The following is a 55,015-nucleotide window of genomic DNA, read 5'->3' as shown; positions in this document are numbered from 1 at the left end:
GCAGAGCCGCCTTCGGGCCTGCGAAGGCGCTGGCGCACCCGGGGCGTTTCGCTCACCAGCCGTATCCTGGCGGTCAACGTGATCGCGCTGGCGCTGCTGGCGGGCAGTTTCTTCTATCTCGATTCCTATCGCACCCAGCTGATCGGTGAACGATCCAAGCTGGCGCGTGCCGAGGCCGAGATCGCAGCCGATGCGCTCGATGGTGCCAGCCGGCGGCAGCGGCGCGAACTCCTTGTCCGCATCGGCACCGAACAGCACCTGCGTCTGACGCTTTACGATGCGAAAGGGCGGCTGCTTGAAGACAGCTTCCGTCTCGCCCCGCCGCCCTTCGCCTTCATCGATCCGGAATCCGAGCCGTGGTACCAGAAGGCCGCCCGCGTGCTGGATCGCGGCGTGGATTTCGTGGTCGGCGCGCCGACCATCGAACGCTATCGCGAACCGCCGCAGCCGGGCGCGGGCAACTGGCCCGAGATCGCCCGCGCCCGCGCCGCCGGTCGTACCGAGGTCTATCTGCGCTATGCCCCCGATCGCACGCCGGTGCTCACCGCAGCCACACCGGTTGGCCAGGATGGCGAAATGCTGCTGTCGATGCGCAATGCGCTCGATGTCACGCAGGCGGTGCGCGATGCGCGCCAGACGCTGGTCATCATCATCGGCGCCGCGCTGATCCTGTCGATCCAGCTCTCGCTGTTCCTTGCCCGCACCATCGTCCAGCCGCTGCGCCAGCTGGTCCGCGCTGCCGTGCGGGTGCGGCTGGGGCGTGATCGTGCCGTGGTCGTGCCGCGCCTGCCCGATCGCGGTGACGAGATCGGCCTGCTCGCCCGTGCCTTTTCCGACATGACCGCCGCCCTGCGCCAGCGCATCGACGCGGTGGAAAGCTTCGCCGCAGACGTGGCGCACGAACTCAAGAACCCGCTCGCCAGCCTGTCCAGCGCGCTCGAAACGCTCGGCCGGGTGGAAGACGCCGACCTGCGCCGCCAGCTTCACGCCATCGCCGCGCACGATGTGCAGCGCATCGACCGCCTGATCACCGAAATCGCCGACGCCAGCCGCATCGATGCCGAACTCAGCCGCGCCACCTTCGTGGAGCTGGACCTGTCGGACCTTGCGGCACAGGCTGTGGCGGCGCGTGGCGCGCGGCCAGACCAGCACAGCGATTGCCCGATCCGCTTCCTGCGCGGCGATGGCCCCACGCTGGTCCGCGGCGATGCGCTGCGGCTGGAGCGCGTGCTGGACAACCTGCTGGACAATGCCGCCTCGTTCTCGCCTCCGGGCGGGGCGGTCTATGTCACCGTCGCCGGCGTGGATGGCCGTGTCATCCTGTCGGTCACCGATGACGGCCCCGGCATCCCGCTGCCGGAACGGGACAAGGTGTTCGAACGCTTCCACTCCGTCCGCCCGGCCGAAGAAGCCTTCGGCGCGCACAGCGGGCTCGGCCTCGCCATTGCACGCACCATTGCAGAAGCGCACGATGGCACGCTGACCATTGCCGACCGGCCCGATGGCGCATCCGGCGCGCGCCTCGTACTGGACCTGCCGCTTGCCGAAGAAGAGGACGACGAGGACGCATGACTGCAGGACTCGATGGAGCGCCGCACCAGGCCACGTGCGTGATGATCGGCGGGCGGGCCGTGCTGATCGAAGGCGCACCCGGCGTGGGCAAGTCCAGCCTCGCGCTCGCGCTGATCGATCGCGGCGCGGTGCTGGTGGGCGATGATGGCGTGATGCTGGAAACCGACGGGATGAACCTGCTCGCCAGCCCGCACCCGCGCATCGCGGGCAAGCTGGAAGTGCGCAACCTTGGCATTGTCGACATGCCCTCGGTCGCCGGCGCGCCCGTGGCGCTGGTCCTTGCGCTCGATCCCGAAGCGCCGCGCTTCGTCTCGGGCGCGGAAACGGCGGTGCGCGGCGGCGTGCCGCTGCCGCTCATCCGGCTCTGGCCCGATGCGCCGGTGCTGGCGCTGCGGGCCGAACTGGCGCTCAACCAGTATGGCCTCGCCATCGACTGACCCACACTGCCCTGCAACCCATCTTCCAATTGCCCGCGCTTCGGCGCAAACCCTGCGGATGCCATCCGAATCGGCCCCGAACGCGGAAGAGAACCCGCAACGCATCCTGCTCGTCACCGGCGTGCTCGGCGCGGGCAAGACCACCGCGATGCGCGCGCTTGAAGACATGGGCTGGGAAGCGATCGACAACTTCCCCATCCGCCTGCTCGATCGCCTGCTGGAAACCGAGCCCGGCACCGCCCGGCTCGATACCGGCTCCCCGCTCGCCATCGGGTTTGATACGCGCACCCGCGGCTTTGATCCGCGCCGGATGATAGAGCGGATCAAGCAGCTTTCCGCCCGGCCCGATCTCACCATCACCACGCTGTTCCTCGATTGCGGCGGGGCTGAGCTGGAGCGCCGCTTCAACGAAACCCGCCGCCGCCACCCGATGAGCGAGGACAAGCCTGCCGCCGCCGGCATCGCGGCCGAGCGCGAGCTGCTGGAACCGCTGCGCCGCTGGGCGGACATCGTCATCTCCACCACCGATTTCACCACCAACGATCTGCAGCAGGCGATTCGCGAAACCTTCCGCGATTCCAGCCCCACCCGCTCCACCGTCACCATCACCAGCTTCGGCTTTTCGCGCGGCACCCCGCCGCTGGCCGATCTGGTGTTCGACATGCGCTTCCTCGCCAATCCGCACTGGGATGATGGCCTGCGCCCCCTCACCGGGCAGGACGCCGCCGTGGGCGATTACATCCGCAAGGATCCCGCGTTTGACGAGGCTTTCACCCGCATCCGCGATCTCCTCCTGCTGCTGCTTCCCCGGTTCGAGGCGCAGGGCAAGGCCTATGTCACCATCGCCTTCGGCTGCACCGGCGGACGCCATCGCTCGGTGTTCACGGCGGAATGCATCGCTTCGGCCTTGCGCGAGGCGGGATTTTCTCCCACATTATTGCATCGCAACTTGGCGTCGCGGGCGGCAGACCTGCTCGAAGGCAGCCAGGTGTGATATTGAAATGATAAGAAAAATCGCGGTTTTCGGGACGGGACAGGCTCTGGAAAGCAAGGATTCGCATTATGCATGCGGGCCGGATGGCTCTGCCAAGCGTCCGTTAAGGATGCCCAGCGCAGGATGCCTGGCCGCACTTCGGAGCCACGTTCCTTCATGATCGGTCTCATCCTCGTAACCCACGGCGCGCTCGCCGACGAATTCATCCATGCGATGGAGCACGTCGTCGGCCGGCAATCCGATGTCGTGGGCGTGTGCATCGGCCCCAACGACGACATGGAGCGCCGCCGCAAGGAAATTGCCGACGCGATCCGCCGTGTCGACAGCGGCGATGGCGTCATCATCCTCACCGACCTTTTCGGCGGCACGCCTTCCAACCTCGCCATTTCCCTGATGCAGGCGGGCAAGGTCGAGGTGATCGCCGGGATCAACCTGCCCATGCTGATCCGTCTCGCCAAGGCGCGCGGCTGCATGGGTGTCAAGGAAGCGACAGCCGCCGCGCGCGATGCGGGGCGGAACTACATCACGATCGCTTCGGAATTTCTGGGACAGGATGCGTGATTGATGGGGGAACAGGCCTACGTCGCCCGTGAAACGGTGACCATTGTCAACCAGCGTGGCCTCCATGCCCGCGCCAGCGCCAAGTTCGTCAACGCCGTGGCAAAGCTGCCCGAAGGCTTCGACGTGACCGTGGCCAAGGACGGCACGGATGCCAACGGCGCCTCGATCCTCGGCCTGATGATGCTCGGCGCTGCCAAGGGTGACAGCGTCGACGTGACCGTAAGGGGCGCGGAAGGTGAAGCCGACGCCGTGCTCACCAAGCTGACCGGCCTGATCAAGGACGGCTTCGGGGAAGACTAGGCCGAATGGCCGGCTTTTGTCCCATGCCGGCCTGCAAACACCACCTTTCTGCGCGTCCGGTGCTCACGATCAGCAGGTCGCTGCGCGCCGGTTCTCGAAATGCGGCATTTTCGTCTCGGCCTGAGCCAAAATCCGGCCATTCGGGCGCGGCTGCACAATTTTGACGCCATCCCACTCTCCGTTCGTGTCGAGCGAAGTCGAGACACATAAGACACACCAGCGCCCCACTTGCCCCGCGCGGGCCAATGCCGCATGGACGCGCCATGCCGCGCAAGGTCATCACCGGGTTTTCCAATCCCACCGTCAAGTTCGTCCGCTCCCTGCGTGAAAAGAAGCACCGCAGGCAGGAACGGCGCTTTCTTGCCGAAGGCCTGCGCCTGCTCACCGATGCGCGCGAATCCGGCCGCCTGCCCGAACTGCTGCTGATGGTGCAGGGGCGCGAGGAACACCCCCTGCTGACCGAGCTGGAACACGCGGTGGAAGCTGCGGGCGGCGAGGTGATCGAACTTCCGCTCGATCTGCTGGCCAAGGTCACCGGCAAGGACAATCCCCAGGCGGTCGCCGGCGTCTTTGCCGAATGGGATACCGGCCTTGCCCGGCTTGATCGCAACGCCGCCCCGCTCTGGCTGGTGGCGCAGGCCATGCGCGATCCCGGCAATCTTGGCACCATGCTGCGCACGGCCGATGCGGTTGGCGCGGGCGGGTTGATCCTGCTCGATGATTGCGTCGATCCCTTCTCGGTCGAAGCGGTGCGCGCCAGCATGGGCGCGCTGTTCACCGTCGGCCTCGCCCAGGCGCGCTGGGCCGATTTCGATCACTGGCTGCGGCAGGGTGAAGGCCAGCTTGTCGCCGCCTCGCTGCGTGAAGCCCAGCCCTATCGCGGCGCCCCCTATGCCGCACCCTGCTTCGTCATGGTCGGCAACGAATCCCGCGGCCTGCCCGAGGACTACGAGATGGCCTGCGACCTGCGCGTGACCATGCCGATGAAAGGCCGCGCCGACAGCCTCAACGCCGCCGTCGCCGCCGCCGTGCTGGCCTACGAAGTCCTCGCCAAGCTGGACGGCTAAGATCCTCCCCTGAAAGCCACCCGAAGGGTGGTGGAGGGGTAACCCCCCAGCGCTTCGTTAAGCACCCGATCAGCTTCCCCATGCGATAAAGCCCGCATGAAGACCCCCGCCGTCCTCTCGCTAGCAGCCGCCCTCTCGCTCGCCGCCGCGCTCGCAGGATGCGCCACCGCCGGTGGCCGCACGCCCGGCGGTCTGGCCGGCACGCAGTGGGCGATCGTCTCCATCGATGGCCAGCCCGCTGCCGCGCCCGATCGCGCGCGCATGTCCTTCGACGATACCCGCCTCTCCGCCAGCGTCGGCTGCAACGGCCTTGGCGGGGATTACCGGCTCGAAGGTGGCCGCCTGATCGTCGGCCCGGTCGTCTCCACCCAGATGTGGTGCGATGGCCTGATGGACCAGGAACGCGCCGTCAGCGCCCTCTTCGCCGGCGCTCCCGAAGTCACCCGCACCGCCGACACGCTGAAGCTCACCTCTGGCGGGCACATGCTGGAAGCCAGGGCCAAGCGCTGATCGCAGCCGGAGTAGCGGGTCGCTTCTCGCACCCACTTCGTTCGTCTCGAACGTTGCCACGAAAGCTTGCAAAAATGTTTCGCGCAGAGCACGCAGAGAGCACAGAGAAGCTGCGACTTGGACGGGCAAGCCTCTTTGCGTCCTCGTCGCCCGCGACCGAGCACTTCGTAGCGCATGCGGTGGGTCCAGCGGGTGGCGGCGAAGGCGACATCGGCCACGGCCTGCCCCAGCACGGCGGGGGCGAGCAGGATCAGGGCATGCGCGAACCGTCGTGGTCCCCAGAGAAGTAGCCCTGCACTGCACCGCCCTGCAATAGACCAAGAACTATCATCAAAAAATCATCGTCACCCCGGCCTTCGAGCCGGGGTCCCGCTTTCTTGCGGGCAAGCGCAACCATGCGCATGAGACTGACCGGGCGGGCAAGCACCAAACCATCAGCCGCGTTGAAAGAAGACGCGGGAACACGAGATGGCGCTCGCGATATCGGCGGTTCAATCCCCCGCAATCACCGCCGTGATGTGCCAGCCCCCGTCCTTGGGTTCCGCGATCATGCGATAGTCGATCACGCTGCGCAGCTTCTTCGCCTCGACAAAGCCGGTGGTCTTGCTGGCGGGCAGGGTCACTTTCAGGAACTTCGGGCTCGCTTCCATGCGTGGCGCGGCTTCCACCAGCGCCCAGTCGAGGCTGGCGAGCGGCTTGGCCGTGGCGGAGGCGGTTTCCAGCAGGGGAACGTCAGTGCCGGTCACCCACATGCCCTGATAGGGATCGAGGCTTTCCGGCGTGTTCCAGAACACCCATGGCATCGCCGCCAGCCCACCCTGGAACCCGCAGCCCAGCGGCAGGATCGCCGCCAGCTTGTCCCACAGGCGATAATCCTTGTCGTCCAGGCGCTTGCGCAGCGTGTCGAGCCCGTGCCCGCCGCCATAGTCCAGTTGCACCTCGGGCGATGTCAGCGCCGCCAGCGCATCGGCATCGCGGCGCGCCACGGCCAGACCCAGCTTGGCGCGGAAATCCCGCCAGCCCGGCCGTTTCGCGCAATCGTCGCGCGGGGGATAGCTGGCAGCGGTGATTGCCGGTGCTTCGGGCGTGGCGCTCGCCTCGGGCACGGCGCTCGCTTCCGCCGATGCCGCTTCGGACGGGGCCTGCGCGGCATCGGCCGTGGCGGAGGCAGAAGCTGTCGCCGCAGATTCCTCTGCGCCGTCGCATCCTGCCAGCGCGGCCAGTGCGATCATCGCCAGTGCTGCCTTGGTCCCGTGCAAAACGCTGCCCCTTCCTGTCACTCCGCCGCTTCAACCGGGGGCCGCGCCCCTGGTTCCGCGTTGCTTTCCTGCGCTCCGTCCATTGGCCCGTCTGCCGGGATTTCCGGCAGGTCGGCCAGCAGCAGTTCACCGTGGCGGGGCGATGTTTCCACCTGCGCCACATCCTCGATCTCGCGCTTGCCGATGGCAATGCCCTTGTCGCGCAGCCGCTTGCCCGATGAAAGCACGTTGCGTTCAAAGCTGCCGACGAACTTGTTGTAGTTGCTGACCGCCGTTTCCAGGCCCGATCCCACGCGCTTCAGGTGCTCTGCCGCCGTGGCCAGCCGGTCGTAAAGCTCGGCACCGGCCTTGCCGATCTCCACCGCCTCTCGCGCGATGGTGTCCTGCCGCCACACTTCGGCCACCGTGCGCGCAATGGCGACAAGGTTGGTCGGCGTGGCCAGCAACACCTTGTTGCGAAAGGCGAAGTCCCACAGCTCCGGATCGTGTTCGAGCGCCGCCGCGACGAAGTGTTCACCCGGCACGAACATCACCACATAGTCGGGCGCGTGCTCGAACTGGCTCTGGTAGCTCTTGGTGCCCAGCGTCTGCACATGGTTGCGCATGGATCGCGCGTGCTGCGTCAGCGCGGCCTTGCGCACGTCGTCGTCATTGGCCTCGAACGCCTCCTGATAGGCGTTGAGCGAGACCTTGGCGTCGATCACCAGCTGCTTGTTGCCGGGGATGCGCACGATCGCGTCGGGGCGCAGGCGGCCTTCCTCGGTCTCCACCGAATGCTCGGTGATGAAGTCCGTGTGTTCCGAAAGGCCGCACTGTTCCAGCACGTTCTGCAGCGCGCGTTCACCCCAGCGGCCGCGGGCCTTGGGCGCGTTGGTCAGCGAATTGCCCAGCCGTTGCGCCTCGCGCCGCACTGCTTCCTGCCCGGTGCGCAGCCCCTCGATCTGGCCGAGCAGCTGGCCAAAGGCGTCGACGCGCTTTTCCTCCAGCTCGCGCACCTGCTTTTCATAGCTGTCCAGCTTGCTGCCCACCGGGGCCAGTAGCGCCTTCAGCTTTTCCGCCTGCGCCTTCTCGCTCTCTTCGAAGCGGGCGTTGGCGCGGTTCAGGAAGGCTTCCTGCGCCTTTTCCAGCACCTTGTGCCCGGCGTTCTCGAATTCCTTGCGCAGCGCTTCCTGTGCCTCGATCAGCAGGCGCTTCTGCTCGGCAAAGTTTTCGGCATCGGCCTTCAGCCGTGCAATCTCGGCGCGGAAAGTATCGCGTTCCGCCCGAACTTCCGCCAGTTCAGCCTTTGCCGCGGCGCCTTCCACCGCCTGCGCGCGCGCCTCGGCCAGCAGCGGGGCCAGCGTATCGCGGTCCTGCCGCACGCTGGCAAGTTCGCCTGCCAGCGCGTCCAGCTGCCGCGTCCGCTCGCTCATCGCGGCAAGGTCCACGGTCATCGCCTTCACCGTCTGTTCGTGGCTGCGCGCTTCCGCATCGCGCGCATCGTGCCGCGCCCGCCATTCCGCCACGGGCTTTCCGCCCAGGAACCAGCCGATGGCAATGCCCACGGCCAGGCCGGCAAGCAGGAACAGCGCAAGGAGAAGAGGGGAATCCACGGGGCCTCCGATCTGGAACGAAGCGCGAACTTACGCAGGTTCGCCGCGATGGGCAAGGCGAAGGGGCAGGGTGTTCCACAGGCGGGGCGGGGAGAGGAACGTTCGTTGCGGTGAATCGCTGCGACGGCATTGGATTTCAAGGAGTTGGCCATGTCGATCGAGGCGATGATCCGCGAGCACCCGCAAGTGGGGAGCAACTACAACGAGGCGCTGGGGCGGGCGGTGAAGCATGCGATGTACTGCTCGGCGATCTGTGCGAGCTGCGCCGACGCCTGCCTGGCCGAGGCGATGGACATGAGCCAGTGCGTGCGCACCTGCCTCGATTGCGCGGACATCTGCGAGGCGACGGCCAAGGTCGCCCTGCGGCGCACCGGCAGCAATCGCGAGGTCATCGTCGCGCAGTTGCAGGCCTGCATCCGCGCCTGCGAGATCTGCGAAGCCGAGTGTGCAAGGCACGATGCGGCGCATTGCCAGCGCTGTGCGCGGATGTGCCGGGAATGCGCGAACGATTGCCAGGCGGCGCTGGAAGGTGTTCAAGCTGAACTGGCAAGTGCTTGATGTCGTTGGTGGATTTTAACATGCTGTTCGTCGGGTCCACCCTTGACGAAAGTTATGTCGGGCGGGCAGGGCGGCACGTGATGGTTGATCCCACCGCCCCGCCGCCAGGCGCATCCGCCGCTGATCGCGCCGCCTTCTGGCGCGAGCGGGCGGATGCGGCGGAGTTCCATTTCATGGTTTCGGGCAGCGCGGTTTCCGGCGGCGCGGCGGCGCTGCGGGACTGTGCGGAGCTTTGGGCCGTGCTGGCCGGGGTGACGGCGCGGGGCGTTGCGTCGAGCGCTGTGCTGCAGGCCTTGCGGCAGGCCAGCGAGGGGGCTGAGGCCATGCTGACGGGGGCCGAACGGGTCGAATCGGCGTAAGTTGAGAGCGACTGAGAGGGGGTTGAGATCGACTGACCGGGGGTTGAGCGCCGCTGAACCCCCTTGAACCGGGGTTGATCAGGCTGCCTTGCGCAGCTTCTCCAGCTTCTTCAGCGCCATCTGCCGCTTCAGCCGCGAAAGGTGGTCGATGAACAGGATCCCTTCGAGGTGATCCATCTCGTGCTGCAGGCAGGTGGCCATCAGGCCGTCCATTTCCTCTTCGTGGGTCTGGCCATCCAGATCCTGCCAGCGGGCGCGGATGCGGGCGGGACGTTCGACCTCGGCATAGATTTCCGGCACCGAGAGGCAGCCTTCCTGGTAGAGCGTATGCTCTTCGGAAGGATCGAGAATCTCGGGATTGATGAAGACCCGCGGTTCCTTCTTCGTCGGCTGGTGATGATGGTGGTGCCCATCATGGTTGCAGGCCACCGGCTCCGCATCGGGATCATCGGGCTGCAGGTCGATCACCAGAACGCGCAGCGGCACGCCCACCTGGATCGCGGCGAGGCCGATGCCGGGGGCATCGTACATCGTCTCGAACATGTCGGCGACGAGCGTCTTCAGCTCCTCGTCGAAAGCGGTGACGGGGGCGGAAACCTGCTTGAGGCGCGGGTCCGGAACTTCGATGATCTCGCGAATGGCCATGCGCCGCAGATAAGGAAGATGCGCCAAAGTGACAAGAAGGGGAGTCGCAAGAAGGCGCTAGCGATCAGCGCGATCGGCTACGCGAGGCTAGGGCAATGAGCAGCAGGAGAAGCGCGAGAGGCGCAAATGCAGCCATCCAACTGATTGCAAACAGTTGATATAGCGACGCGGTGTAGGTGTCGGTTGCGAGATCGACAAATTCGCCTTGGTTGTTGTCTGCAATCGCCATCTGGCTGAACAAAAAAGCCGGGATTAGCGCGACCAGACCCGCAAGGGTCACTTGGTATCGCAGCCTCACGCAATCGGCCTCCGCGCCCGCAATGCCTGCGCCAGCGTGCCTTCATCCAGGTAGTCCAGTTCGCCGCCCACCGGCAGGCCGTGGGCGAGCTGGGTGACGCGGACGGGGAGGCCTTCGAGGCGTTCGGCGATGTAGTGGGCGGTGGTCTGGCCTTCCAGCGTGGCGTTCATGGCGAGGACCACTTCGTCCACCCCGCCCTGGCGGACGCGATCGAGCAGCTGGCCGATGGTGAGGTCTTCGGGCCGCACGCCTTCCAGCGCAGAGAGGCGGCCGCCGAGGACGTGATACTTGCCGGCGAACAGGCGCGCGCGGTCCAGTGCCCAGAGGTCGGCCACTTCCTCAACCACGCAGATCGAGCGCGGATCGCGGCGGCGATCGGCGCAGATGCCGCAGGGGTTGGTGGTATCGACATTGCCGCAGGTATCGCATTCCACCAGCAGATCGCGCACCGTGGCGAGCGCATCGACCAGTTGCGCCAGCGCGGTTTCACGCCGCTTGATCAGCCACAGCACGGCGCGGCGGGCGGAACGGGGGCCAAGGCCGGGCAGGCGGGCCAGCGCGCCGGAAAGCGCCTCGATCTCTTGCGATGCCATGGCCGCACAGATAGGGCGGCTGCCGGTAAACGAAAGGCCTTTCGACCGGTTATGCGCATCGTCTTCATGGGAACGCCCGACTTCGCGGTGCCAACGCTGCGCGCGCTGGTGGCAGCGGGGCACGATGTGGTGGCCGCATACAGCCAGCCGCCGCGCCCGGCGGGGCGGGGCAAGAAGCTGCAGCCTTCGCCTGTGCACCTGGCGGCAGAGGGGTTGGGCATCCCGGTGTGCACCCCGCTTTCGCTGAAAGGCGCGGAGGAACAGGCGGCGTTTGCGGCTTGGGGCGCGGATGTGGCGGTGGTGGCGGCCTATGGCCTGATCCTGCCACAGGCGGTGCTCGATGCGCCGAAGCTGGGGTGCCTGAACGTGCACGGATCGATCCTGCCGCGCTGGCGCGGCGCAGCGCCGGTGCAGCGGGCGATCCTGGCGGGCGACGCGACGACCGGCGTGACGATCATGCAGATGGAGCGTGGGCTGGATACCGGGCCGATGCTGGCCAAGGTGGAAACGGACGTTGACGGCAAGACGGCTGGCGACCTGACGGCGGAACTGGCGGAAAAGGGCGCGAGCCTGATGGTGGCGGTGCTGGCAGACCTGCCGGCCCATTCGCCGGTGGTGCAGCCGGAGGAGGGCGTGACCTATGCCCACAAGATCGACAAGGCCGAAAGCCGGCTGGACTTCACCCGGCCGGCAGTGGACGTGGAGCGGCAGGTGCGCGCCTTTGCACCCGCGCCGGGGGCGTTCTTCGAGCTGGAGGGCGAGCGCTTTCGCGTGCTGGCGGCGGAAGTCGTGGCCGGGGCGGGCGCGCCGGGCGTGGTGCTGGACGAGGGGCTGACCGTGGCTTGCGGCGAGGGGGCCATGCGCCCGCTGGTGGTGCAGCGCGCGGGCCGACCGGCGATGGACACGGCGGCGCTGCTGCGCGGGCGGGCGATTGCGGCGGGGACGGTCCTTGGCTGACGAGCGCGGCGAGCCCCTCTCCCAACCCTCTCCCCTGAAGGGGCGAGGGCTATCCCGGCAAAAGCTGATTTCTCTTGGATTGGGCATAGCGTCTGCCTTTGCTGCATTGAGCAGTGGCGCGGTTGGCGAGGAGATCGGAGGCATACTGACCGGCCGGCTGGACTTCCTAAACGCGCTGGGTGCGATCACGCTGCTTGTTGCTGGAGTATCTGTCCTGTTTGAAAGGCGTGCAATGGCCAGACTTCTTGCGGTCGTCGGCCTGCTGATGATCCTGCCGATGCAAATATGGCGCCTGTTTCCGGGACTGTGGTGTCGGTTTGGCGATTGTTCTGTTACTTATTCCCACTTCGATTTCGGCATCCTCCCGATGGTTGCGCTTGGACTCTCGTCCCTGCTTTCATTCGTGCTATCGCGAGGCTTCGCGCGATGACCCGCTATGCCCTCACGCTCGAGTGGGATGGGACGCCCTACATGGGGTTCCAGCGGCAGGCGCATGGGCCTTCGGTGCAGCAGGCGGTGGAAGAGGCGGCGGCGAGCGTGGTGGGCCATGCGGTGACGCTGCATGCCGCGGGGCGGACCGATACCGGGGTGCATGCGCGGGCGATGCGGGCGCATTTTGACAGCGACAAGGCGCTGCCGCCGTTCCGCCTGTCGGAGGCGTTGAACGCGCGGCTGCGGCTGGCGGGGCATGTGGTGGCGGTGCTGGATTGCGTGGAAGTGGGCGAGGACTGGCACGCGCGCTTTTCGTGCACCGGGCGCGAATACGAATATGTGATCATCAACCGCCGGGCGCCACTGACGCTGGAAGCGGCGCGCGCGTGGCGCGTGGCGCGGCCGCTGGACGAGGCGGCGATGCATGCGGCGGCGCAGGCCTTGGTGGGCAAGCATGACTTCACCACGTTCCGGTCGGTCCACTGCCAGGCGGCGAGCCCGGTGAAGACGCTGGACCGGCTGGATGTGCGGCGCGAGGGCGACCGCGTGCTGATCGGCGCAGCGGCGCGCAGCTTCCTGCACCATCAGGTGCGATCCATGGTGGGATGTCTGGCGCTGGTGGGCCGGGGGGAATGGCCGGTGGGCCGCGTGGCCGAAGCGCTGGCGGCAAAAGACCGTGGCAAATTAGGACTTAACGCGCCGCCGGAAGGGCTCTACTTCATCCGGGCAACATATCCCGGAGAGTGACCATGAGCGAAGCTGGCAAGCAGATCCTGACCACATTGGAGAGCGGTGGCCGGCTGGTGGTGGAACTGGCGGACATGGCGGTGCCGGTGCCCACGGGCACGCAGGTGGTGGTGCAGGTGGAAGCCGCGCCGATCAATCCATCGGACCTGGGCCTGCTGTTCGGCCCGGCGGATATCGCGAATGCCGAATTCAGCCCCGGCCGCATCGTGGCGCAGATGCCGGAGCCGGCAGTGCGCGCAATGGCGGCGCGGCACGACATGGCGATGCCGGTGGGCAACGAGGGCGCCGGGCTGGTGGTGGCCGCTGGCGAGGACCCGGCGGCGCAGGCGCTGCTGGGCAAGCGGGTGACGTGCTTCCCCGGCGGGATGTATGCCACCCACGCACTGGCCGATGCGCGGATGTGCCTTGTCCTGCCCGAAGGCGTGACATCGGAGCAGGGCGCTTCGGCCTTCGTCAACCCGCTGACCGCGCTGAGCTTTACCGAGACGATGCGGCACTATGGCCACAAGGCGCTGGTGCACACGGCGGCGGCATCGAACCTGGGGCAGATGCTGGTGAAGATCTGCCAGGCCGATGGCATTCCGCTGGTCAACGTGGTGCGCAACGAGGCGCAGGTGGCGATCCTGAAGGGAATCGGCGCGGAACACGTGGTCGACAGTTCCAAGGACAGCTTCCTGGCCGATCTTGCCGAAGCGATCGAGGCGACGGGCGCGATGATGGCGTTCGACGCCATCGGCGGGGGCAAGCTGGTGAGCCAGATCCTGGGCGTGATGGAGCAGGTTTCGAACAAGGGCGCGGCCTATAGCCGCTATGGCTCCAATGCGGAGAAGCGCGCCTTCATCTATGGCGCGCTGGACCTTTCGCCGACGGTGCTGACGCGCAATTTCGGCTTTGTGTGGGACATTTCGGGCTGGCTGCTGACGCCGTGGATGGGCAAGCTGGGCGGCGAAACCGTGGAGAAGATGCGCCAGCGCGTGCTGGCCGAACTGACCACCACCTTTGCCAGCCACTACAAGGCGCGGGTGACGCTGGAGCAGGCGCTGACGAAGGAGGCGGCGCTGGCCTACAACGCCAAGGCGACGGGCGAGAAGTACCTGATCGTGCCCAACGGCTGAGGCCAGCTAAGAAGTCATACCTAGGGGACGCGAGAGGGCCTGCGAACCGGCGGTACCCTAACCCGCACTGTCTGAAGCTGCATGCAGGCGCGCCCTGGCGGCGCCTGCGGCAACAGGGAGCGCGAGGTGTTCGCAGGGTTGCGGGCAAAATTCGAGCGTCATCCGATGGTGGCGCTGCACCTCATCACCCACACGGTGCATGAGCGCGATCGTGCGTGGTTCGATGGCTGCAAGCTGACCCACCTTCACGCCGTGCCCGGCGGCCCCTATGAACTGACGCGCGCGATCCTGCTGCTGATGGTGATGGGGCAATGCGCGTGGTGGTTCGCGCCTTTGCCGGTGCTGCTGGTCGTAGGGCTTATCTTCTGGATCAGGAGCATCACGCGACGTCGCCGTGCGGGTGTCGATCCGGCCAGCCTTCTGCGGTCATGGTGCCGCTTCATCGTGGTCCGTGCCACACTTTGGTCAATCGTGAACGGCACGGCGCTGGTGCTGACGCCGGAAGAGCGGCTGGTGCCCATGGTGATCCTGATCCTGGCCGCGAACGCGATGGACATTTTCGGCCAGTTCACCCAGCCAGTGACGGGACTGGTATCATCATGGATCGCCACGATCGGGATGACGGTGGCATTGATGCTGCGACCGGAAGTGGCGACAACGCCGACGGTGATCCTGATGGTGCTGCAGATGGCCAGCGCCCATGCGCGGATCTTCAACCTGCACTACATGTTCGCCACGCGGCGGCTGCGCACGCGCGAACTGAAGACCGCCAACGACATGATCGAGCTGCTGCTGCGGCAATACAGCGAGCATGGCAGCGACTGCCTGGTGGAGACCGATGCGACGGGGGTGATCGTCGATCCGTCTGACCGGCTGGCGCGGCTGTGCGGCGTGGATCTCGATGACCTTTGCGGGCGCAAGCTGGTTTCGCTTTTCGAGCCTTCATCCGGGCGCGACACGCTGCGCAAGGCAGCCCACCGGCTGCAGGCGTTCCACGATCTGGCGCTGAGCCGCGAGGTGGACGGCAAGACGCGATGGCTGGCGGTTTCCGGCTGCCCGCTGTTTGACGCACAGGGCCGGCATTACGGATTTCGCGGGTTCCTGCGCGATGTGACCGACAGGCACGAGGCGGAAACCAAGGTGCTCTTCCTGGCGCAGCACGATCCGCTGACGCGGCTGGCGAACCGCACGGAATTTCATGACCAGCTGGCCGCGCGGCTGATGGAGCAGCGCGGGCCGATCGCCGTCCTGTTCGTCGATCTGGACCGGTTCAAGCTGATCAACGATTCGATGGGCCATGCGGCGGGAGACCAAGTGCTCGAGGCCGTGGCGCGGCGGCTGTCGGCCCGCGCGGGCCTGCACGATGTGGTGGCGCGGCTGGGCGGAGACGAGTTCGCGCTGATGCTCGGCCGGGTGCGATCGGCAGAGGCGGCGATGGCGCTGGCCCGCCGCATCGTTGACGATCTGGGCCAGCCGGTGGAGGCGGAAGGTCGGACCATCCACATCGGGGCGAGCGTGGGCGTCGCCCTTTCGCCCGACCATGCCGACAACGCGGACGAATTGCTGCGCGCGGCGGATATGGCGCTTTACGAGGCCAAGTCGGCAGGGCGCGGCATGGCCTCGCTCTATCATCCCGACATGAAGCGCGTGCTGATGGAGCAACGTGCCCTTGAGCTGGAACTGCGGGCGGCGCTGGCCAATGGCGAGTTCGAGCTGCATTACCAGCCGCTGCACCAGCTTTCGACCGACAGCATCGCCGGGTTCGAGGCGCTGCTGCGCTGGCGGCATCCGGAGCGCGGCACGATCGCGCCGGGATCGTTCATCGGCATTGCCGAACAGAGCGGGCTGATCGTGCAGATCGGCGAATGGGTGCTGCGCGAGGCGATGGCCGAGGCGGCGACATGGGAAGGCAACCTGACCGTGGCGGTGAACGTTTCCGCCGTGCAGATGCGCGACGGGGACTTGCTGCGCCAAGTGATCTCGGCGCTTTCGGCCACGGGGCTGGACCCGCGCCGGCTGGAGCTGGAGATCACCGAGACGGTGCTGATGCAGGATCAGGAGGCGTGCCTGGCGCTGCTGCACCGGCTGCGCGCGCTGGGCGTGCGGATCGCGCTCGACGATTTCGGCACGGGCTACTCCTCGCTCAACTACCTGCGCAGCTTCCCCTTCGACAAGATCAAGATCGACCGCTGCTTCATCGAGGACCTGTGCAACGGCGGGGAGAGCGGCGCGATCGTGGAATCGGTGCTGGACCTGGCGGCGCGGCTGAACATGCAGACCATTGCCGAAGGCGTGGAGGACGAGGCACAGCTCCACGCCCTGCGCGCCCGCGGGTGCGAGCAGGTGCAGGGCTACTGGATCAGCAAGGCCATGCCGGCAGACGAGTTGCCGGTGGTGCGCACCGCGCGGGCTGCGGTGCCGGTGCCCGCCCTGAGGCAGGCGACCGGCGGATAGACCTCACGCCTTGTGGGCCACGCTTTCGGGCAGGTCCTTGCCGAAGACGCGCTGGAAGTATTCGGCCACCAGCACGCGCTCGGTCTCGTCGCACTTGTTGAGGAAGGTGAGGCGGAAGGCAAAGCCGACATCGTTGAAGATGGCGGTGTTCTGCGCCCAGCTGATCACGGTGCGCGGGCTCATCACGGTGGAGATGTCCCCGCCGATGAAGCCCTTGCGGGTGAGGTCGGCCACACGGACCATGTCACCGGCGGTCTTCGCATCGAGGCCCGGCACCTTCTTGGTGACGATGTCGATCTCGGTCGCCTGCGGCAGATAGTTGAGCGCGACGACGAGGTTCCAGCGGTCCATCTGGCCCTGGTTGATCGCCTGTGTGCCGTGATAGAGCCCGCTGGTATCGCCCAGACCCACGGTGTTGGCCGTGGCGAACAGGCGGAAGAAGGGATTGGGGCGGATCACGCGGTTCTGGTCGAGCAGCGTGAGCTTGCCTTCGGTTTCCAGCACGCGCTGGATCACGAACATCACGTCGGGGCGGCCCGCATCGTATTCGTCGAAGACCAGCGCGGTCGGGGTCTGCAGCGCCCACGGCAGCAGGCCTTCGCGGAATTCGGTGACCTGCAGGCCATCGCGCAGCACGATCGCGTCACGCCCGATCAGGTCGATACGGCTGATGTGCGCATCGAGGTTGATGCGGATGCACGGCCACTTCAGCCGCGCGGCGACCTGCTCGATATGCGTGGACTTGCCGGTGCCGTGGTAGCCCTGCACCATCACGCGGCGGTTGAAGGCGAAGCCTGCGAGGATCGCCAGCGTGGTGTCCGGATCGAACACGTAGTTGGGATCGAGATCGGGCACGCGATCATCCGCCTGGCTGAACGCGGGAACCTTCATGTCGATATCGATGCCGAACGTCTCGCGGACGTCGAGTTCGATGTCGGGGGCGGAGAGCAGCGTGGTGCCATGCATGTTCGGAGTCTCGGTCATCGCGTGATCGCCTATACGGGCGCGCGGCGGCCTGCAATAAGCTTTGGTTTCAGGTGGCAATTGGGGTGGTTTCGCGAAGGCTGCCGCCGGATGATGCGGGGAGAGGCACGATGAAGGTCTATGGTGCGCTGATTTCACCCTTTGCGCGCAAGGTCGCGCTGGTACTGGCGGAGAAGGGAATCGAGTTTTCCTTTGCGCCGGGCGGGCCGGGGAACATTACGCCGGAGTTCGCGGCAGCCAGCCCCTTTGGCAAGATCCCGGCGATCGATGACGATGGCTACACCCTTTCCGATTCGACGGCGATTGCGGTGTACCTGGATGCGCGCACGCCCGATCCGGCGCTGATCCCGATCGATGCGCAAGGGCGCGGGCGGACGCTGTGGTTCGATGAATTTGCCGACACCGTCTATGGCGCGGCCGGGCTGAAGATCCTGTTCAACCGGCTGGTGGGGCCGAAGCTGCTGAAGGTTGGCGGCGACGAAGCGCTGGCGCAGCAGGGCGAGGCGGAGCTGCCGCGATGCCTCGACTATATCGAGAGTGTGGCGCCGGAAAGCGGCTGGCTGCTGGGCGAGGCGTTTACGCTGGCCGACATTTCCGTGGCTTCGATGCTGCGGACGATGACCTATGTCGGCAAGGGGCCGGATACCGATGGCTATCCCCGGACGGCGGCCTGGTATGACCGGGTGCGCGCGCGGCCTGCGTGGCAGATGGTGGCGGGCATCGAGGCCCAGCAGTGGGAACGGATCGGCCCGAAGGACTGAGATCGGGGGCATCGGGTTCTGTCCGCCCTACGGGGCGGGCAGTCCGTCTATGCGCGCTTGCGGCATACCAACCGGTTGGTATGCCTGGTCCATGATCCCGAATCGCCCTTTCCGACCAACCGCAGCCACGGCGCGTGAGAAACTGCTTGAAGCGGCGGTGCGGCTGGTGCGGGCACAGGGGTTTGCGGCGACATCGGTGGACCAGCTCTGCGGTGAAGCAGGCGTGACCAAGGGGGCGTTCTTCCACCACTTCCCGTCCAAGGAGGCGCTGGGCGTGGCGGCGGCGGAATTCTGGTCAGCCAGCACGGGCGCGTTCTTTGCCGATGCGCCATTCCATGGCTTTCCAGATCCGGTGGACCGCGTGCTCGGGTACATCGACCTGCGCATCGCGCTGATCGGCGGGCGTGCCGAGGCGTTCAGCTGCGTGGCGGGCACGATGGTGCAGGAGGCCTTCCGATCGAGCGCGGCGATTCGCATGGCCTGCGAAGCCAGCATCATGGGCAATGCCGCCGCGCTTGAGGAGGACCTTGCCGCAGCCATCGACCGGTGCGGCGTTTCGGGCACGACGGCAGCCAGCCTTTCCCGCCATGTTCAGGCGGTGATCCAGGGAGCCTTCATCCTGGCCAAGACCCAGCCGGAGGACAGCGCCGCCGACCTGGCGCGCGAGCAGCTGGGCCACCTGCGGCGCTATTTCGCCATGCTGTTCCACCGCATTGGAGAGGAAATCGCATCATGACATGGATCGACGGCTTCGTGATTCCGGTGCCCGAGGCGCGCCGCGCCGACTATGCGGCGATGGCGGAAAAGGTGGGCCGGATCTTTCTGGAGCACGGCGCGACGCAGGTGATGGAAAGCTGGGGTGCGGACGTGCCGCACGGCAAGATCACCGACTTTCACCGTGCGGTGGCCGCAGAAGAGGGCGAGGGCATCGTCTTTTCGCTGATCGTCTGGCCAAACCGCGAGGTGCGCGATGCCGGGCACAAGGCGGTGTTCGAGGACCCGCGCATGGCCGAGGCGGGCGACATGCAGATGTTCAACACACGTCGCATGATCATGGGCGGGTTCGAGCAGATCCTGTGGATGGGAGGAATGCAATGAGCCGGCAGGTTCCCTTCGTGTGGTACGAGCTGATGACCACCGATCCCGATGCGGCGGCGGCATTCTATGGCGCGGTGATCGGCTGGCGCTTTTCCGGGCGCGATCCGAACTCGGCGATGGATTACCGGCACATCACCCGCAGCGATGGCGGCGGGCAGGGCGGCGTGCTGCCGCTGACGGCAGACGTGCAGGCGCAGGGTGCGCGGCCGGCATGGGTGCCCTATCTGGCGGTGGACGACATCGACGCTGCGCTGGCCGCATTGCAGGCCGATGGCGCGCGGGTGCTGATGGGGCGGATGGACATTCCCGAAGGCAGCTTTGCCATGGTGACCGACCCGCAAGGGGCGCCGTTCTATGTAATGAAGCCAGTGCCGCCGGCGGCCAGCCCCGATGCGCAGAGCCATGTGTTCCGTCGCGACGGGGTGCAGCATGCCCGCTGGAATGAGCTTTCGACGAGCGATCCCGCCGGGGCCAAGGCGTTCTATGCCAAACACTTCGGCTTTGCATTCAACAGTGCGATGCCCATGGGCGAACTGGGCGAATACGCCTTCATGGATTTCGACGGGCAGGGCGTTGGCGCGGTGATGCCGCTGATGGACCCGGCGCGGCGGCCGGCCTGGCTGACCTATTTCGGCGTGTCTTCCGCCGTGGCGGCAAAGGCGGCGATCGAGGCGGCGGGCGGCATGGTGATGCATGGCCCGCACGAGGTGCCGGGCGGCGAATGGATCGTGGTGGCGGCTGATCCGCAGGGCGCGGTGTTTGGCGTCGTTGGACCAAAGGGAGAATGAGCATGGCTGAATTCACGCTGTTCACCAATCCGATGTCGCGCGGCCAGATCGCGCGCTGGGCGCTGCACGAGGCCGGGGCCGATTACGAAACCGTGCTTGTTGAATGGGAGGCCAAGCCGCAGGCGTTCCTGAATGCGAACCCGATGGGCAAGGTACCCACGCTGATCCACCACCGTGCGGGCGGGGATAAGGTGGTGACCGAATGCGCGGCGATCTGCCTTTATCTTGCCGATGTGCTGCCAGAATGCGGGCTGGCGCCCGACGATGACGAGCGGGCCGATTACCTGCGCTGGACGTTCTTCGCGGCCGGCCCGGTAGAGCAGGCGGTGACGGCCAGGAGCTTTGGCTTTGACCCGCAGGAGCCCCGGCAACAGGGCATGGCGGGCTGGGGCAGCTATGCCCGCACGGTGGATGCGCTGGCCGGGCATCTTGGCCATAACGTCTTTGTCTGCGGCGATCGCTTCACCATGGCCGACGTCTATGTCGGCAGCCATGTCGATTGGGGCGTTGGTTTCAAATCGCTGCCCGATCGGCCGGAGTTCACCGCCTATCTCGAGCGGATCCGCGCGCGCCCGGCCTATCAGGCTGCCAAGGCCATCGACATGGCGCTGATTGCGGAGATGCAGAAATGACCGGGGTCACGCTTTGCCTGTGGTACAACGGCACGGCGGAAGACGCCGCGCAGTTCTATGCCGAGACGTTTCCCGACAGCCACGTGGATGCGGTACACCGCGCGCCGACCGACTTCCCCGGCGGAGCGGCAGGAACCGTGCTGACGGTGGAATTCACCGTGCTGGGGCTGAAATGCATTGGCCTGAACGGTGGACCGCAGTTCCCGCATTCCGAAGCGTTCTCGTTCCAGGTGGCGACCGAGACGCAGGAGGAAACCGACCGATACTGGAACGCCATCGTGGGCAACGGGGGTGAAGAAAGTGCCTGCGGCTGGTGCCACGACAAGTGGGGCCTGCGCTGGCAGATCACCCCGCGCCAGCTGACGGACGGCATGGCCGATCCCGATCCGGGCGTGCGGCAGCGCGTGTTCCAGGCAATGATGACGATGCGCAGGATCGACATCGCCGCCATCGAAGCCGCGCGGCAGGGATGACGACGATGCTGAAGCTGCATGGCCATCCGTTCTCGTCCTACTGCTGGAAGGCGCTGATCGCGCTCTATGCCAACGGGACGCCATTCACATTCGTGCAGATGGAAAGCGACAGGCCGCTGTCCGAGCAGTTTCCCGGCAAGGTCCATCCGGGCGGGCATATCCCGGTGCTGGAGGATGGCGATACGGTGGTGGTGGAGGCGACGTCGATCGTCGAGCACCTTGCAGTCCATCATCCCGGCCCTGCGCCGCTGATCCCTGCGGATCCGGCCGAGGCGGTGGTGGCGAGGATGATCGACCGCGTGTTCGACAATTATGTGATGGGCAACATGCAGCGGGTGGTTGCCGCGCACCTGGCCAGCCGGGACAAGCCGGAACTGGGGATGCGGGCGAGCCCCGACGCGGCGGAGATCGCGGCGGCGAAGGCGCGGTTGCGGCAGGCCTATGCCTGGCTGGAGACCTGGCTTGGCGTCAACCGCCTGCCACCGCACGTTTCGCTGGTGACCTGCGCTGCTGCGCCCAGCCTGTTCTATGCCGACTGGATCGAGCCCATTGCTGAGGATCAGCCGCGCCTGAAGGCGCTTCGGGCCCAATTGCTTGCCCTGCCTGCGGTTGCCCGCTGCGTGGAGGACGCGCGGCCCTATCGCCCGTTCTTCCCCTTGGGCGCCCCCGACCGGGATTGAGAGAGGACTGACCATGCACGAACTATCGATCACCCGCTTCATCGCCGCGCCGCCGGAAAAGGTGTGGGACGTCCTTGCCAACCGGCAGAACGAATGGTGGTGTCCCAGGCCATGGCGGGCGGAGGTGGTGGCGCAGGAGCGCTGGGCCGGCGGGCGCAGCGAAATCACCATGTATGGTCCCGATGGAGAGGTCATGCCCAACAACGGCATCTTCCTGGCATGGGAGGAAGGGCGCCGCTTTGTGGCGACAGATGCGGTGACGGCAGGCTTCGTTCCCGCCGGGCCCTTCATGATCGGCATCTGGGAGGTTGCGCCGGAAGGCGATGGCACGCGCTATACCGCCAGCGCCCGGCACTGGACCGAGGAGGCGATGCGCCAGCATGACGCGATGGGCTTCACGCAAGGGTGGAACGCCTGCACCGACCAGCTTCAGGCGCTGTGCGAATCCGGCGATTGACCGGGTGGATGCCTCCGCGCATCCTGCGTGACCATGGCTGACACATCCGAACCTTTCGGTGAAGGCCGCTGCGCCTGTGGCGCGGTTTCCTATCGCCTGCACGATGCGCCCTATGTGGTGCACTGCTGCCACTGCACCGATTGCCAGCGCGAGTGCGGCAGCGCCTTTGCCCTGAATGCGGTGATCGAGACGGATCGGGTGGAGATCACCGCAGGCTGCCCCGAGGCCGTGATCCTGCCCAGCGCCAGTGGACGCGGGCAGGAGGTGCTGCGGTGCCCGGCCTGCAGAACCGCCGTGTGGAGCCATTACGGTGGCGTGGGCAGCAAGGCCGCCTTCATCCGGGTGGGCACGCTTGACCGGCCAGCAGCCTGCCCGCCCTCAGTCCACATCTTTACCCGCAGCAAGCTGCCCTGGGTGCAGATCCCGCCGGGGGCGCATCAGTTCGAGGCGTTTTACCCGGGACGCGAAATCCCGGCCATCTATGGCGAGGCAGGCGCCGCCCGGTTCAGGGCACTGCGTGGGCGTTAACCATTACGGTGTCCGCCTCGCTGCATGTTGCGGCGCAGCAAATGGTTAATGCCGGAATCTTGACGCCTATCCAAAACGGATAGATCCTTCTGCATTGAGCACCATCAAGTAACGCACGTTTGCCGTGCCGTAACGCTCGATCAACCCGCTCCAGATTGAACTCGATTCGTCGTGATAGGCCCGTTTTGAACGGGTCTGGCGGTGTGCTGCGCCGCAAAAGCCCTATGGTTAAAAGAAGGTAAACCGAGATTCCGGTGGGGCACCTAGGGCCCGGAGCTTAGAGTTTACTGATCCTATTCGGCTCGCACCGGGAAAGTACGTAGGTGTTCTACGGCGGACCCGGTTAACGACTTGGGAATTTAACAGCTAGTCGGCGCGGCGGCGGCGGCAAGCATCAGGCGATCAAGGAGTTTTAGATATGACTGTTGTCAAGGGAACCAGCGGCGACGACGTGATCAACGGCGGTGGCGGACGCGACCAGATTTACGGCCTGGCTGGCGACGACAAGCTGTACGGCAGCTCGGGCAAGGACTGGCTCTATGGCGGTGACGGCAACGACATCCTCAAGGGCGGCGGTGGCCAGGATTCGCTGACCGGCGGTTCGGGTACTGACCAGTTCGTGTTCCGCGAAGCTGACAGCGTTTCGGGCACGGCTTTCGCTTTCACCGGCGGCCACGGGTATACCCAGGTCAACCAGTGGGTGATCGTCACCGACCTGAACTTCGGTGAAAGCGACGAAGTGCGCCTGACCGGGTTCGATTCGGTGTTCAGCTCGCTGGACATGTCGCGCAAGGGCACGGGTTCGTACTTCATCGATGACCAGAACGACATCAACAAGATGGCTTCCTTCATCGCGGCGCACCCCGAACTGGGCACCTACTGGGAAATCCACGGCACCCAGTACGACGGCACCACCTTCGTGCTGAACGACAAGGCTGGCGGCACCACCGCCCTGACCCTGCTCGGCATCCACCCGGACGCCATCGTGGTCTGATCGCTTCGGCGAACGTCTGACAGGAACATGGGGTGGGTCCGCTGATCCACCCCATTTTCTTTGCCCGTTTCCCGCGCCCGAAGCCGCGTGACCTCGCGCCCGATCGCGCCTAGGCTACGATCAACCTAGCGCGGGAGTCGGTAGCATGAGCATTTTCGATCAGATCCTTGGCCAGATCAGCAGCAACGTGGATGTGAAGAACCTGGCCGCAAAAGTGGGCATCGATCCGTCGCAGGCCGAAACGGCGATTGCCGCACTGGCCGCCGGGCATCAGGCACCAACCGACACGCTGCAGACAGCCGCCGCCAATTCCGGGCTCGATGCCGGCGTGCTTGGCCAGATCATGGAACATATCGGCGGCGAAAATGCGCTGGCCAGCTTCGCCTCTGCCGTGGGGCAGCATCCCGATGCGCTGCAGAAGGTGACCGGCTTCCTCGACCGGGACGGCGACGGCAACCCGCTGAACGACATCGCCGGAATCGCCAAGGGCATCTTCGGCAACTGATCCCCGCGCATCGTCCTGCTGGTCAGTCGGTAAGGTCCTGAGGGACCTTGCCACCGTTTTCGGCCAGCTTGCGCATCACCGCCTTGTGCAGCCACAGGTTCATCTCGGCCGATCCGTCGAGCGGGCCGGTGTAGCCAAGCTCGCGGGCCAGTTCCTTGCGGTTGTCGAGGCTGGAATCGAGCCCGATCACTTTCATCAGGTCCACGATCGAATGGCGCCAGTCGAGCGGGCGCCCCTGCGCCAGCTCGGTCAGGCGCGCTTCCACGTCCACGTCAAACAGGCGGGGCTGGCTGATCGCGGGCGGCGTGGGCGGTGCGGGCGCATTGGCGGCGGTGGGGCTGGGGGCCGCAGTTTGGGGGATCGGCGGTGCGGCGGCTGGCACGGGGGCAGAGTGCTGCCCGGTCTGGGTGGGGCGCGTTCCGGCAAAGGAAATGGCGTCCATGATCTTGGAAATCAGGCTCATCGCAGGCTCCTGAAACAGGTTCAGGAGCCCAACCGGCGGATCATGGGCAGGTTCCGCCTTGCGCCCGATGGTGCGGGCGGATTAACGCAGCGCGATGTTGGACGCTGCGCTATCCCTGATGATGCTTGCCGCCATTGCCCTTGTGGCGGGTGCGCTGTTCCTGTTCCGCTGGGGAGAGCGACAGCGCCCGGTGCTGATGCTGGTGCTGGCCGTGATCATGGCGGTCAACCTGGTGATCTGGACCGCGCCCACCCAGCAGGGCACCACCCTGGCGGAAGAGGCGAAGAAGTAATCGCCTCTTCCTGAGGCCTTATTTGATGGGGCAATCCGGCGACAGGCGCATGTCGAGGTAGTTGTCCACCGCGCGCATCATCTCGTCCAGTTCGTTTTCATAGAAGTGGTTGGCGCGCGGAATTTCGTCGTGGTGGATGGTGATGTGCTTCTGCGTGCGCAGCTTGTCGACCAGCTTCTGCACCGCGTTGGGCGTGACCACCGTATCGGCGTTGCCCTGCACGATGATGCCGCTGGCGGGGCAGGGCGCAAGGAAGCTGAAGTCATACATGTTGGCCGGCGGCGATATCGAGATGAAGCCGCGGATTTCAGGACGGCGCATCAGCAACTGCATGCCGATCAGCGCGCCGAACGAATAGCCGGCAATCCATGTGCTGCTGGCCTCGGGATGGATCGACTGCACCCAATCGAGCGCGGCGGCGGCGTCGGACAGTTCACCGATGCCGTTGTCGAAGCTGCCCTGGCTGCGGCCCACGCCGCGGAAGTTGAAGCGCAGCGTGGCGAAGCCGCGGTTGACGAAGGTCTTGTACAGCGCCTGCGTGATGCGATCGTTCATCGTGCCGCCCGCCTGCGGGTGCGGGTGCAGGATCATCGCCACGGGGGCGCGGGGGCGAGTGGCAGGCTGGAAACGGCCTTCGAGGCGGCCTTCGGGGCCGGGGAAGATGACGGCTGGCATCGGGTGTCCTGATGAACCTTGCGCAAAAGCCGCTGGCGAAACAGCCGGGGCTTGGGAAATGGAACTGGCGCTATATAGAAACGAAGCCTTCAAAAGCAACTTTTCCGGACGTTTGCCCTTTGCCGATCTATCTTGACCACGCCGCGACCACTCCGATCCTGCCACAGGCGCTGGCCGCGATGGAGGAGGGCTTGCGCATCTGGGCCAACCCGTCCAGCCCGCACAAGGCCGGAAGGGCCGCGCGAGCGGCGCTGGAGGACGCCCGCGCGCGGGTGAAGGCGGTGCTGGGGTGGCAGGGTGAGGTGGTGTTCACCAGCGGGGCGAGCGAGGCGCTGGCTCTGGCGGTCGGGCGCAGCGCAAAGCCTTTGCAGGCCGTGTCCGTGGTTGAGCACGAAGCGATCTTGCGCCTTTCGGCTGAAGCGCCGCGTTGGCCTGTGGACACACTGGGCCGCGTTGTGCCGGCACCCGCGTCCGGCCTGATCGCGGTACAGCAGGTGAACAATGAAACCGGGGTTATCCAGCCGCTTGATCAGCTGGCCGCCGATGTGCGCGCGGCAGGTGGCTGGCTGCTGGCCGATTGTGCGCAGGGCGCCGGAAAGCTGGCACTTCCGGATGCCGACCTGATTGCGATTTCCGCGCACAAGTTTGGCGGCCCCATCGGGATCGGCGCGCTGCTGGTGCGCGATTGGGCCATGCTGAGGCCGACGGGCGGTCAGGAACGAGGCTATCGCCCCGGCACCGAGAACCTGCCCGGTGCGCTGGCGATGGCGACGGCGCTGGAGGCTGGCCATGCGTGGTTGGAGGAAGCCGACAGGCTGCGGCAGAAACTGGATGCCTGCATCGAGGTGGCGGGCGGTTCTGTGATTGCCCGGAATGCGACACGGTTGCCGACAATCGGCGCGTACCGGATGCCGGGGAAATCGGCCAATGCGCAGTTGATTCGCTTTGACGGGCTGGGCTTTGCCGTCTCGGCGGGCAGTGCCTGCTCGTCCGGCTCGCTCAAGGCCAGCCATGTGCTGACGGCGATGGCGGTGGAGGGCGCGGGCGAAGTGATCCGCGTGTCCATAGGGCGCGAAACAACCGAGGCGGAGATCGATGCCTTCCTCGCCGCATGGCGGGAGATTGCCGGATGATCTACCTTGATTACCAGGCGACCACGCCACTCGCGCCCGAAGCGCGCGAAGCCATGCTGCCGTGGCTGTCCGGCCCCGAGGCGGCGGGCTTCGCCAATCCTCACAGCCCGCATCGTCCGGGGCGCGGGGCGGCGGCGGCAGTCGAGGTGGCGCGGCAGCAGGTGGCGGCGTTGCTGCCGCCGGGCGGGCGCGTGATCGTCACATCAGGCGCGACCGAGGCGATCAACCTCGCGATCATCGGCTCGGGCGCAAGGCGGCTCGCCGTCTCTGCCATCGAACATGCGGCGGTGCTGGACACGGCGCGGTTCGTCGATCCCGATTGCACCATTCTGCCGGTCGATGCCGCGGGGCTGGTCGATCCGGCGTTGGCGTTGCCGCAGGGCATCGGCCTCGTCGCGGTGATGCAGGTGAACAACGAGATCGGCACGGTGCAGCCGGTCGAGGCCCTGGCCGAAGCCGCGCATCGGGCGGGCGCGCTGTTCCTGTGCGATGCGGTGCAGGGCGCAGGCAAGATCGCTGCACCCGCCAACGCGGATATGATCGCGATCTCCGCGCACAAGCTCTACGGCCCGAAGGGTATCGGCGCGCTGTGGGTGCGCGATGGGCTGGAACTGCAGCCGCTGATCCACGGGGGCGGGCAGGAAGGGGGCTTGCGCTCCGGCACGCTCAGCCCGGCGCTGTGCGCGGGGTTCGGCGCGGCGGCGGCCCTGTGCACAAGCCGGTGGGAACAGGACCGGAGCCATGTGGAAAAGCTGTGGAGCAGGGCGCGCACGCTGTTTGAAGGCTGGACGATCAACGGCAGCGACGAGCGGCGCTGGCGCGGCAACCTGAACATCCGACGCGAAGGGTTGGATGTGGCGCGGGTGATGTCGGAATGCCGCACTCTTGCCTTTTCTGCCGGTTCCGCCTGCGCCAGCGGGTCTGGCAGGCCAAGCCATGTCTTGCGCGCCATCGGACTTTCGGACAGGGATGCGAGAACCGCGATCCGGATCGGCTTCGGGCGCTATACGGGGGAAGAGGAACTGGAGGCGGCGGCAGCGGCGATCAACGCCGCGGCACGGGCGCAGGGAGTCTGACCGATGGTTCGCGTTACCTTCATCACGGCCAAGGGAGAGAAGGTTTCGGCGCAGGCTGAATCGGGCGACCGCCTGCTGGAAGTGGGCCAGAACGCGGGCATGCCGCTTGAGGGCACCTGCGAAGGGCAGATGGCCTGTTCCACCTGCCATGTGATCGTCAGCGCAGACTGGTTCGCCAAGTTGAAGCCTGCCAGCGACGACGAGGAGGACATGCTCGATCTCGCCGCCGGGGTCACCGGAACCAGCCGCCTTTCGTGCCAGATCGAACTGACTGCCGATCTCGATGGGCTGGAAGTGCGCATCCCCGAAGAAGCGCGCGACATGCAGCGCTGACATTGTGATCAGGCGCGGCCTTGCCCGCGCCGCAGCATAGGCGCATCCACACATCGGGAGAGAACGCATGGCCACGATCAACCTGCCGCGCATCATCCGAATCGGCGGTGGCGCGCTGAACGAACTGCCCGATGCGCTGGCGCAGTGCGGCCTATCGCGCCCCTTCGTGGTGACCGATGGCTTCCTCGTTTCCAGCGGCATGGTTGAGCGGCTGACCGATATTCTTGCCGCGCGGGGCATGGTGCCGACCGTGTTTGCCGATACGATGCCGGACCCGACCGTGGCGCTGGTGGAGGCTGCGGTGGCGCAGCTGACCGCGTCGGGCTGCGACTGCGTGATTGGCTTCGGCGGCGGAAGTCCGATCGATACGGCCAAGGCGATTGCCGTGCTCGCGGTGTCGCCGCGCCCGGTGCAGGCGATGAAGGCGCCTGCCGTCACCGATGAGCCCGGCCTGCCGATCGTGGCGGTGCCGACCACGGCGGGCACCGGCAGCGAGGCGACGCGCTTCACCATCATCACCGACGAGGCCACCAGCGAGAAGATGCTCTGCGCCGGCCTCGCCTTCCTGCCTACCATTGCTGTGGTGGATTACGAACTGACGCTGGCCAAGCCGGCGCGCCTGACGGCCGATACCGGCATCGATTCGCTGACCCACGCGATTGAGGCCTATGTCAGCAGGAAGGCCAATGCCTTCAGTGATGCGATGGCGCTTTCGGCGATGCGGCTGATCGCGCCGAACATCCGCACCGCCTGCACCGATCCCGGAAACCATGCCGCGCGGGAAGCGATGATGGTGGGGGCGCATCATGCCGGCATCGCCTTTTCCAACGCCAGCGTGGCGCTGGTGCATGGCATGAGCCGGCCGATCGGCGCTTTCTTCCACGTGCCGCACGGGCTTTCCAACGCCATGCTGCTGCCCGCGATCACCGCCTTTTCGGCCCCGGCGGCGCTCTCACGCTACGCCGATTGTGCGCGGGCGATGGGGTGCGCGGGGGCGGATGAGGGGGATCAGTCCGCTGTGGCAAGGCTGCTGGAGGAGCTTGCCGCGCTCAATGCCGATCTCGCGGTGCCCACGCCGCGCAGCCACGGCATTGCCGAGGCGCGCTGGCGTGAACTGATGCCGACGATGGCGGCACAGGCCATCGCCTCGGGGTCGCCCGGAAACAATCCGCGCGTGCCCGAAGCCGAAGAGATCGTCGCGCTCTACGAGCAGGTCTACGGTTAGAGCTCTTCGACTTCGTCGTCGCCTTCCTCGTCCTCTTCCTCTTCGTCCTCTTCTTCCTCAAGCTCTTCCAGCGCGTCGATCAGCGCCTGGGAAAAGGCCGGGATGTCTTCGGGCTTGCGGCTGGTGATGAGGTTCTCGTCCACCACCACTTCCTCGTCCACCACGTCGGCCCCGGCATTCTCCAGGTCGGTGCGGATCGACGGCCAGCCGGTCACGGTGCGGCCGTCGATCACGTCGGCCTCCACCAGCAGCCACGGCCCGTGGCAGATCGCGGCGATCGGCTTGCCCGCCTCGTCGAACTCCTCGACCAGTTCCACCGCGCGTTCTTCCATGCGCAGCGCATCGGGGTTCATCTGCCCGCCGGGCAGCAGCAGCGCGTCAAAGTCCTTGGCGAAAACATCGTCGAGCGCGGCGTCCACCTTCACCTGTTCGCCCCACTCGCCGTGGTTCCACCCCTTGATCGTGCCCGCCTTGGGGCTGGCGACAACGGTTTCTATCCCGGCGGCTTCGAGCGCCTTCTTCGGTTCGATCAGTTCGGATTGCTCGAATCCGTCGGTAGCAAGGATGAGGACGCGCTTGGCCATGGGAAACTCCGGATCAAAAGGGTTCGGTCCCGGGCATAATGAGTGGTGGATGGTGCAGTTCCGCATGTTCCCCACAGGCCATCGTGTTGCTAGGACGTTCCAGCCATGGCGACTGACACGACAGAACCCGATCCGTTCGACGCAATTGTCGATGCCCCGTTCGATTCCGCGCTGTCTGAGCGCTATCTGGTCTATGCGCTCAGCACGATCACCGCGCGTTCGCTGCCCGATCTGCGCGACGGGCTGAAGCCGGTCCACCGCCGCCTGCTCTGGGCGATGCGCCAGCTCAAGCTCGATCCCACGGGCGCGTTCAAGAAGTCAGCCCGCGTGGTGGGTGACGTGATCGGCAAATACCACCCGCATGGCGATTCTTCGGTCTATGACGCGATGGTCCGCCTCGCGCAGGATTTCGCGCTGCGCTATCCGCTGGTGGAGGGGCAGGGCAATTTCGGCAACATCGACGGCGATAACGCTGCCGCCTACCGCTACACCGAAGCGCGCCTGACCAGGACGGCGATCCGCCTGATGGCCGGGCTGGAAGAAGGCACGGTCGATTTCCACCCCACCTACAATGGTGAGGAGGAAGAGCCCGAGATCTTCCCCGGCCTTTTCCCCAACCTGCTCGCCAACGGTTCCAGCGGGATTGCCGTGGGCATGGCCACCAACATCCCCAGCCACAATGTGACCGAGATCGTGGACGCCACGCTGCTGCTGATCGACAATCCCGCGGTCGAGCACGCGCAGCTGATGGAAGTGTTCCATGGGCCTGACTTCCCCACCGGCGGCGTGGTGGTCGATAGCCCGGCCACGATCAGCGCCGCCTATGAAAGCGGCAAGGGCGCCATCCGCGTGCGCGGGCGCTTCTCCACCGGGCGCGGCGAAGACGGAGCGTGGGAAGACAGCGGCATCGAAAAGCTGGGCAGCGGCCAGTGGCAGCTGGTCGTCTCCGAAATCCCCTACATGGTGCCCAAGGGCAAGCTGATCGAACAGATCGCCGCCCTGATCGCGGACAAGAAGCTGCCGATCCTTGAGGACGTGCGCGATGAATCCGACGAACAGATCCGCATCGTGCTCGTGCCCAAGAGCCGCAATGTCGATCCCGACCTGCTCAAGGAATCGCTCTATCGGCTGACCGACCTGGAAACGCGCTTCGGGCTCAACCTCAACGTGCTCGATGCGCATCGCACGCCGGGCGTGCTGGGGCTGAAGCTGCTGCTGCAGGAATGGGTGATCGCGCAGATCGACATCATGCTGCGCCGCGCCCGCCACCGGCTGGACAAGATCGCCGCGCGGCTCGAACTGCTCGATGGCTATATCATCGCCTACCTCAACCTGGATCGGATCATCGAGATCATCCGCACCGAGGACGAGCCCAAGCCGTTGATGATGGCCGAGTTCGGCCTTACCGACCGGCAGGCAGAGGCGATCCTCAACATGCGCCTGCGCAGCTTGCGCAAGCTTGAGGAAATGGAGCTGCGCAAGGAGCGTGACGAGCTGCTGGCCGAAAAGGACGAGCTGGAAAAGCTGCTCGACAGCCCGGCTCGGCAGCGCACCAGGCTGAAGCGCGATCTTGCCACGCTGCGCAAGGAATACGGGCCGGACACCTTGCTCGGCCGCCGCCGCACCACCGTGGCCGAAGCCGCGCCCACGCGTGAATTCAACATGGACGCGATGATCGAGAAGGAGCCGGTCACGGTGATCCTGTCGCAGCGCGGCTGGATCCGCGCGGCCAAGGGGCACCTGCCGCTCGATTCCGATTTCAAGTTCAAGGAAGGCGATGGCCCCGCCTTCGCGCTCCACGCGCAGACCACCGACAAGCTGCTGTTCGCGCTCGACAACGGGCGGTTCTACACCTTGGGGGCAGACAAGCTGCCCGGCGCACGCGGCTTTGGCGAACCGATCCGCACGATGGTGGATATCGATCCCGATGCGCAGGTTGTCGCCGTGGTGACGCACAAGCCCAAGGGCCAGTTGCTGCTCGCCGCCAACACCGGGCGCGGCTTTGCGGCTGAGATGGACGAGCTGCTGGCCGAAACCCGCAAGGGCCGTGGTGTCGTCTCCACCAAGCCGGGCGTGAAGCTGCAGGTGGTGCGCGAGATTGCGCCGGAGCACGATCACGTTGCCGTGGTGGGCGACAACCGCAAGCTGGTGATCTTCGCGCTCAACGAAGTGCCGGTCCTCGCCAAGGGACAGGGCGTGACCCTGCAGCGCTACAAGGACGGCGGCATGTCCGATGCGATCACGCTCAAGCTTGAAGACGGCCTGTCGTGGGCCATGGGCGGGGAGACTGGGCGCACGCGCACCGAAAAGGATCTGATGCTGTGGAAGGTTGCACGTGGCGCGGCAGGCCGCCTGCCACCCACGGGTTTCCCCCGGGACAACAGGTTCTGATCAAATGGCCTGTTGCGCCAGTGGTCTGACCGGTTGAGCCCGGCCCAAAGCAGGAGAGGTCAATGGAAACGCCCCGTTATTCGCTCGCCGGCCGCATCGCGCTCATCACCGGTGCTTCCTCCGGCCTCGGCGCGCATTTCGCCCGGCTTTATGCATCGGCCGGGGCGGCGGTGGTCATCGGCGCGCGGCGCGTGGACCGGCTGTCCGGCCTTGTTGCAGAGATCGAAGCCTCGGGCGGTCGCGCGCTGGCCGTGGCGCTTGACGTGACCGACGAAGCCTCGATCATCGCGGCGTTCGATGCGGCAGAGGCGCAACTTGGCACGCCCGACGTGGTGGTCGCCAATGCCGGCATCGTGGAGGCCGGTCGTTCGGTTGAATTGCCCGCAGACGCCATGCGCCGCGTGGTCGATACGAACTTCAACGGGGTCTACCTCACCGCGCGTGAAGGGGCGCGGCGGATGATCGCGGCGGGATCGAAAGAAAGCGAGAAGGGCCGGATCATCCTCACCGGATCGATCACTGCGCAGATGACCGCGCAGGGCGATTCCGCCTATGCCGCAACCAAGCTCGCGGTGCAGCACCTTGGCCGCCAGTTCGCGCGCGAATGGGCACGGCTGGGCATCAACGTCAACGTGATCCAGCCGGGCTATATCCGCACGGAAATCGACGGCGAATGGTTCGATACCGATGGCGGCAAGGCGCAGATCGCGGGCTGGCCGCGCAAGCGCCTGACCGAGATCGAGGCGCTGGACGACATGATGCTGTTCTTCGCCAGTGATGCCTCGCGCCAGGTGACCGGCACCTTCATCTCGGTGGACGACGGGCAGAGTCTGTAAGCAAGGCTTCCAGCTCCGCGAGGTTGGATCGCCCTGATCCAGCTGCCGGTCAGGACTTGGTCGAAGCCAACCCCGCCAACGTCTCTGGCCCCAGCACCTGTGGCAGCTTCTGCGGTGCAGCCGCGCCTGCCGGATACCAAAGATAAAGCGGCACGCCCGCCGCGCCCTGCGTTTCCAGGAACGCGGTGATCGCCGGGTCGCGTCGCGTCCAGTCCCCCATCAGCACCTGCACCCCCGCCTTGGCAAAGGCGTCATGCGTCGCATCGGTTTCGATCGCCACGCCCTCGTTCACCTTGCACGAAAGGCACCAGTCCGCGGTGAAATAGAGGAACACCGGCTTGCCCGTTGCCCTGGCCTGCGCCAGCGCGGCGGCAGAGAAGGGCTTCGCGCCGATCAGGCTTTCCTCACCCCGCGCCCTTTCAGCCGCAAGGCGCGGTGTCACCACCAGCGCCAGCGCGGCCAGCGCCACGCCGGCAGGGGCGGCCCAGCGCGCTACCGGCTTGCCTTGTTTCTGCATGCGCCCGGCAATCGCCAGCACCGCCACCAGCGCGATCGCCAGCGCCAGTGCGAACAGGGCATAGCTTGCGCCGCCAAGCCGCCACGCCAGCCAGCCAAGCGCCAGCACGGTCAGCGCCATCGGTACCGCCATCACCCGCCGGAACGTGTTCATCCACGCACCCGGCCTGGGCAGCAGGCGGCGCAGTGGCGGGATGAAGCCCAGAAGCAGGAACGGCAGCGCCAGCCCCACGCCCAGCGCGGCGAACACCGCCAGCGCGGCCCATGCGGGCAGCACCAGCGCCGCCCCCATCGCCGCCGCCATGAATGGCCCGGTGCAGGGCGTTGCCACGAAGGCGGCGAGCAGCCCGGTGCCGAACGCACCCATCGAACCCGCCCCGCGCTCCAGCGACAGGCCCGGCAGTTCAAAAAGCCCGGCAAAGTTCGCGGTGATCGCCACCGCCAGCAGCAGCAGCACCGCCACCACGCTGGGGTCCTGCAACTGGAAGGCCCAGCCGACCTGTTCGCCTGCGGCCCGCAAGCCCAGCATCGCTGCGCCAAGGCCCAGGCACGCCAGCACCACCCCGGCAGTATAGGCCAGCGCCTCGTGATGCGCCTTTTCGGCATTGCCGCGCGCCAGCGCCAGCGCCTTCAGGCTCAGGATCGGGAACACGCAGGGCATCACGTTCAGAACCAGCCCCCCGGCCAGCGCGCCCAGTATCGCCAACCACAGCGCGGCAAAGGTAAACGTGCCTGCAGGGGCGGCACTGCCTTCGATCGGCGTGCCTTCGTCCGGCACCGGCCCGGCCTTGGCCACCAGCGATATGCCCCCGGCATCGCCGCCCAGCGCCAGCACGCCAGCCAGTGTCGTCGCCTGCTCGGCCGAAGCCGACTTGCTGCGCGGCAGGTCCACGATCAGCAGGTCGTCCCTGCGCCGGAAAACCTGCGGCGCGGCATAGTCCACAATGCCCTCGGCGGAGACGAAGAAGTGCGGCTTGTCCACCTTGGCCCCGGCGGGGAAGGGGATTGCCAGCCGCCAGCCTTCCTTGGTCGCCGTGAAAGTGCCCGTCCGGTCCAGCGGTGCGGGCAACGCCGCGCGCCATCCGGCAAAGCGCGCATCGGCTGGTCCATCACCCACGGTTACCGTGCCGGCCAGCACGGCATCTTCGGGCACGCAGACCGCGTCGGTGCAGGCCAGCCACGATGCCTTGGCGCTCAGCGGCAGGGTCGTGCCGGGCGTCGCGTCGGCGGGCAGGGTGAACGGGATCAGGACGGCAAATTCATGTTCATAGACATGGTTCATCAGTCCGGCGACCAGCAGCGTCTGCGGCACCGGGAACTGCATCGGGCCAACCTTCGCCCCCGCGGGCAGGGTCCATTCCAACTCGGGCGGCAGGCCCGCATCGCCGGGGTTCTGCCAGTAACCGTGCCAGCCCTTGTCCGGCTGCATCAGCAGCGCCAGCATCACCGTTTCGCCCGGCTTGGCGGGCTTTTCCGCCAGCAGGCTGGCGCGGATGTGGTTGGTTGCTGCCTGCGCCGGGCTGGCGATGCAAAAAAGCAGCGCCAGAAACGCGGCGGTCACAATTGCCGCTATGGTGCGAAACACTGCAATTCCCGGAACTTGAGCAACGCCCACGCGCATGGCCTACCCTTTGGCACCCCTTGCACCTCGCGTGCGGTGGGGCCATCAGCCGATTAAAGGGGCGGCAAGGCCGAGTCCAGCGCGTGACCCCAAGGAGCATACGCCTTTCATGTCGATCCGCCGCAAAGCCATCGCCCTTATGGCTACCATCGCGCTGCCGCTCGCCCCGGCTGTGGCAGCCCCGGCCAGGAAAGCGGCTGCACCCGCCACGGCCACGGTGCCCGCCGATGCGCCGCGCCTGATCGTTGCCATCGCAGTTGATCAGTTCTCGGCAGATCTCTTTGCCCAGTACCGTCGCCACTACACCGGCGGCCTCGCCCGGCTCGCCACCGGGGGCGTCTTCCCCTCGGGCTACCAGAGCCACGCCGCCACCGAGACCTGCCCCGGCCATTCCACCATCCTCACCGGCATGCGCCCGGCGCACACCGGCATCATCGCCAACACCTGGATCGATCAGTCCGTCGCCCGGGGGAAGAAGGCCGTCTATTGCGCCGAGGACGAGACGCAGGCAGCGGCGGATCCCAAGGACTATGTGGCTTCGGTCGCGCACCTGCTGGTGCCAACGCTGGGCGAACGGATGAAGCAGCGCTGGCCCGCCAGCCGCAATGTCGCCGTATCCGGCAAGGATCGCGGCGCGCTGATGATGGGCGGGCACACCATCGATCAGGTCTATTGGTGGAAGGGCAAGGGCTTTGCCACACTGGAAGGCCGCACCCTTTCGCCGCAGGCCGAGGCCGAGAACGCCTCGCTGGCCGAAGTGCTGAAACAGGGGGCGCCCGCCATGCCGCTGCCAGAATGGTGCGCGGGCCTCGATCGTGCGATCAGCGTCGGCACGTCCGAAGCATCGGGCTTCACGGTCGGCACTGGCCGCTTCGCTCTGGCGCCGGGCGATGCCGGCGCCTTCCGTGCCTCGCCCCGGCTCGATCGCGCCACGATCGATCTGGCGACCGAACTGGTCGATTCGCTCAAGCTGGGCAAGGGCGCGGTGCCCGACATCCTCTCCGTCAGCCTCTCCGCCACCGACTACATCGGCCACGCCACCGGCACCGAAGGCGCGGAAATGTGCATTCAGATGCAGCAGCTCGATCTCGCGCTGGGCGATTTCTTCACTGCGCTCGATCAGCGCGGCATCGATTATGCCGTTGTGCTCACCGCCGACCACGGCGGGTTCGATCTGCCCGAACGCCTCAACCAGCAGGGCCTGCCGCAGGCGCAGCGCGCTGCCAAGGCGCTCCTGCCTGAAAAGCTGTCAGAGGCCATTGCCCCTGTGCTGGGCCTTGATGCCAAGGGCCTGGTCCTGTCAGACGGCGCCTTCGGCGATTACTGGGTCAACCGCGCGCTCGCCCCGGCAGACAAGGCCCGCGTCGTCGCGGCGGTGAAGCAGCAGCTCGCCACCAACCCGCAGGTCGCCGCCGTATTCTCGGCTGATGAACTCGCCGCCGCGCCCATGCCCACCGGCTCGCCCGAAACCTGGAGCCTGCTGCAGCGCGCCCGTGCCTCGTTCTACGCCCCGCGCTCGGGCGATTTCGTCGTGCTGCTCAACCGCGGCGTCGTGCCCATCGTCAACCCCTCACCGGGCGGCGTCGCCACCCATGGCAGCGCCTGGGACTATGACCGCCGCGTGCCGATGCTGTTCTGGCGGCGCGGGATGACCGGGTTTGAACAGCCCAGCGCGGTGGAAACGGTGGACATCGCCCCCTCTCTCGCCGCATTGATCGGCCTCAATGTGCCGGACGGGACTTTCGACGGAAGGTGCCTCGATCTCGATGCCGGCCCCGGCACCACTTGTGGAGCAAAGCCTTGAACGCAGCAGCCGCCGCCACGCACCGCGCAGACGTCGTCATCATCGGCGGTGGCCTCGTCGGCATGACGCTCGCCATCGGCCTGGCGCAGCAGGGGATCGAAAGCATCGTCGTCGACAGCGCCGATCCCGCCACGCTGACCGCCGATGGCTTTGACGGGCGCGCCTCGGCCATCTCCACTGCCAGCTGGAACCTCTACACCAACCTCGGCATGGCGGATGACCTCGCCCCGCTGGGCTGTCCGATCGAATCCATCGCGGTAACGGACGGCATGCGCCCCGGCCGCATCGATTTCCGCCCGGGGGAAGGCGAAGGCTCGCTCGGCCGCATGTACGCCAACCGCGATCTGCGCATCGCCATGTACGCGGCGGCGGAGCGCCATCCCGAAATCGCCTTCCTTCCCGGCGCGCGCGTGGCCGGGCGGGAGCGTGACAGCCACGGCGTCACCGTCACCCTGGCAGACGGCCGCGTGCTCAAGGGCAGCCTGCTTGTCGCCGCCGAAGGCCGCCAGAGCCCCACGCGTGACGAAGCCGGCTTCACCCCGGCCCGCTGGGACTATGGCCACCGCGCCATCATCACCGGCCTGCTGCATGAAAAGCCGCACGGCAATGTGGCATGGGAAATCTTCTACCCCGCCGGTCCGTTCGCCCTGCTGCCCCTGCTTGACGAGAACGGCCGCCACCGCTCCGCGCTGGTGTGGACCGTGGCAGAAAAGGATGCCGCAGGCGTGCTCGCCCTGCCGCCGCGCGCCTTCCTGTCAGAGGTGGAACAGCGCATGCAGGGCATCTTCGGCGCCATCGAGCTGGCCAGCCCGCGCTCGTCCTACCCGCTCAATTTCCACCACACCGCCCGCGTGGTCGATAACCGGCTGGCGCTGGTGGGCGATGCCGCGCACGGCATGCACCCCATCGCGGGCCAGGGCTTAAACGTCGGTCTGCGCGATGTCGCGGCGCTGGTCGAAGTGCTGGCCGATGGCATGCGCGTGGGCCTTGATCCGGGCGATGCGCAGCTGCTGGCGCGCTACGAACGCTGGCGCGCGGTCGATACCTTCATGGTCGCCGGCGCGACAGACGTGCTCACCCGCCTGTTCGGCATCCCCGGCCGCATCCCTTCGGCGATCCGCCGGCTCGGCATGGCCGGCGTGCAGCGCCTGCCCACGCTCAAGCGCTTCTTCATGGACGAGGCGCGCGGCATGAGCGGAAAGCTGCCGTCGCTGCTTCAGGCCTAAGGCGCCGCTGACTCAACCGGTTCTGGCGTCATTATCGCCATCGGCCCCGCGCCGGGCGCAATCGGCGCGCTCGTTGCCGCCACCGCGGGCGGCGCTACCGGCATGGCCAGCGCGGCGGTTTCCAGCTGGTCCAGCGCGTTCTGCGTCATGGCGTATTCGCGCGCGCGCGCGAGCCACTCGGTCGCCAAATCCTTGCCCGGCATCCGCTCGACTTCGGCGATCGCATCGGCCACACGCCCGCCGGCCAGCGCCGCCCGGGTGCGCACCGCGCGGCTTTCGGGCGTCGGGCTCGGCATGTCGTCATGCCGGATCACGAACAGTTCACCCACTTGCCGGGTCAGCCAGTCCCACGTGCCTTCGTCAGGCGCGCCGCCCACCAGCTGTGGCTGCAGCGTGGCGAAATCCTCGTTCAGCTGGGCCAGTGTCACCGGCTTGCGCGCGGCCTTCACCACCAGGTCAACCGCATTGGGCTGGGTATTGCCAAAGCGCACACGCAGCTGGTTTTCCAGATAGCCCAGTGGCTGCCCGCGTTCGATCGCACGGCGCGCGGCAAAGGCGATCAGCAGCGCCTCGGCATGGCTCGCCTGGCCCGAAGCGGCAATGGCCTGCTGGTTCAGTTCGGCCAGCCGCTGTTCCAGCGCGGCCAGCTTGCCGTTGGCTGCCACCAGTGCGGCGTCGGTTGCGGCAAGGCTCACCGCGGCGGCGCTCGCGCTGGTTTCTGCAGAAGGTTCGGCGCTGGGCGAGGGCGCCTGCATCAGCGAGCCGACCTGAACCCAGCCTTCGCGCCAGCCGAGCCACGCTGCCCCGCCCAATCCGGCAAGAACCACCACCGCCATCACCACGGCCACGCCGCGTCCGCTGCGGCGCCTGGGCAAGGGCTGTCCCGTATAAGATTGGCTGCTGGCCATATCCTGCATCGTCAGGCGTTTTTCGCTTTGCTGTGACCCCGAAGTCACAGGTTCTGGCACATTTGCGCGGCCAATGCCAGCAATGCTTGGTCGGTGCGCTCTGGCGCAATTTCAACCGCTTGCCAGCCGGTCCCCGCCGCCTCCGCGATTCGCGGGGCCAGGCAGGCCAGCGTCACGCCGCTCCGGTCCAGCGCCAGCCGGTGCGATTCCTGCGCCAGATGGCGCGCCGCCTCGCCCGAATGGAGCAGCACCACCGCGCCTCCGCGCATCGCCGCCGTCGCCTTGTCGGGCAGGGGCAGGGCCCGCGCGGCATAGACCACGCGCGTGTCCACCCGCACGCCTTCGGGCAGGTCCAGCGCCACATGCGCCTCGCCCGCCGGGCGCAGGTAAAGCCCTGGCGGCAGTGCGGAAACCAGCAGCTGCATTCCGCCACCCGCCACCTGGCGCACGGCAAAGCCGGCTTCCCGCGCCGCCGCTGCGGTTGCCTCTCCCACCGCATGCACCGGCACGCCGCGCAATTTCAGAATTTCCGCACCGCCCAGCCGGAACAGCGCCGCACTCCCCGCCAGCAACCCGGCATAGGCGGTCGGGTCCGTCGGCGCGTCCCATGGCACCGCCTCGCTATGGAACAGCGGTGCCGCCACCGTGTTCAGCCCCAGCCCGCGCGCCGCCGCCGCCGTGGCGGCATTGCCCGGCTCGGGCCGAAGCACCAGCAGGGTGCGCGTCACGCGCTTCCGTGGAAATGCACGCGGATGGCCTCGGGCGCTTCGGCCAGCAGCCTGTGCGCCAGGCGGGCAGGGCCTTGGTCATCGCCTGCGGCAAAGCTTTCCGTGGCTTCCACCCGCATCGTGCCATCGGGGCTGTAGATCGCCGCGCGCAGGGTCAACGTGCCGGCATCGGCGCTTGTCAGCACCGCGATCGGGCTGTGGCAGGTGCCGCCAAGCCCCGCCAGCAGCGCTCGCTCGGCGCGGATCGCGTCATGCGTCGGCCTGTCGTCTATCGCTGCCAGGATGGCGCGCACATCGTCCCGCGCAGCCAGGCATTCGATGCCGATCGCACCCTGCGCCGGGGCGGGCAGCCATTCGGTTTCCGGCAGGGGATGGCCCACCCCGTGCTCGCCCAGCCGCTGCAAACCGGCGGCAGCCAGCAATGTCACGTCCGCCTCGTCCGCCTGCAGCTTGGCCAGCCGCGTCGCCACGTTGCCACGGAAGGATACCACCGTCAGGTCGGGCCGCGCGTGCAGCATCTGCGCGGCACGGCGCGGCGCGCTGGTGCCCACGCGCGCGCCGGGCGGGATCGCGGCGATGCTGCTCGCCCCCACCAGCACGTCACGCACGTCCGCACGCGGCAGCACGGCGGCGATGGTCAGCTCCGCCGGGCGCAGCGTCTCAACGTCCTTCATCGAATGGACCGCAAAGTCGATCTCGCCACCCAGCAGCCAGGCGTCCAGTTCCTTGGTCCACAAGGCCTTGCCGCCGATCTCGGCGAGCGGGCGGTCCTGCACCTTGTCACCGCTTGCGGTCACCGGCACCAGCTCGATGGCGTCTTCGCCCCAACCGTGCGCGGCGCAAAGCCGTTCACGCGTTTCGTATGCCTGCGCCATGGCAAGCGGCGATCGCCGGGTTCCAAGGCGAAGGGGGCGGGCCAGCTGCTGCGTTACGGGCGTGTTCATGCACCGCTTGCCGTAAACCGGATTATCTCTAAGGGAAAGCTCCCCATGGCCCTGATCCTCGGCATAGAATCCTCGTGCGATGAAACCGCGGTTGCGGTGATCGATGGCGCTGCGCCCACGCTGGAGCGCCGAATCGTGGCGCAGCGCATCGCCTCGCAGGATGAAGCGCACCGCCCATATGGCGGCGTGGTGCCCGAAATTGCCGCCCGCGCCCATGCCGAAGTGATCGCGCCGATGGTCGGCGCCACGCTGGCCGATGCCGGGTTGGCGCTGGCTGACATGGACGCAATCGCCGCCACCGCCGGGCCTGGGCTGATTGGCGGCGTCATGGTCGGCCTCGTCACGGGAAAGGCTTTGGCCATGGCGGCGGGCAAGCCGCTGCTGGCGATCAACCATCTCGAAGGGCACGCGCTGTCTCCCCGGCTGGCCGATCCAACGCTGCAATACCCCTATCTGCTGCTGCTGGTCTCGGGCGGGCATTGCCAGATCATCGAGGTGCAGGGCCTCGGCGCCTATTGCCGCCTTGCCACCACCATCGACGATGCGCTGGGTGAAGCGTTCGACAAGACCGCCAAGATCCTTGGCCTCGGCTATCCCGGTGGCCCGGCGGTTGAACGCCTCGCGCGTGAAGGTGATGCCCGCGCCGTGCCCCTGCCGCGTCCGCTGCTCGGCACGGCGGAACCACATTTCTCCTTTGCCGGGCTGAAAAGCGCGGTGATGCGCGCGCGTGATGCGGGCACGTTCGCCGCGGCTGATATCGCCGCCTCGTTTCAGCAGGCCGCGATTGATTGCGTGGTCGATCGCACCCGCCGCGCCGTGGCCCAATGCGGCCCGGTCACCGCACTGGTCGTGGCCGGTGGCGTCGCCGCCAACGCCGCGATCCGCGCCGCGCTGCAAGGCGTCGCCGCCGAATCTGGACTGTCGCTGGTCGCGCCGCCACCCAAACTTTGCACAGATAATGCGGCGATGATCGGCTGGGCGGGCGCGGAACGCTTCGCAATGGGTTATAGCGACAGCCTCGACGTGGCGGCGCGGCCGCGCTGGCCGCTTGATGCCGATGCCGCGCCCGTGCGCGGAGCAGGCGTAAAGGCATGACCGGAAACGGGCGCATGGGGGCAGGAATGCAGATTGGCGTGGTCGGCGCGGGCGCATGGGGCACCGCACTGGCGCAGATGCTGGCCAGCGACGGGCGCGAGGTCCTGCTCTGGGCGCGCGAGCCCGATCTGGTCGACCAGATCAACCGCGAACGCCGCAACGGCCTGTTCCTACCTTCGGCGGATCTGCACCCCACCATCCGCGCCACCGCCAGTCTGGCAGACATGGCCGTGCTGCCCATCCTGCTGCTGGTCACCCCGGCCCAGCACCTTGCCAGCGTGCTCGGCCAGATCCCCCGCAGCGGTGGGGATATCGTGCTCTGTGCCAAGGGGATCGAGGCCGGCACCGGCCGCCTGATGGCCGATGTGGCGCGCGATGCCGCGCCGGGCGCAGACCTTGCCGTGCTCTCGGGCCCCACATTCGCGCATGAAGTCGCCGCCGGCCTGCCCACGGCGGTCACGCTCGCCTGCGCCGGTGGCGAAGCGCAGTGGCAGCGCCTGTCAGCCGCCATCGCCCGCCCTGCGTTCCGGCCCTATTATTCCGATGACGTGGCGGGCGCGGAAATCGGTGGTGCGGTCAAGAACGTGCTGGCCATCGCCTGCGGCGTGGTGGACGGGCTGCGGCTGGGGCAGAACGCCCGCGCCGCGCTGATCAGCCGCGGATTTGCCGAAATGCAGCGCTTCGGCCTCGCCATGGGCGCGCAGGCGGAAACCTTGTCCGGCCTTTCGGGGTTGGGGGACCTTGTGCTGACCTGCTCCTCCACTTCCAGCCGCAACTTCTCCCTGGGCAAGGCCCTGGGCGAAGGCGCCAGCGCCGCTTCCGTGCTGTCCAACCGCGCCACCGTGGCCGAAGGCGCGTTCACCGCGCCCGTGCTGGCCGGGCTGGCGCGGGACAGGGGCATTTCCATGCCCATTGTCGAGGCGGTCGTCGCCCTGCTCGAAGGGCAGGCTCCGGCGCATAAGGTCGTCGCCAGCCTGCTGTCGCGCCCGCTGCGCGCGGAAAACCCGCTTGGCTGACGCGGCCGCCATTCCCGGCCAGCCCTCCACAGAGCAGCAGGATATCGCTGCGCTGGCCAAGGGCGGCCGCACCAATTTCTTCGGCTTCCTGCTGCGCCTTGCCGCGCGCATCCCCTTCCTGTTCATCGCCGGCCGCCTCTATGGCGCTGACGATCTCGGCCGCTTCGCCTCGGCCACCATCGCGGTGGAACTGGCCGCCCAGCTCGCCACGCTGGGGCAGAAGCGCGGGCTGGCGCAGCAGTTGGCCCGCGAGGACCGCTCCGGCGCCTGCATCGTTGCCGATGCGCTCTTGCTCTCGGGCCTTGTTTCGGCGGTATTTGCCGCGCTTCTCTATTTCTTTCCCGCGCCGATGTTTCCCAGTGGGGAATACACCGCGCTGCAGCGCCTGCTGCCGCTCACCATCCTGCCTCTGGCGCTGGGGGACATTGCGCTCTCGGCGCTGGCCTATCGCTTCGATGTTGGCGCCACGGTGCGCGCGCGCGCGGTGGTGGAACCGTGGACCCTGTCGATCGCCGCAGGGGTGCTGTGGATTGCGGGGGAATGGTGGTATGCGCCGCTGCAGGAAAGCGGGCTGATCCTGTCCTATGTGCTGTCGATGCTGGCGGCGATGGTCACCGCCTTCATCCCCCTGCTGCGCAGTTACGGCCTGCCGCGCCAGTGGTCGCCCCGCCCGATCGACCTGCTCCGCCTTGCCAACCGCAACCTGCCGCTGGCCGGTGCCGATGCGGTGGAATGGGGCACGCGCAAGCTCGATATCTTCATCCTCGGCACCTTCGCCCCGCCCGCCGCGGTGGGCATCTACTATGTCGCGCAGCAGGTCGCCTCGCTGCCGCAGAAGCTCAAGACCAGCTTCGAACCGATCCTCGGCCCGGTGATCACCCGCAACCTGAAAGAGGGCAACCATGCCGCCATCGCGCGGCAGGTCTGCCAGGTCGGCTTCTGGATCACCGCGGCGCAGGCCGGCATCGCGCTGGCGCTGGGCATGCCGGGCAAGGGCGTGATGGGCCTTGTCGGGCCAAACTTCGTGGCCGGCACCGGCGCATTGGCGCTGCTGCTGCTGGCCGAAGTCGTCGCCGCCACCGCCGTGGTCAGCGAAGCCGCGCTGATCTACGTCGCCCGGATGCGTAACCTGTGGATCAGCCTTGGCACCATTGCGCTGCAGGGCCTGCTCACCGTCGCCCTCATGCTCCTTGCCCACCGCGCGCAGGCGGGGCCCCTGCTGCAGGCAGAGGCCGCCGCATTCGCGCTGGCGATCACCCTGGCGCTGTCCTCGGTCCTCAAGTCCCGCCTGCTCGCCCGCGTCCTGAAGGCGCGGGTCAACAACTGGCGCTGGGCGCTGGTGTGGGCAGCGGCACCGGCAGTGGTGGTGGGTTATGGCGTGAAGTTCCTGCCCGAATGGCTGGAGCTCTCGCTCGGCATCCCGGCCATCCTCGGGGTCTATTGCCTGGTCATCTGGAAGCGCGGGTTCGGTCCTGAGGACCGCATGCTTTTCCGCAAGCAGAAGCCTGCATAGACCCCGTCTCAACCGGTCTCAGTCGACTTCACCCCCCTCTCAGTCGCTCTCAGTCGTTCTCAACCCCCTGTCAGTCCGGCTAGGCAGAGGGCGTTTTGGGGGGTATTGCGGCCCCGTTTTTCAGCCCGGGATGGTACGATGGCAGAATGGATTCAGGCGCACGCGCTGATCGTCGGTGCGCTGCTGGTGTTGGTGCTGCTGGTTGCCTGGCTGGTCTTCGGCCGCCGCAAGCCCGAAAGAATTCGCCGTGAATACAAGGATGTACTGTCTGAAGGCGCCGGTCCGGCCCAGCGCAACACCGCGCTGATAGACACCCCGCCTGCCGCAGCGATCGTCCCCCCGGCCGCCGCCGGACTGATGGCTGGCGTGGCCGAAGTGGTGGCCCACGCGGCCGAGGAAGAGGTGGAGCAGGCCGCAACCGCCCCCACCGACGATCTCACCCGCATCAAGGGCCTCGGCCCCAAACTGCGCACGCTGCTCAACAGCCTGGGCGTGACCAGTTTTGCGCAGATCGCGGGCTGGAGCGAGGCGGATGTGGCCGCCATCGACGCCAAGCTGGGCGCCTTCGCCGGCCGTCCGACGCGTGACAACTGGGTGGAGCAGGCCAAGCTGCTGGCTGCCGGAGATACGGCCGCCTACGAAGAAAAATTCGGTAAGTTGTAAGGGCTTAGTCTGTCGTTCCCGCCACCGGCGCAGCCCCCGAAACCGGATGCGCGCCGCAGCGGCGGACCACCGCGCGCAAGGGTTCGCCCGCGCTCACTTCGATCATCCCGCCGCCCGGCAGCGTGCCCCGGAACGCGCCGTTGAACACCGCCGCGCCGGGATCGACCGCGGGCAGCGAACCCTGCCAGATATAGCCGCGCACCCCCGGCACCGACGTGGCATCCACCGGCAGCCGCAGGATATGCCCGCCGCCCTGCAACGCGAACAGCGCCTGCGCCCCCACTTCGGCCGGAACATGCCGCGTCACGAGCAGCACGCCCGAGCGGCACTCGACGCTAAGTAGCGGACCTTGGCCGGAAAATCCGAATCGCGCGGCATCGCCATTGCCGACCCAGGCCGCCTTGGCATCGGGCGCCGGCGCACCCGGCATCGCCTCAGCCGCAGGCAGGCCCACCCGCACCGCATCCACCGGCGCCCCATCCCGCTGGGCGGGTGCGGCGGTTTTGGAACAGGCGGTGAGGGCGAGCAGCAGGGCTGCGGAAACGATACAGCGCATCATTGGGAAATCAGGCTGCGCGGCGTGCGATGCGATCGATTTCAGCGCCGTGCTTGCGGCGTTCTTCCTCAAGATCGTAATCAATCTGCAGGCCAAGAAAGAAGCCTTCCGACACGCCGAAATAGCGGGCGAGGCGCAGGTCAACGGCCGCATCAACAGGCTGCTTGCCCGCGAGAATCTCACCCAGTCGTACTGCCGCTATGCCCGTGCCAGTGACCACATCGGTCAGCGGAATGTCCGAACCGATCAGGAAGTCTTCACGCAGGACTTCGCCCGGATGGACATTGTCCAGCCGATCCTCAGCCCCGGTGATAGTCTTCGATCCGGACATCGTCCGCGCCTCCGTCAGCCCAGGTGAACGTGACACGCCACTGGTCGTTGATGCGTAGACTATATCGGAGTGGGTTAAAACCTTTCAACTGCTCGAAGCGGTTTCCCGCCGGGACGCGCAGATCATAAAGGTTGGCTGTCCGGTTGAGCACGCGCAGCTTGCGCCGGGCGGTCTGCTGAATGTCTGACGGCAGCTTGCGGCTACGCTCGCCGTGCCAGATGCGCTCGGTTTCAGGGTCGGCAAAGGTGCGGATCATGCTAGGATAGCCCTTTCACCCAACATGATACGTTCGGCGTCCTAGGCCGCGCCACACCTGTAATCGGAGTTTATACACAGTCTTGAGGGATAGTTCTTAATTAACAGTATCTTATTTTATTCACCGCCCCCACTTCGTCTTCTGGCTCTTCCCGAACCGCGTCTTGCGCGTTCCCGGCTTGCCTTCGTTGCTGCGGCCCACGATCGGCGCCTTGCGGTCGTCTTCGGGCAGGCCCAGTTCGGTTGCTTCCAGCTTCCTGATCTCGTCACGCAGGCGGCCGGCTTCTTCGAATTCGAGGTCGGCGGCGGCGGCGCGCATCTTGCGTTCCAGCTCTTCGATGTAGGCGCGCAGGTTGTGCCCGACGAGGTTGTTGCTGCCTTCGGCGTCAATATCCACCAGCACGCCATCGCGGCTGGCGGTGTCGGCCACGATATCGTGGATGTTGCGCTTGATCGTCTGCGGGGTGATGCCGTGGAGTTCGTTGTATTCCTGCTGCTTCGCCCGGCGGCGGTCGGTTTCGGCAATGGCGCGTTCCATGCTGCCGGTCATGCGATCGGCATAGAGGATCACGCGGCCATCCACGTTGCGCGCGGCGCGGCCGATGGTCTGGATCAACGAGGTTTCGCTGCGCAGGAAGCCTTCCTTGTCCGCATCCAGAATGCAGACGAGGCCGCATTCGGGAATGTCCAGCCCTTCGCGCAGCAGGTTGATGCCCACCAGCACGTCATAGACGCCGAGGCGCAGGTCACGGATCAGCTCGATGCGTTCCAGCGTTTCCACATCGGAGTGCATGTAGCGCACGCGCAGCCCCGCTTCGTGCATGAACTCGGTCAGATCCTCGGCCATGCGCTTGGTGAGGGTGGTGACAAGCGTGCGATAGCCGTTCTGCGCGGTGAGGCGGCATTCGTTGATGCAGTCCTGCACCTGGTCTTCCACCGGGCGGATCAGCACCGGCGGGTCGATCAGGCCGGTGGGGCGGATCACCTGTTCGGCAAAGACGCCGCCGGACTGCTCCATCTCCCACGTGCCCGGCGTGGCCGAGACGGCGATAGTCTGCGGGCGCATCGCGTCCCATTCGTTGAAGCGCAGCGGGCGGTTGTCGATGCAGCTGGGCAGGCGGAAGCCATATTCGGCCAGGGTCAGCTTGCGCCGGTGGTCACCGCGCGCCATCGCGCCGACCTGCGGCACGGTCTGGTGGCTTTCATCGATGAACAGCAGGCAGTTGTCGGGCAGGTATTCGAACAGCGTCGGCGGCGGCTCGCCCGGCAGGCGGCCGGTGAGGAAGCGGCTGTAGTTTTCGATCCCCGCGCACGACCCGGTGGCCGCGATCATCTCTAGATCGAAGTTGGTGCGCTGTTCCAGCCGCTGCGCTTCGAGCAGGCGGCCCTCGGCGTTAAGCTCCTTGAGCCGTTCGGTCAGTTCGAAGCGGATCGCGTCTGCCGCCTGCTTCATCGTGGGACCGGGGGTGACATAGTGCGAATTGGCGTAGACGCGCACGTTCTCGAGCTTCGTGCCGGCCTTGCCGGTGAGGGGGTCGAACTCGACGATCTGCTCGATCTCGTCACCGAAGAAGCTGACGCGCCAGGCGGTGTCGTCATAGTGCGAAGGGAAGATTTCGAGATTATCACCCCGCACACGGAAGTTGCCGCGCGCGAAGGCGGCATCGTTGCGCTTGTACTGCAGGGCGACGAGCTTGCGGATTATCTCGCTCTGGTCGACGCTGGCGCCGGTCTTCAGGTCGAAGATCATCGCCGAGTAGGTTTCCACCGAGCCGATGCCGTAGATGCAGGAGACCGAGGCGACGATGATCACGTCATCGCGTTCCAGCAGGGCGCGCGTGGCCGAGTGGCGCATGCGGTCGATCGCCTCGTTGGTGGAGCTTTCCTTCTCGATGTAGGTGTCCGACCGGGGGACGTAGGCCTCAGGCTGGTAGTAGTCGTAGTACGAGACGAAATATTCGACCGCGTTTTCGGGGAAGAAGCTTTTCATCTCGCCATACAATTGCGCGGCGAGGATCTTGTTGGGCGCGAGGATCAGCGCGGGGCGCTGCGTCGCCTCTATCACCTGGGCCATGGTGAAGGTCTTGCCCGAGCCGGTGACGCCGAGCAGCACCTGCGTCTTGTCGTCGGCCCTGATGCCTTCCACCAGGTCCGCGATCGCGGTGGGCTGATCACCTGCCGGCTGATAATCCGATACGATCTTGAACCGCTTGCCGCCCTCGATCTTGTCAGGACGTTGCGGTTTGTGCGGCACGAAGGTGCCAGAGGTATCGGGTTCTTCGAGTCCCCGGCGGATGACGAGTTCGGCCATGCAGGGGATATGGGGAACAAACCGCGTCCATGCAACGGGCGCTTCGCGTCCCTTAGGGTCAATTGCGTAACCTTTCCCAGCAGAATCTTGACCATAGTCCGGCAGGTTCCATGAGCCGACCCGATCACAGATGCGGGCGGGGGAGATTGCCGGAGGCATCAGGCGAACCCGGACCCAGGGGCCCAACGATGCAAGACGATATCCTGGCAATTGCGCTGGAACTGAGCGAATCCACCCGGAGCAAGATTGCCGATCTCGACCAGATCATGATGAAGACCAAGATCCTCACCATGAACGCGAGGCTGGAGGCCGCGCGGGCGGGAGAAGCGGGCAAGAGCTTTGCCGTGGTGGCGCAGGAAATGGGCGCGATCGCGGGCGAGGTGAACGACCTTTCCGCCGCGCTGCAGGCCAACGTGACCCAAAACGCCAGCCGCATCCGCGAAGCGGGCGAGGGCATGGCCATTGCGCTGCGGGGTACGCGCCTTTCGGACCTGGCCCGCAATGCTGTGGAGATTATCGACCGCAATCTTTACGAACGATCGTGCGACGTGCGCTGGTGGGCGACTGACAGTGCCGTGGTGGACGCGCTGGAGCAGGCCACGCCCGAGGCGTGCGCCCATGCCAGTTCGCGCCTGGGAACGATCCTGCGCTCCTACACCGTGTATCTTGACCTGTGGATCGCGGACCGGAACGGGCGGATCGTGGCGACCGGCCGCCCCGAGCGCTATCGCGGGTTGGCGGGGGCGGACGTTTCGGGCGCGGACTGGTTCCGGCGGGGCAGGCACACCGCCACGGGCGACGATTTTGCCGTATGCGACGTTGCCGTTGAGCCGCGCCTGGGCAACGCGGCGGTTGCCGCCTATTCCACGGCGATCCGCGCCGGAGGGCGCGCGGACGGGGCACCGATCGGCGTGCTGGGCATCTTCTTCGACTGGGCGCCACAGGCCCGCGCGATTGTCGACAGCGTTTCCCTCTCTGCCGAAGAGCGGGAGAAGAGCCAGGTCATGCTGCTGGATTCGCAGATGCGGATCATCGCCTGCAACCGGCGCGAGCGCGAAGGACAGGTCTATCCACTGAAGCCCGATCAGCCGATCGGCCACTATATCGCCGGGGCAAGGCTGATCGGCTATGGCCTGACGCCGGGATATGAAACCTATCGCGGGCTGGGCTGGTACGGGTGCATAGAAAGCGCGCTTTCGTGATCCACGTCATTGGAGGGTGGGCGCGGGGGTGATAGTGTTTGCCTGAACCGCCCCCATGCGGCGGCCAAGAGGGGAATGCCCATGCGACACGCCATCCTGCCCGCCGCCATTCTTTCCGCCGCGCTGGCCCTTTCCGGCTGCGGGGAAAAGAGCGTGGAGGCCAACAACGAAAAGCCATCGGCCGTGGCCAGCAAGGTGGCCGCGGCCAATGCGGCGGGTGCGGTCCATTTCAACCCCGGCCGGTGGGAAACCACGGTGAAGATGGTGAAGCTGGATGCCGATGGCATGCCGCCCGAGGCGAAGCAGATGATGGAAAAGATGATGGGGCAGGGCCACACCGTTTCCAGTTGCATGACCAAGGAAGAGGCGGAGAAGCCGAACGGCAAGTTCTTTGGCCAGGCGGACGAGAACTGCACCTATGACCATTTCAGCATGGGCGGCGGCACGCTGGACGCCAAGCTGACGTGCAAGGCGCCGCAAGGGTCGAACGTAATCGCCATGAAGGGCACCTATACGCCCGAGACCTATACCGCATCGATGCAGATGCAGGTGCAGGGCCCCAATGGCAAGGCCATGAAAATGACCATGGACATGGCGGCCAAGCGCACCGGCGAGTGCACCGGCAAGGAAGACAGCGAACAGATGCGTCCTTCTTGACACAAATATGAAACAATCGATTTTGTCTGGTGTTCATCGCGGGTTGTCCCCACGAAGCGCAGGCAATGGGCATGGCACAGGGAATCACCCTTCCGGGAAATGACACGCTGCGGCGGCTGGGCGCGGAAATCGCGCGGCGGCATGCGCTGGCGTTCGAACCTGCGCCACAGGGCGCGGGCGGGCCGCGCCTGCCGCGCCTGCTGGCGGAACTGCGCACGCCCTATGAAAACTGGATGGCGCCGCGGCGCGAACATCCCGCCCCGGTGCAATCGCGGCCGGTGATGCTGCTGCCGGGGTTCGGCACGCATCCGGCGCGGATGAAGGCTCATACGCGCGCGCTGCAGGCGGCGGGGCATCGCGTTTCGGATTGGGGGCTGGGGTTCAACTTCGGACCCACGGCGGACCGCTTTGACCGGCTGTGCGAGCGCGTGGTGACGATGGCGCGGCGCGAGGGCGAGCCGCTGGTGCTGGTTGGCTGGAGCCTGGGCGGCATCTTCGCACGCGAAGTGGCGCGGCTGCACCCCGAAGCGGTGCGGCTGGTGATCACCATGGGCACGCCGTTTTCGGGCAACCGCAGGGCCAACAACGCGTGGCGCGCCTATCAGCTGATCGCCGGGCATTCGGTGGACGATCCGCCGGTGGGGCGCGAGATGTCGACGAAGCCGCCGGTGCCCACGATCGCACTGTGGAGCGCGCGCGACGGGATCGTCTCCCCGCGTTCATCGTGCGGGCGCAAGGGGGAGCGGGACCGGGCGATTGCCCTGCGCTGCACCCACATCGGCTTTGCCGGCCACCCCGAGGCGGTGCGCACCGTGGCGGCGCTGGTGGCCGACCTGAAGGACTGAACCGGCCAAGCGCGCACGCGGGGGCCGCCAGAACTTTCGCCCGATTTTTTACCAACTTGGTGCCTTTGTTTCGCAGGTGCAGCATTGCCGCTTGCGGCCCGCCGATTCGTGTGCAAGCAATGTGGCTCAAGACGGGATGTGCCTATGACCAACTCCTCGGCCTCGTCATATGACGAGATGCTTGAACCCGATGGCGCGGTGCGCGCCGCATATGCCGGGTATTGCAAGTGGCTGGAGGAGCAACCCCCGGGACTGCTGAAGCGCAAGGGGCAGGAGGCCGAGGCCTTCTTCCGCCGCACCGGGATCACCTTCAACGTCTATGGCGCAGAGGATGCCGAGGAGCGGCTGATCCCTTTCGACCCGGTGCCGCGCATCATCACTGCGCACCAGTGGCGGCGGCTTTCGCGCGGGATCGAGCAGCGGGTGAGGGCGCTCAACGCGTTTCTGCATGACCTGTATCACCGGCAGGAGATCGTGCGGTCGGGCCGGCTGCCGGAACGGCTGCTGAAGGGCAACGCGGCCTATCTTGCGCAGATGGCGGGCTTCACCCCGCCGGGCGGCGTCTATACCCACATCGTCGGCATCGACCTTGTCCGCACGGGCGAGGACGAGTTCATGGTGCTGGAAGACAATGCCCGCACTCCCAGCGGCGTTTCCTACATGCTGGAAAACCGCGAAACGATGATGGCGATGTTCCCGGAACTGTTCACCCGGGTGCGGGTGCGCGAGGTTTCGGACTATCCCCGGCGGCTGGCGCGCAGCCTTGCGGCCTGCGCCCCGCCGGCCTTTTCGGGGCACAAGCCGACAGTGGCGGTGCTGACACCGGGCATCTACAATTCCGCCTATTTCGAGCATGCCTTCCTGGCTGACCAGATGGGCGCGGAACTGGTGGAAGGCAGCGACCTGCGCGTGGAGGACGGGCGCATCGCCATGCGCACCACGCGCGGGTGGAAGCCGGTGGATGTGATCTATCGCCGGGTGGACGACGATTTCCTGGATCCGCTGACCTTCAATCCCGAAAGCGTGCTGGGCGTATCGGGCATCATGGACGTGTATCGCGCAGGGGGCGTCACCATCGCCAATGCCCCGGGCACGGGCATTTCCGACGACAAGGCGATCTACAGCTTCATGCCCGAGATCGTGGAGTTCTACACCGGCGAGAAGCCGATCCTGCAGAACGTGCCGACCTGGCGCTGCAGCGAGCCGGAGGCGCTGAAGTACGTGCTCGACAACCTGGCCGAGCTGGTGGTGAAGGAAGTGCACGGATCGGGCGGCTATGGCATGCTGATCGGGCCGACTTCATCGAAGAAGGAGATCGCCGCGTTCGAGGCGAAGCTGCGCGCGCGGCCCGACAACTATATCGCGCAGCCCACGCTGTCGCTCTCAACCGTGCCGATCTTCACCAAGGCGGGCCTCGCCCCGCGCCACGTGGACCTGCGCCCCTTTGTGCTGGTGAGCCCAAATGGCATCGACATCACGCCGGGCGGGCTGACGCGGGTGGCGCTGAAGAAGGGATCGCTGGTGGTCAATTCGTCGCAGGGTGGCGGCACCAAGGACAGCTGGGTACTGGACGACTAAATGCTAGGCAGATCGGCAAACGGCATATTCTGGCTGTTCCGCTACCTCGAGCGCGCGGAGAACACCGCGCGCCTGATCGAGGCCGGATTCCGCATGGCATTGACGCGTGACAGCAAGGACGCCAGCGACGAATGGCGATCGGTGGTGATCACGCTGGGCCAGCAGGCCGCGTTCGAGGCGAAGCACGGCACCGATTACACCGGTCCTCACGTGTTCAACTTCGTGCTGCGCGACAAGGACAACCCCGGCGCGGTGCTGGCGATGGTGGAGCAGGCGCGCAGCAGCGCCCGATCCGTGCGCACCGGCATCACGCGCGAAGTGTGGGAAACGGTCAACGACACCTGGATGATCCTGCGCGAAATGCTGGCGCGGCCGATCACCGAGACCCGGCTGGGTGACGTGCTCGATACCATCCGCCGCCAATCAACCCAGCTGCGCGGCGCGCTGGAAGGCACGATGCTGCGCAACGAGATCTACAACTTCGCGCGGCTCGGCACCTTCATCGAACGCGCCGACAACACCGCGCGCATCCTCGACGTGAAGTATTACGTGCTGCTGCCCTCGCTTTCCTACGTGGGGTCCAGCCTGGACAACGTGCAGTGGGAAAACGTGCTGCGGTCGCTTGCGGGAGAGCGTGCCTATCGCTGGCTCAATGCCGGGCGCATGGAGGCCAAGGGCATTGCCGAGTTCCTGATCCTTGACGGCCGCTTCCCCCGCAGCCTGGCCTATTGCTATGCCAAGCTGCAGTCCAACATGGCGCAGCTGGCGCGGGAATACGGGCACGAGGCCGCCTCGCACGAGATCCTGCGCGATACCTGCACTCGCCTGCACACGCTGAGCATCGAGTCGGTGCTGGAGCAGGGTCTGCACCAGTTCATCGCCGATTTCATCGCCGTCAACACCCGCCTGGCGCTGGAAATCCAGCGCGATTACCGCTTCATCGAATAGCCGGAAGGGCAATGCCGTGCGCCTGTCGATCGACCACACCACGCACTATCGGTTCTCGGGTCCCGCCACCTATGGCCTGCAGCGGCTGCGGCTGACACCCAAGTCCGGGCCGGGTCTTTCGATCCTCGACTGGCAACTGCACCTTTCCGGCGCGCGGGTGCAGGTGGAATACGATGACGAGAATGCCAACCGCGTGACGCTGATCTCGCTGGAGCCGGGCGTACACGACGTGACCATCCGCAGCGAAGGCACCGTGGAAACCGCCGACCAGGCCGGCATCGTCGGGCGCCATGCCGGGTTCCTGCCGCTGTGGCATTTCCTGCAGCCCACGCCATTGACCCAGCCGGGCCCGCGCCTGCGTGCGCTTGTCTCCTCGCTGGACGCGGATGACGACCGGCTGGCCACGCTGCATCGCCTGTCCACCGCCGTGCTGGCGGCCATGGCCTATGAAGCCGGGCACACCGATTCAGCCACGGGTGCGGAGGGCGCGCTCGCTGCTGGGCGGGGGGTGTGCCAGGACCACGCCCATGTGTTCATTGCCGCGGCGCGGGCGCTGAAGATCCCGGCGCGCTATGTCTCGGGCTATCTGCTGATGAACGACCGGGTGCAGCAGGAGGCGGGCCATGCCTGGGCGGAGGCGCATGTCGATGGGCTTGGCTGGGTCGGTTTCGATGTCGCCAACGCGATCTGTCCCGATGCGCGGTACGTCCGGCTTGCCACCGGGCGGGACTATCGCGAGGCGGCGCCGACCACCGGCGTGCGCCACGGCGATCACGACGAAGCGATGCACGTGACGCTTGCCGTGGGCCAGCAACAGGTGGAACAATAGTTCGGAGCGGAAAGCCCCTCCGGGCTTTCCTTCAGCGGCACCGGCCCGCTCCCCCGCCCGGCCACCCAACGCAATCGTACGCTGTGGGTGGCCGGGCGGGGGAGCGGGCCG

Annotated in this window: 61 protein-coding genes (1 of these 61 cut by a window edge); 44 read left to right on the top strand and 17 right to left on the bottom strand. The window is 66.7% G+C overall.

All coding sequences use genetic code 11. The features are described 5' to 3' along the window. From POM99_RS13395 to POM99_RS13365, 7 genes are all read left to right on the top strand, one after another. Positions 1-1,572, top strand: the 3' portion of a protein-coding gene (locus POM99_RS13395; RefSeq protein ID WP_277278652.1) for an ATP-binding protein. 12 nt of this gene lie to the left of the window's left edge; 1,572 of the gene's 1,584 nt are visible here — the last part of the coding sequence; its start codon lies off the left edge, out of view; the stop codon is at positions 1,570-1,572. Then, positions 1,569-2,009: an HPr kinase/phosphorylase gene (locus POM99_RS13390; RefSeq protein WP_277278650.1), complete on the top strand. Its 441-nt coding sequence runs from the start codon at positions 1,569-1,571 to the stop codon at positions 2,007-2,009. The genes POM99_RS13395 and POM99_RS13390 overlap by 4 nt, the downstream gene beginning before the upstream one ends. Positions 2,010-2,067: 58 nt before the next feature. Beyond that, positions 2,068-3,003, top strand: coding sequence for an RNase adapter RapZ (gene rapZ / locus POM99_RS13385; protein ID WP_277278648.1), 936 nt, complete (start codon positions 2,068-2,070; stop codon positions 3,001-3,003). A gap of 156 nt (positions 3,004-3,159) precedes the next feature. Continuing rightward, positions 3,160-3,564: a PTS sugar transporter subunit IIA gene (locus POM99_RS13380; protein ID WP_277278647.1), complete on the top strand. Its 405-nt coding sequence runs from the start codon at positions 3,160-3,162 to the stop codon at positions 3,562-3,564. A gap of 3 nt (positions 3,565-3,567) precedes the next feature. Next, the gene (locus tag POM99_RS13375; protein ID WP_277278645.1) at positions 3,568-3,864 is read left to right on the top strand and encodes an HPr family phosphocarrier protein; all 297 of its coding nucleotides are present in this window, start codon (positions 3,568-3,570) and stop codon (positions 3,862-3,864) included. Between the two features lie 263 nt (positions 3,865-4,127). Further along, positions 4,128-4,931 carry a TrmH family RNA methyltransferase gene (locus POM99_RS13370; protein ID WP_277278643.1) on the top strand — a complete coding sequence of 268 codons (804 nt, stop codon included), beginning with the start codon at positions 4,128-4,130 and terminating at the stop codon, positions 4,929-4,931. A gap of 96 nt (positions 4,932-5,027) precedes the next feature. Beyond that, positions 5,028-5,441: an META domain-containing protein gene (locus tag POM99_RS13365; RefSeq protein ID WP_277278641.1), complete on the top strand. Its 414-nt coding sequence runs from the start codon at positions 5,028-5,030 to the stop codon at positions 5,439-5,441. Positions 5,442-5,932: 491 nt separating this feature from the next. On the opposite strand, the gene POM99_RS13360 is transcribed toward POM99_RS13365, so the two are convergent. Together POM99_RS13360 and POM99_RS13355 are read right to left on the bottom strand one after the other, a co-directional pair. Continuing rightward, the gene (locus POM99_RS13360; RefSeq protein ID WP_277278639.1) at positions 5,933-6,700 is read right to left on the bottom strand and encodes a hypothetical protein; all 768 of its coding nucleotides are present in this window, start codon (positions 6,698-6,700) and stop codon (positions 5,933-5,935) included. Between the two features lie 17 nt (positions 6,701-6,717). Continuing rightward, positions 6,718-8,292: a DNA recombination protein RmuC gene (locus POM99_RS13355; protein ID WP_277278637.1), complete on the bottom strand. Its 1,575-nt coding sequence runs from the start codon at positions 8,290-8,292 to the stop codon at positions 6,718-6,720. Between the two features lie 150 nt (positions 8,293-8,442). On the opposite strand from POM99_RS13355, the gene POM99_RS13350 reads away from it, so the two are divergent. Beyond that, the gene (locus tag POM99_RS13350) at positions 8,443-8,850 is read left to right on the top strand and encodes a four-helix bundle copper-binding protein (RefSeq protein WP_277278635.1); all 408 of its coding nucleotides are present in this window, start codon (positions 8,443-8,445) and stop codon (positions 8,848-8,850) included. A gap of 77 nt (positions 8,851-8,927) precedes the next feature. Beyond that, positions 8,928-9,209, top strand: a complete 282-nt coding sequence (locus POM99_RS13345; protein WP_277278633.1) for a hypothetical protein — start codon at positions 8,928-8,930, stop codon at positions 9,207-9,209. Positions 9,210-9,287: 78 nt separating this feature from the next. Here POM99_RS13345 and def read toward each other — a convergent pair whose 3' ends face one another. From def to recR, 3 genes are all read right to left on the bottom strand, one after another. Continuing rightward, complete coding sequence (gene def, locus POM99_RS13340; RefSeq protein WP_277278631.1) at positions 9,288-9,854, bottom strand: peptide deformylase; 567 nt, start codon at positions 9,852-9,854, stop codon at positions 9,288-9,290. A gap of 64 nt (positions 9,855-9,918) precedes the next feature. Further along, positions 9,919-10,083: a hypothetical protein gene (locus POM99_RS13335; RefSeq protein WP_277278629.1), complete on the bottom strand. Its 165-nt coding sequence runs from the start codon at positions 10,081-10,083 to the stop codon at positions 9,919-9,921. A gap of 65 nt (positions 10,084-10,148) precedes the next feature. After that, positions 10,149-10,745: a recombination mediator RecR gene (recR, locus tag POM99_RS13330; RefSeq protein ID WP_277278627.1), complete on the bottom strand. Its 597-nt coding sequence runs from the start codon at positions 10,743-10,745 to the stop codon at positions 10,149-10,151. Positions 10,746-10,796: 51 nt separating this feature from the next. Here recR and fmt point away from each other — a divergent pair, with 51 nt between their 5' ends. From fmt to POM99_RS13305, 5 genes are all read left to right on the top strand, one after another. Continuing rightward, positions 10,797-11,702 (top strand): methionyl-tRNA formyltransferase, encoded by a 906-nt coding sequence (gene fmt, locus POM99_RS13325; protein WP_277278626.1) that lies wholly within the window; start codon positions 10,797-10,799, stop codon positions 11,700-11,702. Beyond that, complete coding sequence (locus POM99_RS13320; protein WP_277278624.1) at positions 11,695-12,132, top strand: hypothetical protein; 438 nt, start codon at positions 11,695-11,697, stop codon at positions 12,130-12,132. Before fmt ends, POM99_RS13320 begins: the two co-directional genes overlap by 8 nt. After that, entirely contained in the window at positions 12,129-12,881 is a 753-nt protein-coding gene (gene truA, locus POM99_RS13315) for a tRNA pseudouridine(38-40) synthase TruA (protein WP_277278622.1), read from the top strand. The genes POM99_RS13320 and truA overlap by 4 nt, the downstream gene beginning before the upstream one ends. A gap of 2 nt (positions 12,882-12,883) precedes the next feature. Next, a complete protein-coding gene (locus POM99_RS13310) occupies positions 12,884-13,996 on the top strand; it encodes a zinc-binding dehydrogenase (protein ID WP_277278620.1) in 1,113 nt (370 codons plus the stop codon). A 126-nt stretch (positions 13,997-14,122) separates the two neighbouring features. Further along, positions 14,123-16,450 (top strand): putative bifunctional diguanylate cyclase/phosphodiesterase, encoded by a 2,328-nt coding sequence (locus POM99_RS13305; protein ID WP_277278618.1) that lies wholly within the window; start codon positions 14,123-14,125, stop codon positions 16,448-16,450. 3 nt (positions 16,451-16,453) lie between these two features. On the opposite strand, the gene cobS is transcribed toward POM99_RS13305, so the two are convergent. Next, on the bottom strand, positions 16,454-17,434 hold the full coding sequence (gene cobS / locus POM99_RS13300; RefSeq protein WP_277278616.1) for a cobaltochelatase subunit CobS: 981 nt from the start codon (positions 17,432-17,434) through the stop codon (positions 16,454-16,456). A 110-nt stretch (positions 17,435-17,544) separates the two neighbouring features. On the opposite strand from cobS, the gene POM99_RS13295 reads away from it, so the two are divergent. The 11 genes from POM99_RS13295 (at position 17,545) to POM99_RS13245 (ending at position 24,350) form a co-directional block, all read left to right on the top strand. Further along, complete coding sequence (locus tag POM99_RS13295; RefSeq protein ID WP_277278614.1) at positions 17,545-18,195, top strand: glutathione S-transferase family protein; 651 nt, start codon at positions 17,545-17,547, stop codon at positions 18,193-18,195. A 91-nt stretch (positions 18,196-18,286) separates the two neighbouring features. Beyond that, positions 18,287-18,931: a TetR/AcrR family transcriptional regulator gene (locus POM99_RS13290; RefSeq protein WP_277278612.1), complete on the top strand. Its 645-nt coding sequence runs from the start codon at positions 18,287-18,289 to the stop codon at positions 18,929-18,931. After that, entirely contained in the window at positions 18,928-19,293 is a 366-nt protein-coding gene (locus POM99_RS13285) for a DUF1428 domain-containing protein (RefSeq protein WP_277278610.1), read from the top strand. Before POM99_RS13290 ends, POM99_RS13285 begins: the two co-directional genes overlap by 4 nt. Then, complete coding sequence (locus POM99_RS13280; protein WP_277278608.1) at positions 19,290-20,081, top strand: VOC family protein; 792 nt, start codon at positions 19,290-19,292, stop codon at positions 20,079-20,081. The genes POM99_RS13285 and POM99_RS13280 overlap by 4 nt, the downstream gene beginning before the upstream one ends. 2 nt (positions 20,082-20,083) lie before the next feature. Beyond that, positions 20,084-20,713, top strand: coding sequence for a glutathione S-transferase family protein (locus POM99_RS13275; RefSeq protein WP_277278606.1), 630 nt, complete (start codon positions 20,084-20,086; stop codon positions 20,711-20,713). Further along, the gene (locus POM99_RS13270) at positions 20,710-21,186 is read left to right on the top strand and encodes a VOC family protein (protein WP_277278604.1); all 477 of its coding nucleotides are present in this window, start codon (positions 20,710-20,712) and stop codon (positions 21,184-21,186) included. Before POM99_RS13275 ends, POM99_RS13270 begins: the two co-directional genes overlap by 4 nt. Further along, a complete protein-coding gene (locus POM99_RS13265; RefSeq protein WP_277278602.1) occupies positions 21,183-21,866 on the top strand; it encodes a glutathione S-transferase family protein in 684 nt (227 codons plus the stop codon). Before POM99_RS13270 ends, POM99_RS13265 begins: the two co-directional genes overlap by 4 nt. A 13-nt stretch (positions 21,867-21,879) precedes the next feature. Next, positions 21,880-22,323, top strand: coding sequence for an SRPBCC family protein (locus POM99_RS13260; protein ID WP_277278600.1), 444 nt, complete (start codon positions 21,880-21,882; stop codon positions 22,321-22,323). 33 nt (positions 22,324-22,356) lie between these two features. Further along, complete coding sequence (locus tag POM99_RS13255; RefSeq protein ID WP_277278598.1) at positions 22,357-22,851, top strand: GFA family protein; 495 nt, start codon at positions 22,357-22,359, stop codon at positions 22,849-22,851. Between the two features lie 418 nt (positions 22,852-23,269). Then, complete coding sequence (locus tag POM99_RS13250) at positions 23,270-23,845, top strand: calcium-binding protein (protein ID WP_277278595.1); 576 nt, start codon at positions 23,270-23,272, stop codon at positions 23,843-23,845. Positions 23,846-23,990: 145 nt separating this feature from the next. After that, on the top strand, positions 23,991-24,350 hold the full coding sequence (locus tag POM99_RS13245) for a hypothetical protein (RefSeq protein ID WP_277278593.1): 360 nt from the start codon (positions 23,991-23,993) through the stop codon (positions 24,348-24,350). A gap of 22 nt (positions 24,351-24,372) precedes the next feature. Here POM99_RS13245 and POM99_RS13240 read toward each other — a convergent pair whose 3' ends face one another. Further along, positions 24,373-24,813 (bottom strand): DUF3597 domain-containing protein, encoded by a 441-nt coding sequence (locus POM99_RS13240; RefSeq protein ID WP_277278591.1) that lies wholly within the window; start codon positions 24,811-24,813, stop codon positions 24,373-24,375. A gap of 94 nt (positions 24,814-24,907) precedes the next feature. Between POM99_RS13240 and POM99_RS13235 the strand changes: the two genes are divergently transcribed. Then, on the top strand, positions 24,908-25,105 hold the full coding sequence (locus POM99_RS13235) for a hypothetical protein (RefSeq protein ID WP_277278589.1): 198 nt from the start codon (positions 24,908-24,910) through the stop codon (positions 25,103-25,105). 18 nt (positions 25,106-25,123) lie between these two features. Here POM99_RS13235 and POM99_RS13230 read toward each other — a convergent pair whose 3' ends face one another. Then, a complete protein-coding gene (locus POM99_RS13230) occupies positions 25,124-25,780 on the bottom strand; it encodes an alpha/beta hydrolase (protein ID WP_277278587.1) in 657 nt (218 codons plus the stop codon). A 119-nt stretch (positions 25,781-25,899) separates the two neighbouring features. Here POM99_RS13230 and POM99_RS13225 point away from each other — a divergent pair, with 119 nt between their 5' ends. The 4 genes from POM99_RS13225 (at position 25,900) to POM99_RS13210 (ending at position 29,547) form a co-directional block, all read left to right on the top strand. Beyond that, positions 25,900-26,913 (top strand): cysteine desulfurase family protein, encoded by a 1,014-nt coding sequence (locus POM99_RS13225; protein ID WP_277278585.1) that lies wholly within the window; start codon positions 25,900-25,902, stop codon positions 26,911-26,913. Then, positions 26,910-27,989 carry a cysteine desulfurase family protein gene (locus tag POM99_RS13220; RefSeq protein WP_277278583.1) on the top strand — a complete coding sequence of 360 codons (1,080 nt, stop codon included), beginning with the start codon at positions 26,910-26,912 and terminating at the stop codon, positions 27,987-27,989. The genes POM99_RS13225 and POM99_RS13220 overlap by 4 nt, the downstream gene beginning before the upstream one ends. Positions 27,990-27,992: 3 nt before the next feature. Then, on the top strand, positions 27,993-28,322 hold the full coding sequence (locus POM99_RS13215; protein WP_277278580.1) for a 2Fe-2S iron-sulfur cluster-binding protein: 330 nt from the start codon (positions 27,993-27,995) through the stop codon (positions 28,320-28,322). Positions 28,323-28,389: 67 nt separating this feature from the next. Beyond that, a complete protein-coding gene (locus tag POM99_RS13210) occupies positions 28,390-29,547 on the top strand; it encodes an iron-containing alcohol dehydrogenase (protein ID WP_277278579.1) in 1,158 nt (385 codons plus the stop codon). On the opposite strand, the gene POM99_RS13205 is transcribed toward POM99_RS13210, so the two are convergent. Then, positions 29,544-30,131, bottom strand: a complete 588-nt coding sequence (locus POM99_RS13205) for a type 1 glutamine amidotransferase domain-containing protein (protein ID WP_277278576.1) — start codon at positions 30,129-30,131, stop codon at positions 29,544-29,546. The genes POM99_RS13210 and POM99_RS13205 overlap by 4 nt on opposite strands. A gap of 105 nt (positions 30,132-30,236) precedes the next feature. On the opposite strand from POM99_RS13205, the gene parC reads away from it, so the two are divergent. Together parC and POM99_RS13195 are read left to right on the top strand one after the other, a co-directional pair. After that, positions 30,237-32,522, top strand: coding sequence for a DNA topoisomerase IV subunit A (gene parC / locus POM99_RS13200; protein ID WP_277278574.1), 2,286 nt, complete (start codon positions 30,237-30,239; stop codon positions 32,520-32,522). Between the two features lie 62 nt (positions 32,523-32,584). Further along, on the top strand, positions 32,585-33,358 hold the full coding sequence (locus POM99_RS13195; RefSeq protein WP_277278572.1) for an SDR family NAD(P)-dependent oxidoreductase: 774 nt from the start codon (positions 32,585-32,587) through the stop codon (positions 33,356-33,358). A 49-nt stretch (positions 33,359-33,407) separates the two neighbouring features. On the opposite strand, the gene POM99_RS13190 is transcribed toward POM99_RS13195, so the two are convergent. Continuing rightward, entirely contained in the window at positions 33,408-35,495 is a 2,088-nt protein-coding gene (locus tag POM99_RS13190) for a protein-disulfide reductase DsbD family protein (RefSeq protein ID WP_279644631.1), read from the bottom strand. 109 nt (positions 35,496-35,604) lie between these two features. On the opposite strand from POM99_RS13190, the gene POM99_RS13185 reads away from it, so the two are divergent. After that, positions 35,605-37,299 carry an alkaline phosphatase family protein gene (locus tag POM99_RS13185; protein ID WP_277278567.1) on the top strand — a complete coding sequence of 565 codons (1,695 nt, stop codon included), beginning with the start codon at positions 35,605-35,607 and terminating at the stop codon, positions 37,297-37,299. Continuing rightward, positions 37,296-38,525 (top strand): UbiH/UbiF/VisC/COQ6 family ubiquinone biosynthesis hydroxylase, encoded by a 1,230-nt coding sequence (locus POM99_RS13180; RefSeq protein WP_277278565.1) that lies wholly within the window; start codon positions 37,296-37,298, stop codon positions 38,523-38,525. The genes POM99_RS13185 and POM99_RS13180 overlap by 4 nt, the downstream gene beginning before the upstream one ends. Here POM99_RS13180 and POM99_RS13175 read toward each other — a convergent pair. The 3 genes from POM99_RS13175 to hemC all read right to left on the bottom strand — a co-directional run bounded on the left by POM99_RS13175 (position 38,522) and on the right by hemC (position 41,105). Beyond that, on the bottom strand, positions 38,522-39,400 hold the full coding sequence (locus POM99_RS13175; protein ID WP_277278563.1) for an MICOS complex subunit MIC60: 879 nt from the start codon (positions 39,398-39,400) through the stop codon (positions 38,522-38,524). The genes POM99_RS13180 and POM99_RS13175 overlap by 4 nt on opposite strands. Before the next feature lie 77 nt (positions 39,401-39,477). After that, positions 39,478-40,161 (bottom strand): uroporphyrinogen-III synthase, encoded by a 684-nt coding sequence (locus tag POM99_RS13170; RefSeq protein WP_277278561.1) that lies wholly within the window; start codon positions 40,159-40,161, stop codon positions 39,478-39,480. After that, entirely contained in the window at positions 40,158-41,105 is a 948-nt protein-coding gene (gene hemC, locus POM99_RS13165; protein WP_277278559.1) for a hydroxymethylbilane synthase, read from the bottom strand. The genes POM99_RS13170 and hemC overlap by 4 nt, the downstream gene beginning before the upstream one ends. 45 nt (positions 41,106-41,150) lie before the next feature. On the opposite strand from hemC, the gene tsaD reads away from it, so the two are divergent. The 4 genes from tsaD (at position 41,151) to POM99_RS13145 (ending at position 45,392) form a co-directional block, all read left to right on the top strand. Continuing rightward, positions 41,151-42,200 (top strand): tRNA (adenosine(37)-N6)-threonylcarbamoyltransferase complex transferase subunit TsaD, encoded by a 1,050-nt coding sequence (gene tsaD / locus POM99_RS13160; protein WP_277278557.1) that lies wholly within the window; start codon positions 41,151-41,153, stop codon positions 42,198-42,200. Continuing rightward, entirely contained in the window at positions 42,197-43,216 is a 1,020-nt protein-coding gene (locus tag POM99_RS13155) for an NAD(P)H-dependent glycerol-3-phosphate dehydrogenase (protein WP_277278555.1), read from the top strand. Before tsaD ends, POM99_RS13155 begins: the two co-directional genes overlap by 4 nt. Then, on the top strand, positions 43,209-44,729 hold the full coding sequence (locus POM99_RS13150; RefSeq protein ID WP_277278552.1) for a lipopolysaccharide biosynthesis protein: 1,521 nt from the start codon (positions 43,209-43,211) through the stop codon (positions 44,727-44,729). The genes POM99_RS13155 and POM99_RS13150 overlap by 8 nt, the downstream gene beginning before the upstream one ends. Before the next feature lie 138 nt (positions 44,730-44,867). After that, positions 44,868-45,392 (top strand): helix-hairpin-helix domain-containing protein, encoded by a 525-nt coding sequence (locus tag POM99_RS13145; RefSeq protein ID WP_277278550.1) that lies wholly within the window; start codon positions 44,868-44,870, stop codon positions 45,390-45,392. 4 nt (positions 45,393-45,396) lie between these two features. Here the strand turns inward: POM99_RS13145 and POM99_RS13140 are convergent, their stop codons facing one another. The 4 genes from POM99_RS13140 to uvrB form a co-directional block, all read right to left on the bottom strand. After that, positions 45,397-45,948 carry a hypothetical protein gene (locus POM99_RS13140; protein ID WP_277278548.1) on the bottom strand — a complete coding sequence of 184 codons (552 nt, stop codon included), beginning with the start codon at positions 45,946-45,948 and terminating at the stop codon, positions 45,397-45,399. Between the two features lie 10 nt (positions 45,949-45,958). Next, positions 45,959-46,279, bottom strand: coding sequence for a HigA family addiction module antitoxin (locus POM99_RS13135; RefSeq protein ID WP_277278546.1), 321 nt, complete (start codon positions 46,277-46,279; stop codon positions 45,959-45,961). Then, on the bottom strand, positions 46,248-46,535 hold the full coding sequence (locus POM99_RS13130) for a type II toxin-antitoxin system RelE/ParE family toxin (RefSeq protein ID WP_277278544.1): 288 nt from the start codon (positions 46,533-46,535) through the stop codon (positions 46,248-46,250). The genes POM99_RS13135 and POM99_RS13130 overlap by 32 nt, the downstream gene beginning before the upstream one ends. Positions 46,536-46,655: 120 nt before the next feature. Further along, positions 46,656-48,845, bottom strand: a complete 2,190-nt coding sequence (gene uvrB / locus POM99_RS13125; RefSeq protein ID WP_277278542.1) for an excinuclease ABC subunit UvrB — start codon at positions 48,843-48,845, stop codon at positions 46,656-46,658. A gap of 188 nt (positions 48,846-49,033) precedes the next feature. Here uvrB and POM99_RS13120 point away from each other — a divergent pair, with 188 nt between their 5' ends. The 6 genes from POM99_RS13120 (at position 49,034) to POM99_RS13095 (ending at position 54,904) form a co-directional block, all read left to right on the top strand. Next, positions 49,034-50,047: a methyl-accepting chemotaxis protein gene (locus POM99_RS13120; protein WP_277278540.1), complete on the top strand. Its 1,014-nt coding sequence runs from the start codon at positions 49,034-49,036 to the stop codon at positions 50,045-50,047. Between the two features lie 81 nt (positions 50,048-50,128). Then, positions 50,129-50,704, top strand: a complete 576-nt coding sequence (locus POM99_RS13115) for a DUF3617 domain-containing protein (protein WP_277278539.1) — start codon at positions 50,129-50,131, stop codon at positions 50,702-50,704. A 71-nt stretch (positions 50,705-50,775) separates the two neighbouring features. Next, on the top strand, positions 50,776-51,549 hold the full coding sequence (locus POM99_RS13110) for an esterase/lipase family protein (RefSeq protein WP_277278537.1): 774 nt from the start codon (positions 50,776-50,778) through the stop codon (positions 51,547-51,549). A gap of 144 nt (positions 51,550-51,693) precedes the next feature. Then, the gene (locus POM99_RS13105) at positions 51,694-53,127 is read left to right on the top strand and encodes a circularly permuted type 2 ATP-grasp protein (protein WP_277278535.1); all 1,434 of its coding nucleotides are present in this window, start codon (positions 51,694-51,696) and stop codon (positions 53,125-53,127) included. Continuing rightward, positions 53,128-54,075, top strand: a complete 948-nt coding sequence (locus tag POM99_RS13100; RefSeq protein ID WP_277278533.1) for an alpha-E domain-containing protein — start codon at positions 53,128-53,130, stop codon at positions 54,073-54,075. Positions 54,076-54,091: 16 nt separating this feature from the next. Then, the gene (locus tag POM99_RS13095; RefSeq protein WP_277278531.1) at positions 54,092-54,904 is read left to right on the top strand and encodes a transglutaminase family protein; all 813 of its coding nucleotides are present in this window, start codon (positions 54,092-54,094) and stop codon (positions 54,902-54,904) included. The last annotated feature ends 111 nt before the right edge of the window (positions 54,905-55,015 follow it).

The organism is Novosphingobium cyanobacteriorum, assembly GCF_029436685.1.
GTDB classification, from domain to species: Bacteria; Pseudomonadota; Alphaproteobacteria; order Sphingomonadales; family Sphingomonadaceae; genus Novosphingobium; species Novosphingobium cyanobacteriorum.
This window is presented reverse-complemented; position numbering and strand designations above follow the sequence as displayed.

Bases quoted from the DNA above. Each gene is read 5' to 3' on its own strand.
- POM99_RS13390 (WP_277278650.1), top strand. From the start codon at position 1,569: ATGACTGCAGGACTCGATGGAGCGCCGCACCAGGCCACGTGCGTGATG.
- rapZ (WP_277278648.1), top strand. From the start codon at position 2,068: ATGCCATCCGAATCGGCCCCGAACGCGGAAGAGAACCCGCAACGCATC.
- POM99_RS13380 (WP_277278647.1), top strand. From the start codon at position 3,160: ATGATCGGTCTCATCCTCGTAACCCACGGCGCGCTCGCCGACGAATTC.
- POM99_RS13375 (WP_277278645.1), top strand. From the start codon at position 3,568: ATGGGGGAACAGGCCTACGTCGCCCGTGAAACGGTGACCATTGTCAAC.
- POM99_RS13370 (WP_277278643.1), top strand. From the start codon at position 4,128: ATGCCGCGCAAGGTCATCACCGGGTTTTCCAATCCCACCGTCAAGTTC.
- POM99_RS13365 (WP_277278641.1), top strand. From the start codon at position 5,028: ATGAAGACCCCCGCCGTCCTCTCGCTAGCAGCCGCCCTCTCGCTCGCC.
- POM99_RS13350 (WP_277278635.1), top strand. From the start codon at position 8,443: ATGTCGATCGAGGCGATGATCCGCGAGCACCCGCAAGTGGGGAGCAAC.
- def (WP_277278631.1), bottom strand. From the start codon at position 9,854: ATGGCCATTCGCGAGATCATCGAAGTTCCGGACCCGCGCCTCAAGCAG.
- POM99_RS13335 (WP_277278629.1), bottom strand. From the start codon at position 10,083: ATGGCGATTGCAGACAACAACCAAGGCGAATTTGTCGATCTCGCAACC.
- recR (WP_277278627.1), bottom strand. From the start codon at position 10,745: ATGGCATCGCAAGAGATCGAGGCGCTTTCCGGCGCGCTGGCCCGCCTG.
- fmt (WP_277278626.1), top strand. From the start codon at position 10,797: ATGCGCATCGTCTTCATGGGAACGCCCGACTTCGCGGTGCCAACGCTG.
- truA (WP_277278622.1), top strand. From the start codon at position 12,129: ATGACCCGCTATGCCCTCACGCTCGAGTGGGATGGGACGCCCTACATG.
- POM99_RS13310 (WP_277278620.1), top strand. From the start codon at position 12,884: ATGAGCGAAGCTGGCAAGCAGATCCTGACCACATTGGAGAGCGGTGGC.
- cobS (WP_277278616.1), bottom strand. From the start codon at position 17,434: ATGACCGAGACTCCGAACATGCATGGCACCACGCTGCTCTCCGCCCCC.
- POM99_RS13295 (WP_277278614.1), top strand. From the start codon at position 17,545: ATGAAGGTCTATGGTGCGCTGATTTCACCCTTTGCGCGCAAGGTCGCG.
- POM99_RS13290 (WP_277278612.1), top strand. From the start codon at position 18,287: ATGATCCCGAATCGCCCTTTCCGACCAACCGCAGCCACGGCGCGTGAG.
- POM99_RS13285 (WP_277278610.1), top strand. From the start codon at position 18,928: ATGACATGGATCGACGGCTTCGTGATTCCGGTGCCCGAGGCGCGCCGC.
- POM99_RS13280 (WP_277278608.1), top strand. From the start codon at position 19,290: ATGAGCCGGCAGGTTCCCTTCGTGTGGTACGAGCTGATGACCACCGAT.
- POM99_RS13275 (WP_277278606.1), top strand. From the start codon at position 20,084: ATGGCTGAATTCACGCTGTTCACCAATCCGATGTCGCGCGGCCAGATC.
- POM99_RS13270 (WP_277278604.1), top strand. From the start codon at position 20,710: ATGACCGGGGTCACGCTTTGCCTGTGGTACAACGGCACGGCGGAAGAC.
- POM99_RS13265 (WP_277278602.1), top strand. From the start codon at position 21,183: ATGACGACGATGCTGAAGCTGCATGGCCATCCGTTCTCGTCCTACTGC.
- POM99_RS13260 (WP_277278600.1), top strand. From the start codon at position 21,880: ATGCACGAACTATCGATCACCCGCTTCATCGCCGCGCCGCCGGAAAAG.
- POM99_RS13255 (WP_277278598.1), top strand. From the start codon at position 22,357: ATGGCTGACACATCCGAACCTTTCGGTGAAGGCCGCTGCGCCTGTGGC.
- POM99_RS13250 (WP_277278595.1), top strand. From the start codon at position 23,270: ATGACTGTTGTCAAGGGAACCAGCGGCGACGACGTGATCAACGGCGGT.
- POM99_RS13245 (WP_277278593.1), top strand. From the start codon at position 23,991: ATGAGCATTTTCGATCAGATCCTTGGCCAGATCAGCAGCAACGTGGAT.
- POM99_RS13240 (WP_277278591.1), bottom strand. From the start codon at position 24,813: ATGAGCCTGATTTCCAAGATCATGGACGCCATTTCCTTTGCCGGAACG.
- POM99_RS13235 (WP_277278589.1), top strand. From the start codon at position 24,908: ATGTTGGACGCTGCGCTATCCCTGATGATGCTTGCCGCCATTGCCCTT.
- POM99_RS13230 (WP_277278587.1), bottom strand. From the start codon at position 25,780: ATGCCAGCCGTCATCTTCCCCGGCCCCGAAGGCCGCCTCGAAGGCCGT.
- POM99_RS13220 (WP_277278583.1), top strand. From the start codon at position 26,910: ATGATCTACCTTGATTACCAGGCGACCACGCCACTCGCGCCCGAAGCG.
- POM99_RS13215 (WP_277278580.1), top strand. From the start codon at position 27,993: ATGGTTCGCGTTACCTTCATCACGGCCAAGGGAGAGAAGGTTTCGGCG.
- POM99_RS13210 (WP_277278579.1), top strand. From the start codon at position 28,390: ATGGCCACGATCAACCTGCCGCGCATCATCCGAATCGGCGGTGGCGCG.
- POM99_RS13205 (WP_277278576.1), bottom strand. From the start codon at position 30,131: ATGGCCAAGCGCGTCCTCATCCTTGCTACCGACGGATTCGAGCAATCC.
- parC (WP_277278574.1), top strand. From the start codon at position 30,237: ATGGCGACTGACACGACAGAACCCGATCCGTTCGACGCAATTGTCGAT.
- POM99_RS13195 (WP_277278572.1), top strand. From the start codon at position 32,585: ATGGAAACGCCCCGTTATTCGCTCGCCGGCCGCATCGCGCTCATCACC.
- POM99_RS13190 (WP_279644631.1), bottom strand. From the start codon at position 35,495: ATGCGCGTGGGCGTTGCTCAAGTTCCGGGAATTGCAGTGTTTCGCACC.
- POM99_RS13185 (WP_277278567.1), top strand. From the start codon at position 35,605: ATGTCGATCCGCCGCAAAGCCATCGCCCTTATGGCTACCATCGCGCTG.
- hemC (WP_277278559.1), bottom strand. From the start codon at position 41,105: ATGAACACGCCCGTAACGCAGCAGCTGGCCCGCCCCCTTCGCCTTGGA.
- tsaD (WP_277278557.1), top strand. From the start codon at position 41,151: ATGGCCCTGATCCTCGGCATAGAATCCTCGTGCGATGAAACCGCGGTT.
- POM99_RS13155 (WP_277278555.1), top strand. From the start codon at position 42,197: ATGACCGGAAACGGGCGCATGGGGGCAGGAATGCAGATTGGCGTGGTC.
- POM99_RS13145 (WP_277278550.1), top strand. From the start codon at position 44,868: ATGGCAGAATGGATTCAGGCGCACGCGCTGATCGTCGGTGCGCTGCTG.
- POM99_RS13140 (WP_277278548.1), bottom strand. From the start codon at position 45,948: ATGCGCTGTATCGTTTCCGCAGCCCTGCTGCTCGCCCTCACCGCCTGT.
- POM99_RS13135 (WP_277278546.1), bottom strand. From the start codon at position 46,279: ATGTCCGGATCGAAGACTATCACCGGGGCTGAGGATCGGCTGGACAAT.
- POM99_RS13130 (WP_277278544.1), bottom strand. From the start codon at position 46,535: ATGATCCGCACCTTTGCCGACCCTGAAACCGAGCGCATCTGGCACGGC.
- uvrB (WP_277278542.1), bottom strand. From the start codon at position 48,845: ATGGCCGAACTCGTCATCCGCCGGGGACTCGAAGAACCCGATACCTCT.
- POM99_RS13120 (WP_277278540.1), top strand. From the start codon at position 49,034: ATGCAAGACGATATCCTGGCAATTGCGCTGGAACTGAGCGAATCCACC.
- POM99_RS13115 (WP_277278539.1), top strand. From the start codon at position 50,129: ATGCGACACGCCATCCTGCCCGCCGCCATTCTTTCCGCCGCGCTGGCC.
- POM99_RS13110 (WP_277278537.1), top strand. From the start codon at position 50,776: ATGGCACAGGGAATCACCCTTCCGGGAAATGACACGCTGCGGCGGCTG.
- POM99_RS13105 (WP_277278535.1), top strand. From the start codon at position 51,694: ATGACCAACTCCTCGGCCTCGTCATATGACGAGATGCTTGAACCCGAT.
- POM99_RS13100 (WP_277278533.1), top strand. From the start codon at position 53,128: ATGCTAGGCAGATCGGCAAACGGCATATTCTGGCTGTTCCGCTACCTC.